The sequence below is a fragment of the Ruegeria sp. CDSC085 genome, from assembly GCF_059610465.1.
Genome location: NZ_JBXWNR010000013.1, coordinates 1 through 57,671 on the forward strand (window position 1 = coordinate 1; position 57,671 = coordinate 57,671).

The 57,671-nt window shown below is 56.6% G+C and carries 50 protein-coding genes and 1 tRNA gene (1 of these 51 running past the window's edge); 22 read left to right on the forward strand and 29 right to left on the reverse strand.

The genetic code is table 11. From position 1 onward, the window contains the following. The first annotated feature begins 878 nt into the window (after positions 1-878). Together AC2FJB_RS16685 and AC2FJB_RS16690 are read left to right on the forward strand one after the other, a co-directional pair. Positions 879-2,495 carry an arylsulfatase gene (locus tag AC2FJB_RS16685; RefSeq protein WP_496719707.1) on the forward strand — a complete coding sequence of 539 codons (1,617 nt, stop codon included), beginning with the start codon at positions 879-881 and terminating at the stop codon, positions 2,493-2,495. Positions 2,496-2,570: 75 nt separating this feature from the next. Then, positions 2,571-3,416, forward strand: a complete 846-nt coding sequence (locus tag AC2FJB_RS16690; RefSeq protein WP_496719705.1) for a hypothetical protein — start codon at positions 2,571-2,573, stop codon at positions 3,414-3,416. 246 nt (positions 3,417-3,662) lie between these two features. Here the strand turns inward: AC2FJB_RS16690 and recA are convergent, their stop codons facing one another. After that, positions 3,663-4,730 (reverse strand): recombinase RecA, encoded by a 1,068-nt coding sequence (recA, locus tag AC2FJB_RS16695; RefSeq protein WP_117868914.1) that lies wholly within the window; start codon positions 4,728-4,730, stop codon positions 3,663-3,665. A 192-nt stretch (positions 4,731-4,922) separates the two neighbouring features. On the opposite strand from recA, the gene AC2FJB_RS16700 reads away from it, so the two are divergent. After that, a complete protein-coding gene (locus AC2FJB_RS16700) occupies positions 4,923-5,516 on the forward strand; it encodes a gamma-glutamyl kinase (protein WP_496719703.1) in 594 nt (197 codons plus the stop codon). A 5-nt stretch (positions 5,517-5,521) separates the two neighbouring features. Here AC2FJB_RS16700 and AC2FJB_RS16705 read toward each other — a convergent pair whose 3' ends face one another. The 3 genes from AC2FJB_RS16705 to guaB form a co-directional block, all read right to left on the reverse strand. Then, positions 5,522-7,813 (reverse strand): ATP-binding protein, encoded by a 2,292-nt coding sequence (locus AC2FJB_RS16705; RefSeq protein WP_496719701.1) that lies wholly within the window; start codon positions 7,811-7,813, stop codon positions 5,522-5,524. Between the two features lie 109 nt (positions 7,814-7,922). Next, the gene (locus AC2FJB_RS16710) at positions 7,923-9,080 is read right to left on the reverse strand and encodes an RsmB/NOP family class I SAM-dependent RNA methyltransferase (protein ID WP_496719719.1); all 1,158 of its coding nucleotides are present in this window, start codon (positions 9,078-9,080) and stop codon (positions 7,923-7,925) included. A 93-nt stretch (positions 9,081-9,173) separates the two neighbouring features. Next, positions 9,174-10,622 carry an IMP dehydrogenase gene (gene guaB / locus AC2FJB_RS16715; RefSeq protein ID WP_117868911.1) on the reverse strand — a complete coding sequence of 483 codons (1,449 nt, stop codon included), beginning with the start codon at positions 10,620-10,622 and terminating at the stop codon, positions 9,174-9,176. A gap of 218 nt (positions 10,623-10,840) precedes the next feature. Between guaB and AC2FJB_RS16720 the strand changes: the two genes are divergently transcribed. Next, entirely contained in the window at positions 10,841-12,886 is a 2,046-nt protein-coding gene (locus tag AC2FJB_RS16720) for an ASKHA domain-containing protein (protein WP_496719716.1), read from the forward strand. Between the two features lie 52 nt (positions 12,887-12,938). Here the strand turns inward: AC2FJB_RS16720 and AC2FJB_RS16725 are convergent, their stop codons facing one another. From AC2FJB_RS16725 to AC2FJB_RS16775, 11 genes are all read right to left on the reverse strand, one after another. After that, positions 12,939-14,045 (reverse strand): alpha-hydroxy acid oxidase, encoded by a 1,107-nt coding sequence (locus tag AC2FJB_RS16725; protein ID WP_496719699.1) that lies wholly within the window; start codon positions 14,043-14,045, stop codon positions 12,939-12,941. Next, positions 14,045-14,599, reverse strand: a complete 555-nt coding sequence (comE, locus tag AC2FJB_RS16730; protein WP_171228302.1) for a sulfopyruvate decarboxylase subunit beta — start codon at positions 14,597-14,599, stop codon at positions 14,045-14,047. Before comE ends, AC2FJB_RS16725 begins: the two co-directional genes overlap by 1 nt. Next, on the reverse strand, positions 14,596-15,102 hold the full coding sequence (comD, locus tag AC2FJB_RS16735; protein WP_117868908.1) for a sulfopyruvate decarboxylase subunit alpha: 507 nt from the start codon (positions 15,100-15,102) through the stop codon (positions 14,596-14,598). The genes comE and comD overlap by 4 nt, the downstream gene beginning before the upstream one ends. 49 nt (positions 15,103-15,151) lie before the next feature. Continuing rightward, positions 15,152-15,562, reverse strand: coding sequence for a universal stress protein (locus tag AC2FJB_RS16740; protein ID WP_496719696.1), 411 nt, complete (start codon positions 15,560-15,562; stop codon positions 15,152-15,154). A 23-nt stretch (positions 15,563-15,585) separates the two neighbouring features. Continuing rightward, on the reverse strand, positions 15,586-16,566 hold the full coding sequence (locus tag AC2FJB_RS16745) for a zinc-dependent alcohol dehydrogenase (RefSeq protein WP_496719694.1): 981 nt from the start codon (positions 16,564-16,566) through the stop codon (positions 15,586-15,588). Then, a complete protein-coding gene (locus AC2FJB_RS16750; protein WP_496719692.1) occupies positions 16,563-17,324 on the reverse strand; it encodes an SDR family NAD(P)-dependent oxidoreductase in 762 nt (253 codons plus the stop codon). Before AC2FJB_RS16750 ends, AC2FJB_RS16745 begins: the two co-directional genes overlap by 4 nt. Next, complete coding sequence (gene hisD / locus AC2FJB_RS16755) at positions 17,317-18,624, reverse strand: histidinol dehydrogenase (protein ID WP_117868904.1); 1,308 nt, start codon at positions 18,622-18,624, stop codon at positions 17,317-17,319. Before hisD ends, AC2FJB_RS16750 begins: the two co-directional genes overlap by 8 nt. Positions 18,625-18,636: 12 nt before the next feature. After that, positions 18,637-19,965 (reverse strand): TRAP transporter large permease, encoded by a 1,329-nt coding sequence (locus AC2FJB_RS16760; RefSeq protein WP_117868903.1) that lies wholly within the window; start codon positions 19,963-19,965, stop codon positions 18,637-18,639. A gap of 11 nt (positions 19,966-19,976) precedes the next feature. After that, positions 19,977-20,489 (reverse strand): TRAP transporter small permease, encoded by a 513-nt coding sequence (locus AC2FJB_RS16765; protein ID WP_117868902.1) that lies wholly within the window; start codon positions 20,487-20,489, stop codon positions 19,977-19,979. Between the two features lie 111 nt (positions 20,490-20,600). Next, positions 20,601-21,746: a TRAP transporter substrate-binding protein gene (locus AC2FJB_RS16770; protein WP_299893561.1), complete on the reverse strand. Its 1,146-nt coding sequence runs from the start codon at positions 21,744-21,746 to the stop codon at positions 20,601-20,603. A 23-nt stretch (positions 21,747-21,769) separates the two neighbouring features. Further along, complete coding sequence (locus AC2FJB_RS16775; RefSeq protein ID WP_117868900.1) at positions 21,770-21,955, reverse strand: hypothetical protein; 186 nt, start codon at positions 21,953-21,955, stop codon at positions 21,770-21,772. A gap of 134 nt (positions 21,956-22,089) precedes the next feature. Here AC2FJB_RS16775 and AC2FJB_RS16780 point away from each other — a divergent pair, with 134 nt between their 5' ends. After that, positions 22,090-23,112, forward strand: a complete 1,023-nt coding sequence (locus tag AC2FJB_RS16780; protein WP_496719689.1) for a LacI family DNA-binding transcriptional regulator — start codon at positions 22,090-22,092, stop codon at positions 23,110-23,112. Between the two features lie 136 nt (positions 23,113-23,248). Here AC2FJB_RS16780 and AC2FJB_RS16785 read toward each other — a convergent pair. From AC2FJB_RS16785 to AC2FJB_RS16810, 6 genes are all read right to left on the reverse strand, one after another. After that, positions 23,249-23,322, reverse strand: a tRNA-Gly gene (locus AC2FJB_RS16785). Between the two features lie 71 nt (positions 23,323-23,393). Next, a complete protein-coding gene (locus AC2FJB_RS16790) occupies positions 23,394-24,221 on the reverse strand; it encodes a polyphosphate kinase 2 family protein (RefSeq protein ID WP_496719687.1) in 828 nt (275 codons plus the stop codon). Between the two features lie 126 nt (positions 24,222-24,347). Then, the gene (locus AC2FJB_RS16795) at positions 24,348-25,409 is read right to left on the reverse strand and encodes a methyltetrahydrofolate cobalamin methyltransferase (protein ID WP_299893566.1); all 1,062 of its coding nucleotides are present in this window, start codon (positions 25,407-25,409) and stop codon (positions 24,348-24,350) included. Positions 25,410-25,418: 9 nt separating this feature from the next. Further along, positions 25,419-26,345: a methylenetetrahydrofolate reductase gene (locus tag AC2FJB_RS16800; protein WP_496676027.1), complete on the reverse strand. Its 927-nt coding sequence runs from the start codon at positions 26,343-26,345 to the stop codon at positions 25,419-25,421. 25 nt (positions 26,346-26,370) lie between these two features. Next, positions 26,371-26,667, reverse strand: a complete 297-nt coding sequence (locus tag AC2FJB_RS16805) for a virulence factor (RefSeq protein ID WP_117868895.1) — start codon at positions 26,665-26,667, stop codon at positions 26,371-26,373. A gap of 248 nt (positions 26,668-26,915) precedes the next feature. After that, a complete protein-coding gene (locus tag AC2FJB_RS16810) occupies positions 26,916-28,802 on the reverse strand; it encodes a PhoX family protein (RefSeq protein WP_496719685.1) in 1,887 nt (628 codons plus the stop codon). Positions 28,803-28,992: 190 nt separating this feature from the next. On the opposite strand from AC2FJB_RS16810, the gene AC2FJB_RS16815 reads away from it, so the two are divergent. After that, positions 28,993-30,105 (forward strand): Ppx/GppA phosphatase family protein, encoded by a 1,113-nt coding sequence (locus AC2FJB_RS16815; protein WP_117868893.1) that lies wholly within the window; start codon positions 28,993-28,995, stop codon positions 30,103-30,105. Next, entirely contained in the window at positions 30,105-30,827 is a 723-nt protein-coding gene (locus tag AC2FJB_RS16820; RefSeq protein WP_117868892.1) for an RlmE family RNA methyltransferase, read from the forward strand. The genes AC2FJB_RS16815 and AC2FJB_RS16820 overlap by 1 nt, the downstream gene beginning before the upstream one ends. Here the strand turns inward: AC2FJB_RS16820 and AC2FJB_RS16825 are convergent. The 3 genes from AC2FJB_RS16825 to AC2FJB_RS16835 form a co-directional block, all read right to left on the reverse strand. Beyond that, positions 30,824-31,015, reverse strand: coding sequence for a hypothetical protein (locus AC2FJB_RS16825; protein ID WP_496719682.1), 192 nt, complete (start codon positions 31,013-31,015; stop codon positions 30,824-30,826). The genes AC2FJB_RS16820 and AC2FJB_RS16825 overlap by 4 nt on opposite strands. An 87-nt stretch (positions 31,016-31,102) precedes the next feature. Beyond that, complete coding sequence (locus AC2FJB_RS16830) at positions 31,103-33,004, reverse strand: cytochrome c3 family protein (RefSeq protein WP_496719680.1); 1,902 nt, start codon at positions 33,002-33,004, stop codon at positions 31,103-31,105. After that, entirely contained in the window at positions 33,001-33,867 is an 867-nt protein-coding gene (locus tag AC2FJB_RS16835) for a YihY/virulence factor BrkB family protein (protein WP_496719678.1), read from the reverse strand. The genes AC2FJB_RS16830 and AC2FJB_RS16835 overlap by 4 nt, the downstream gene beginning before the upstream one ends. Before the next feature lie 170 nt (positions 33,868-34,037). Here AC2FJB_RS16835 and AC2FJB_RS16840 point away from each other — a divergent pair, with 170 nt between their 5' ends. The 8 genes from AC2FJB_RS16840 to AC2FJB_RS16875 all read left to right on the forward strand — a co-directional run bounded on the left by AC2FJB_RS16840 (position 34,038) and on the right by AC2FJB_RS16875 (position 42,476). Continuing rightward, positions 34,038-35,123, forward strand: coding sequence for an AI-2E family transporter (locus AC2FJB_RS16840; protein ID WP_299637725.1), 1,086 nt, complete (start codon positions 34,038-34,040; stop codon positions 35,121-35,123). A gap of 3 nt (positions 35,124-35,126) precedes the next feature. Beyond that, entirely contained in the window at positions 35,127-36,239 is a 1,113-nt protein-coding gene (locus tag AC2FJB_RS16845; RefSeq protein ID WP_496719676.1) for an acetoin utilization protein AcuC, read from the forward strand. Positions 36,240-36,355: 116 nt separating this feature from the next. Continuing rightward, on the forward strand, positions 36,356-37,333 hold the full coding sequence (locus tag AC2FJB_RS16850; protein WP_496719674.1) for an AAA family ATPase: 978 nt from the start codon (positions 36,356-36,358) through the stop codon (positions 37,331-37,333). A 17-nt stretch (positions 37,334-37,350) separates the two neighbouring features. Then, positions 37,351-38,298: a DUF58 domain-containing protein gene (locus AC2FJB_RS16855; RefSeq protein WP_496719672.1), complete on the forward strand. Its 948-nt coding sequence runs from the start codon at positions 37,351-37,353 to the stop codon at positions 38,296-38,298. Beyond that, positions 38,295-38,768, forward strand: coding sequence for a DUF4381 domain-containing protein (locus AC2FJB_RS16860; RefSeq protein WP_496719671.1), 474 nt, complete (start codon positions 38,295-38,297; stop codon positions 38,766-38,768). Before AC2FJB_RS16855 ends, AC2FJB_RS16860 begins: the two co-directional genes overlap by 4 nt. Then, complete coding sequence (locus AC2FJB_RS16865; RefSeq protein ID WP_496719669.1) at positions 38,768-39,751, forward strand: VWA domain-containing protein; 984 nt, start codon at positions 38,768-38,770, stop codon at positions 39,749-39,751. The genes AC2FJB_RS16860 and AC2FJB_RS16865 overlap by 1 nt, the downstream gene beginning before the upstream one ends. Before the next feature lie 2 nt (positions 39,752-39,753). Beyond that, positions 39,754-41,250, forward strand: a complete 1,497-nt coding sequence (locus AC2FJB_RS16870; RefSeq protein ID WP_496719667.1) for a vWA domain-containing protein — start codon at positions 39,754-39,756, stop codon at positions 41,248-41,250. Further along, entirely contained in the window at positions 41,247-42,476 is a 1,230-nt protein-coding gene (locus AC2FJB_RS16875; RefSeq protein ID WP_496719665.1) for a hypothetical protein, read from the forward strand. The genes AC2FJB_RS16870 and AC2FJB_RS16875 overlap by 4 nt, the downstream gene beginning before the upstream one ends. Before the next feature lie 3 nt (positions 42,477-42,479). Here the strand turns inward: AC2FJB_RS16875 and AC2FJB_RS16880 are convergent, their stop codons facing one another. Further along, positions 42,480-43,160, reverse strand: a complete 681-nt coding sequence (locus AC2FJB_RS16880; RefSeq protein ID WP_496719663.1) for a Crp/Fnr family transcriptional regulator — start codon at positions 43,158-43,160, stop codon at positions 42,480-42,482. A 199-nt stretch (positions 43,161-43,359) separates the two neighbouring features. Here AC2FJB_RS16880 and AC2FJB_RS16885 point away from each other — a divergent pair, with 199 nt between their 5' ends. The 3 genes from AC2FJB_RS16885 (at position 43,360) to cls (ending at position 47,485) form a co-directional block, all read left to right on the forward strand. Further along, complete coding sequence (locus AC2FJB_RS16885) at positions 43,360-44,961, forward strand: arylsulfatase (RefSeq protein ID WP_117868880.1); 1,602 nt, start codon at positions 43,360-43,362, stop codon at positions 44,959-44,961. A 98-nt stretch (positions 44,962-45,059) separates the two neighbouring features. Continuing rightward, complete coding sequence (locus AC2FJB_RS16890; protein WP_299893585.1) at positions 45,060-46,049, forward strand: HAD family hydrolase; 990 nt, start codon at positions 45,060-45,062, stop codon at positions 46,047-46,049. 23 nt (positions 46,050-46,072) lie between these two features. Continuing rightward, on the forward strand, positions 46,073-47,485 hold the full coding sequence (cls, locus tag AC2FJB_RS16895; protein WP_496719661.1) for a cardiolipin synthase: 1,413 nt from the start codon (positions 46,073-46,075) through the stop codon (positions 47,483-47,485). Here the strand turns inward: cls and AC2FJB_RS16900 are convergent. Then, positions 47,482-47,916: an ion channel gene (locus AC2FJB_RS16900; protein WP_117868877.1), complete on the reverse strand. Its 435-nt coding sequence runs from the start codon at positions 47,914-47,916 to the stop codon at positions 47,482-47,484. The genes cls and AC2FJB_RS16900 overlap by 4 nt on opposite strands. A gap of 172 nt (positions 47,917-48,088) precedes the next feature. Between AC2FJB_RS16900 and AC2FJB_RS16905 the strand changes: the two genes are divergently transcribed. Genes AC2FJB_RS16905 through AC2FJB_RS16915 form a run of 3 tightly spaced genes read left to right on the forward strand, consistent with a single transcriptional unit; the run spans position 48,089 to position 52,177 of the window. Next, positions 48,089-48,736, forward strand: a complete 648-nt coding sequence (locus AC2FJB_RS16905) for an ABC transporter ATP-binding protein (protein WP_496719658.1) — start codon at positions 48,089-48,091, stop codon at positions 48,734-48,736. Next, complete coding sequence (locus tag AC2FJB_RS16910) at positions 48,733-51,147, forward strand: ABC transporter permease (protein WP_496719656.1); 2,415 nt, start codon at positions 48,733-48,735, stop codon at positions 51,145-51,147. The genes AC2FJB_RS16905 and AC2FJB_RS16910 overlap by 4 nt, the downstream gene beginning before the upstream one ends. Then, positions 51,137-52,177, forward strand: coding sequence for a lipocalin-like domain-containing protein (locus tag AC2FJB_RS16915; RefSeq protein WP_496719654.1), 1,041 nt, complete (start codon positions 51,137-51,139; stop codon positions 52,175-52,177). The genes AC2FJB_RS16910 and AC2FJB_RS16915 overlap by 11 nt, the downstream gene beginning before the upstream one ends. A gap of 94 nt (positions 52,178-52,271) precedes the next feature. Here the strand turns inward: AC2FJB_RS16915 and AC2FJB_RS16920 are convergent, their stop codons facing one another. From AC2FJB_RS16920 to AC2FJB_RS16930, 3 genes are all read right to left on the reverse strand, one after another. Beyond that, complete coding sequence (locus AC2FJB_RS16920; RefSeq protein WP_496676064.1) at positions 52,272-52,703, reverse strand: universal stress protein; 432 nt, start codon at positions 52,701-52,703, stop codon at positions 52,272-52,274. After that, a complete protein-coding gene (locus AC2FJB_RS16925; RefSeq protein WP_117868873.1) occupies positions 52,700-55,309 on the reverse strand; it encodes a TRAP transporter permease in 2,610 nt (869 codons plus the stop codon). The genes AC2FJB_RS16920 and AC2FJB_RS16925 overlap by 4 nt, the downstream gene beginning before the upstream one ends. 98 nt (positions 55,310-55,407) lie before the next feature. Further along, complete coding sequence (locus AC2FJB_RS16930) at positions 55,408-56,376, reverse strand: TAXI family TRAP transporter solute-binding subunit (protein WP_496719651.1); 969 nt, start codon at positions 56,374-56,376, stop codon at positions 55,408-55,410. A gap of 995 nt (positions 56,377-57,371) precedes the next feature. Between AC2FJB_RS16930 and AC2FJB_RS16935 the strand changes: the two genes are divergently transcribed. Then, positions 57,372-57,671 carry the 5' portion of a DUF4329 domain-containing protein gene (locus tag AC2FJB_RS16935; protein ID WP_496719647.1) on the forward strand. The gene runs 318 nt beyond the window's last position, so the window shows 300 of its 618 coding nt (coding positions 1-300); its start codon is at positions 57,372-57,374; the stop codon falls past the right edge of the window.

Here is a 57,671-nt window from a genome sequence, read left to right on the forward strand (position 1 = left end):
TTAGATTTTGCCCAGATGGCCCAGTTCGCAGTTCGGGCGGGAACACATCCGGTGGACATGTATCACGCTCGGGCACGAACTAAGGTCATCGGATTTGAGCGTGGCTTGGCAACCTCGGGCCGCAGAAGTCTGTGGTACTACAAGCAGTACTAAAATCCGGTCATGGTTATGAAGCTGGTGGACATCTTGAGGTTTGCGCATAACTACACCGACATCATGGTAAAAGAACACAAGAGCCCCGCTATGAAGCTCGGTATTGCAAAGGGCTTTGTCTATAATCGGGATCTCTTCAGTTTCTAATTTGGTCAAGCGCAAAGCCGTTGTTTACTTTAGCATTTGAGCGGTCGAAAATTTTCGTACCAATATCTCTCTCCGCTTTCTGTAGTAGTCGGCCCAGTTCTTTCTCCTCCACGTTTGACGAAGTCTATTTCCGGGTTCGTACAAGAGGAAATTTTGACAAATTCTAGAATTGAAATATCATAACTTGAGTTATTGGTTCTCTGCCGCTTTCCACTGACAACGTTCGGTGAATATGAGGCGGTCAAACTCATTTGCGGGAAAAACAAGCCCTATTCGTGGGCTAGATCGATCAAATAAGTGGATCTTTGGTTTGGACTTTAAAACGACGCAAGAAGTTCCTGATAACGATCTCCAGGATCATCTAAAGGCAGTCGAAGCATCGTCTAGTTTTTTTGGGTGATTAAACGGCGCTTCGAAAGTCTGATCTACCCAAAAGAATAGGAAGCTATTCGGAATAGCCCAAGGAGCGTTGTGTCCTGCACGGTATATGGACCGCTAAAAGGGCGCAATTTCTTAACTTTGATTCTTTTCCCGAAGAGGAGACAAACATAATTAAACGTCACCAAGTTGCCACGCCTTTGGCTGCTTTCTTTTGTACCTTTGCGATCTCCGCAACGGCTCAGGATTTCGATCCGACATCGCTATCGACCTACGGCAGCAAGCCCAACATCATTCTGATCGTATCAGATGATACCGGGTATTGGGATCTTGGCGCATATCATGGTGGCGCAGCGCGTGGCATGGACACCCCCAACCTTGATCAAATGGCCAAGCAGGGGATGATGTTCACGGACTTCTACGCTCAATCCTCTTGCACGCCGGGGCGTGCAGCAATGCAGACTGGGCGTTACCCGAACCGCTCGGGCATGACGACGGTCGCTTTTCAGGGGCAAGGTGGTGGGTTGCCGGCGGCAGAATGGACGATTGCGTCTGTTTTGAAGCAGGCTGAATACAACACTTACTTCATGGGTAAGTGGCATCTCGGTGAAGCAGATTACGCCATGCCAATTGCCCATGGCTACGACAAGATGGAGAACACATTTCTCTATCACCTGAACGCGTACACATATGCTCTGGACGACTGGAATGTGCAGATGTCCGATGATCAGCGGGCATTTTACAAAGAGAACACCACTGGCGTCTTCGAAGGTGTAGCTGGAGAACCCGCCAAAGAAGTGCTGACCATTGAAGACATGACAACCGCTGATCTGGCTGCGCTGGACAAGATCGGTGCAGAAAAGGCGGTGGCGGAACTGGAGCGTCTTGCTGGCCTGGACCAGCCGTTCTTCATGTCTATCAACTGGGCTGCGAACCACCAGCCTAACCTGCCGTCGCCTGATTTTGTGGGCAAGTCGGCGGTAAAGAACAAGTATGGCGACAAGGTGGTCGAGCTTGACTTTCACACTGGTCAAATCCTCGACAAGGTGGAAGATCTCGGAATTGGGGAAAACACCCTGATCATTTACACTGTCGATAATGGCGCGTGGCAGGACGTGCATCCTGATGCCGGCATGACACCGTTTCTCGGCACTAAGGGAACTGACCGGGAAGGAGCGTACCGCGTACCGTTCTTCGCCAAATGGACAGGGAAAATTGCGCCGGATTCGAAGTCGAGCGACATTACCGGTGGTACTGACTTGATGGCCACTTTTGCGAGCCTTGCTGGAGTGCCACTGCCAACCGAAGACCGGGAAGGTCAGCCCACAATCTTTGACAGCATCGACATGGCACCGGTTCTGTTCGGAGAGGCTGATCCGCAGCGATACTCTTGGGCGTACTTCACCGAAAACGAGCTCACACCAGGTGCCATACGTGTTAACGAATGGAAGGCTGTCTTCAACATGCGTGGCGACAACGGCGCGCGGGCCGGCTCCGAATCCCCGGCGGCCGAACTAGGATGGCGTGGTGCAGAGAAATACATCGCAACTGTGCCGCAGGTGTTCAACCTGTGGGAGGATCCGATGGAGCGCTATGACATCTTCATGACTACCGGGCGTGAGAACACCTGGACGTTGCCGACACTGGCCGGTGAGCTTGATCGACTGGTAAAAACCTACATCGAATTCCCGCCGCGCCCTGTACAGAGCGAATCCTACGCAGGTCCGATCACGCTCACTGGTTACCAGCGTTTCCAGAACATCCGGGACCAGCTGGAAAAAGACGGGTTCTCGCTGAGCCTTCCAACCGGGAATTGATGCAAATGGTTGGGGCGTCGCCATGCGACGCCTCGACACTTCGATGACGCAGTCGATGGGTCAAGGAGTAGCAAGGTGCAGACCAATCTGAAGGTTTCAGGTACAAATGTAACTTCGACCCGGAATTTCCTTGCCAGGTTCTTCTTTAGCCTTTTCGTCTTTCTGGGAGTATCTACTGCAACAGGTAATCCTGTGGTTGCACAGGAGAACGACGCGGCCTCAGCAGCAGCTCAGGCGAATAATCCGCTGGCAAATTTCAAAGCGGTCAACGTTCAGAACTATTATATTGGCGATATTTCCGGAACGGACCAAACTGGCAATCAGTTTTGGCTCAGGTATGCGCAACCTATGAGCTTGGGGAACACAAATTGGGTTCTGCGGGCCTCTTTGCCTTTAAATTCATTCCCGGCACAAAGTGGGAAAACGACGGGCGTTGGTGACCTCAACGTTTTTGCCGCTTACCTTATAGATATTGGAAATCCGGCTGTTAGCTTTGGTGTTGGTCCTCAATTAACCGCGCCAACAGGTTCGACAGATGGGTCTGGATCTAAAAAATGGTCAGCCGGTATCGCGAACGTATTGTTCAACGCGTCGTCACCGATATTCCAATACGGTTACCTTCTGACTTGGCAAGCCAGTTTTGCCGGAGACAGTGAAGCAAAGGATGTAAATATCGGAGCTTTTCAACCTTTTCTGTTCTACCAACTCGGTGGAGGGACATACCTAAGGTCAGCGCCAATAATGACCTACGATTTTGAATCGGACAGCTACAATGTGCCAATCGGCTTGGGTATAGGGCAAGTGTTCAAAAAGAAGGACATCACCTACAACGTCTTTGTCGAACCGCAGTACTCAGTTGCGAGCAAAGGGCCAGGACAGGCAAAATGGCAGATCTTTGCTGGCTTCAATACTCAATTTTGAAGGTAATGCCTTTTTCCAACTACCTCCATGTCGGCCGCTCTCGCGTTGTGAGGTCTTTCGCTGCACCAAAATCCAATGCCTGTTAGTTGGTGTCAATTTTCCATCGTCTCAATCGGAGCAAAAAAAAGAGGCTGAACTCTCAGCCTCTTCCAAGATTTACCTATAGGGCCTTGGCCCGACGGGCCGCCTCTTTTGTCGTCTTCTCAATCCAAAACCGGAAACAACTCAGCCTCCGGTCAGCGGCTGTTAGGCTTCGAGGATGTCATCATCCTCGGCGGCACTCGGCGGCATGTCAAAGTCCAGCCCATGAGCCGCACGAATCTTGTCTTCGATGTCCAACGCTATGCGGCTGTTGTCACGCAGGTATTGTTTAGCGTTCTCACGACCCTGCCCGATCCTCTCGTCACCGTAGCTGAACCACGATCCAGACTTTTCGACCACACCGGCTTTGACACCCAGATCCAGAAGTTCGCCCATCTTGCTGATGCCTTCACCATACATGATGTCGAATTCCACCTGCTTGAAGGGTGGCGCAACCTTGTTCTTCACAACCTTGACGCGGGTCTGGTTGCCGACGACTTCATCCCGGTCCTTGATCGCGCCGATGCGCCGGATGTCCAGACGGACCGAACTGTAGAACTTCAGTGCATTACCGCCAGTCGTTGTCTCGGGGCTGCCAAACATCACGCCGATTTTCATCCTGATCTGGTTGATGAAAATGACCATGCAGTTTGAGCGGCTGATCGAACCCGTCAGCTTCCGCATCGCCTGACTCATCAGACGGGCCTGTACGCCAACACTGCTGTCCCCCATGTCGCCTTCCAGTTCGGATTTCGGCGTCAGCGCCGCAACCGAATCGACCACGACCATGTTGACCGCACCAGAACGCACAAGCGTATCGGTGATTTCCAGCGCCTGCTCACCGGTATCGGGCTGCGAGATCAGAAGTTCGTCCAGATCAACGCCCAGCTTGCGGGCATATTGCGGATCCAGCGCGTGTTCGGCATCAACAAAGGCACAGACGCCGCCGCGTTTTTGTTGTTCCGCGATACAATGCAGCGTCAGAGTCGTCTTGCCCGAGCTCTCCGGGCCGTAAATCTCGACAATCCGCCCCATCGGCAGGCCGCCGATTCCCAACGCAATATCCAACCCGAGCGAGCCGGTCGAGCTCGCTTCGATATCCTGCGTGGCACCTTCGCCCAGCTTCATGATCGAGCCTTTGCCGAACTGCCGTTCGATTTGGGCCAGCGCACTGTCGAGCGCCTTTTGCTTGTCTGCGTTTTTCTTGTCGCTCATTGTCAGAAGATCCGCCATTATCCTGTCGCCTTCCCTTTTGTCACACCCTTGATCGGGCGGCAATCGCTGCTTTGTTCGCCTCTTGTTCCTTATGGGACCAAAAAGAGAACATTTCAATAAAAACTTACAGGATTTAGTCTTCTACAATTGTGTTAAAGAGTCGTTTACGACAATCTGCGCGCATGGCCGTGTGACAGTTGGAGCAATTAAATGCTTGTTTTCTTTGAGGAACGCCTTGCCTTCCTTGCCGTTCCTAAAACCGGCAGCACGGCGTATCACAAGGCGTTGCGCGATCGCGCTGACCTCGTCGTCACGCACCCGCCAGAGCTAAAGCACGCTCCGGTGCGCAGATATGATCGGTTTTTCCAGAATATTTTTCTGAAGATGTACGATACCGAGATGGAAATCATGGCTGTAGTTCGCGAACCCGTAGACTGGCTGGGTAGCTGGTATCGATTTCGCAGTCGCGCAGACCTGGCCGGCCACGCCCATTCAACCGGAGACATGAATTTTGACGCGTTCGTGCAGGCCTATATGACAAATCCGCGCCCAGATTTTGCCGATGTTGGCAGCCAAAGCCAGTTTTTCCGTACCCGCAGCAATGGTCGAGGCGCCATTCATATCTTCAAATATGAGCATCAGGGCAAAATTCTCGACTTCTTGCAAGCGCGTCTGAATGTACAAATCGACCTGCCACATGAGAATGTGTCACCATCGGGTGACCTGACACTGACGCCTGAGACTCTGCAGAGATTTCGAAGAAGGCACGCAGAGGAATTCGCGCTCCACGACGCAGCCTTGTAAGAAGATCAATTCAGCTGCTGAAAAACCGCCTCGGTCAACTGGTTAAGTGAAAACGGCTTGGGCAGGAAGGCCGAATTGGCGATTTCGGGCCCTGAATCCCCAAACGCGCCTTCGGTATAACCCGATACGAAGACCACACGGGCATCCGGGCGTGTTTCCCGAGCTTTGCGCACCCAGGTCGGCCCATCCATGCCGGGCATGACCACATCCGTTACAAATACATCAACGTTCAAAGTCGAATCCTCCAGATGGCGCAATGCTTCCTCGGCCGAATCCGCCTCCAACACGGTATAGCCTTTAAGCCGCAAGGCCCGGGTCGCGAAGGCGCGGACCGGAGCTTCGTCTTCAACCAGAAGTACCACGCCTTCTCCTTGGCGCGCACTTTGTGCTTCGGGTTGAGCCGGAGAGTCCTGCTCAGCTTCTGCCACCGTGGCACAAACCGGCAGGAATACCGTGAATTCGGTGCCTCGATCCACCGCGCTGTCTACAAAGATGAAACCGCCTGTCTGCTTGACGATGCCGTAGGCCGTCGAAATCCCGAGTCCCGTGCCCTCACCCGTGCGCTTTGTCGTGTAGAAGGGTTCGAAAACCTTTTGCAGTTTGTCGCAAGGTATCCCTACACCGCTGTCCACGACCCTGACCGTAACGTACTCCCCAGGCTTTACGGTTGCCCTGTCGCGACTGAGCGGTTGCGTCAGGTTCAACACCTCGGTCTCGATACGTATTTCGCCCCCGTCCGGCATGGCGTCGCGCGCGTTGACGACCAGGTTCATCAGCACCTGTTCCAACTGCCGTTTGTCCGCCCGAACCGGCTTTAATACTGGATCATGGCTGAGAGTCAGTTGAACTTTCTCGCCAACCAACCGGTTCAACAAGTGAATGAGGTCCGAGATCGTGTCCCGCAAATCCAGAACTTCGGGCCTGAGGGTCTGTTTGCGCGAGAATGCGAGAAGCTGGCTGACCAACGCAGCGGCCCGGTTGGCGTTCTGATTGATCTGCACCAGATCCCCGTAGTCCGGGTCATTCTGATCGTGGCGCAACAATAGCAGATCGCAGTGCCCGGAAATGGCCGTCAGCAGGTTGTTGAAATCATGTGCAACCCCGCCAGCCAGCTGGCCCACAGCTTGCATTTTCTGCCCTTGAACGAATTGAGCTTCCAGAGTTTTCAACTCGGTCGCATCATTCAGAACCGCAATCAGAGAAATCTTGCCATCAACAACAACACGGCTCAACGTGACCTGCACAAAGATCTCTTTGTCTTTTCTGGTCAGCTGAAGAAACTCAGAACGTTGGGCTTCTTCTTCCGAGGCTGTGCGCGCAAGCCAGTCCAGAATGGGGCGCCCCAGGCCCCTCATGATATAAGTGATATTGGTGCCTTCGAGGTTTTCGTTTCCCAGCAGCTTATTCGCCAACCTGTTGGCATTCAGAATGGCCCCCTCGGGAGAAAGAGTAAGAACCGGAACCGGAAGGTCTGCAAAAGACGTACTGGCCCCAGGTGCCGGAGTCTGGATGAGCGGCACCAAACCAAGGCTTCGCTCTTTGCTGGTACGGGAAAGTTCAGTCACAGCAACCTGAATCATCCCGTCCAGTGACTTGATTATGTTCGAAGCTCCGATCTGTGGGTCAGCATCACAGAAGATGTCGCGAACACCACCGGGACGGGACCCAAGCAACCTTTTTGCCGCCGGATTTGGACACACCACATCATTCGCGCATCCTATTGTCAGAACCGGCAAATTGATCGACTGCCAGCTTCCATGGTCTGACTGGTGAAACCGCCAGCAAAAAATGTCGGGGGCCAATTGAAGCACAGTTACACTGTTCGTGTTTCCCCTGATCCAGTAGTCTTCCTTAGCCCGCCCGAGTGATCGGGCCTGAGATTGCAACCTCAACAAAACCACCTGAGGGTTTGGGAAAGTTGATCCGAGGCAGCATGCAAGGCTGGCTCCTTTTGCCGCCCCAAACTGGTTTCGTGCTGGTGTGTTGGACGCCAGAATGTCGCCATAGGCATTGGCGATCAGGAAAGGTGATTCTTCCTGTTCTACAAAGGCGGCCATTACGGCAGTGGCTTGTTGCGCTTGCCTGGCAGCAACCTGACCCTTGATCACGACGCACAACGTTACGAACAGAACGGACATTCCCGCGACCATCATGCCCATGGTCCAATCCGGTGGCAGCAGCCCGACCACAGGTGCGAAACTGATCAATAATGCCAACCCCACCAACGACCAAAGACGAGAGGCAGAGGGCGTTTGGACAAGGGAAGGGTCACTGAAAAATTCTGCTGTGTCAGACATAAACGGCTCGGGCGCAAAGTTATCGGCTATAACGGCCAAAATTGGTTAATACCCGCTTAACGGTGTTCGAAATGCGGCCGTCTACCCTAGGTTGTTATTTCCCGAAAACTTAGCGCGTCAAGTGCGACGTGAAGAACCCATCAGATTCGTGTGTTACGTGCCACGCCTTCCGGTAGGTTTCTCTCCACCCGGAATGGCGTTCCAGAAAATCGGCTATGATCGAACCGTTTTCGTCCATCAGAACCGAACAAGTTGCGTAAGCCAACAGGCCGCCCGGTCGCACCAAAGGCGCTATGTCAGATAAAACACGAGCCTGAATGATCGTGAGTTCCCGCAGCCGTTCCTCGGTCAACGCCCATTTCCCGGCTGGTGCCCGTCGCCAGGATCCGCTGCCAGAGCACGGTGCATCCACCAAAACCACATCAAACGGATCAAGACCCGAAAGTGCAGCGGTGTTCAGGGTGGTTATCTTTGCTCCTGCTCGCTCTGCCCGGGTCGGGATGTCTTTCATTCGGCCAGGATTCACATCATGCGCGAACACCTCAACGCCCTCGTGTGCTGCCAGAGCCAGCGCCTTGCCACCGCCACCCGCGCAATAATCCAGAACACGCATTCCCGGCCGCAGATCCAGCGAGGTCACAACAGCCTGACTTGCGGCGTCCTGAAGCTCGATCAGGCCCCGGGCATAAGCCTGGCTTTGGGCAATGCGCCGGCCCCCTTCTGTCACTTCAAGGGCAGTGCGGCAAATCTGAACCGGATGGGCGACAATACCCTCGGACTTCAAGGCTTCGATGGCATCGTTCAGATCGGTTTTATGGAAGTTGACCCGCAAATGAACGGGTGCCCGGTTCTGCAAAGACATTGCACAAGGAACCAAAGCGTCGTTCAGAGAGGCAGCAAACCGAGGCCAAAGCCACTCCGGAATGTCATATTTCTCGGCTTCGGACGCGAAATCCCGCGCCGTTTCCGTTTCCTGAACCGGCATCGGAGCGTGACGATTGCCGGTGAACAACTCGGCCAGATCACCGCCTGACGCACGCGTCGCACCGATCATCAAACCGCGTCCGGTATCGGACCCTCCCAACGCTGCGTACGAGCGCTGGCGTCGCAACGCGTCGAATACGTGATCGCGAATGGCCGCTCGATCCTTGGATCCGGCAAAGCGACTGCGCCGCGCCCAGCCTGTCAGAGCTTTTTCCACCGGTGCGCCAGACAGGATGTCATCTAGAATTTCAATCGAGGCCTGAACTCGGGCAGCGGGCGTCATCGCGAAATACCTCGGCAGAAACAGGCCTAGATGGGCCGATCCAATTGGCAGCACAGCACCCGGTCGTGGGTGCCGTGTATCTTGTTCAATGATTTACATTACCCGGTAGTTCGGGCTCTCACGTGTAATCTGTACATCATGCACGTGGCTTTCTTTTAGACCCGCGCCCGTGATCTTCACGAAGTTGCAGTTCTTGCGCATCTCTTCAACAGTTGCGCAGCCCGTGTAACCCATCGCAGCACGCAAGCCGCCAACAAGCTGGTGGATCACGGCACTGGCAGAGCCTTTGTAGGGCACCTGCCCTTCGATGCCTTCGGGCACCAGTTTGTCATTGGCCGCGTCCTTCTGGAAATAGCGATCCGCGGATCCGCGCGCCATTGCGCCCAAACTGCCCATCCCGCGATAGGATTTGAACGAACGACCCTGATACAGGATCACCTCACCCGGGCTTTCGTCGGTGCCTGCAATCATCGACCCGACCATGGCACAGGATGCACCGGCTGCAATCGCCTTTGCAAAGTCACCCGAGAACTTGATGCCACCATCAGCAATGACCGGAACGTCACCCGCCGCTGCTGCACAATCGCCAATCGCCGTCAGCTGAGGAACACCAACGCCTGCCACCATCCGAGTGGTACAGATCGAGCCCGGACCAATACCCACCTTGATCGCGTCGGCGCCCGCATCGATCAACGCTTTGGTTGCCTCGCCGGTCGCAACGTTTCCGGCAATGATCTGAACCTCGTTCGACAGGGTTTTAACCCGCCTCACAGCGTCCAGCACGCCCTGAGAATGACCATGAGCGGTATCAACGACGATGATGTCGACACCCGAATCCACCAATTGCTCGGACCGTTCGAAACCGGCATCGCCGACCGACGTCGCGGCAGCAACCCGCAAGCGACCCAGACGGTCCTTGCACGCGGTTGGGTTCAAAACGGCCTGCTCTGTATCCTTCAGCGTCAGAAGACCAGTCAGCTTACCGCCACCATCCACAACCAGCAGCTTTTCGATCCGACGAGCCCGCATCAGGCTTTTGGCTTCTTCCAGATCGGCAGGTTCCTGCAGCATCGCCAGATTTTCCGAAGTCATCATCGCGTGCACCGGCGTATCGTCCGAATTTGCAAAGCGCATGTCGCGGTTGGTCAGAATACCCACCACGCGGCCCTGCTCGTCCACGACCGGAAAACCGGTGAAGTTATAGCGCTGCACCAGCGCGTTGGCGTCGGCCAATGTCTGGTCCACCCGCAACGTCACGGGATTATAGACAATACCGGATTCAAACCGTTTGACCCGGCGGACTTCGCGCGCCTGTTCATCCACCGAAAGGTTCTTGTGAACGACACCGATACCCCCCGCCTGTGCCATGGCAATGGCCATGCGCGCCTCGGTCACGGTGTCCATGGCCGAACTCAGCAGCGGGATGTTCATGGTGATTTCACGCGTCACACGCGTAGTGGTATCTGCCGTTGCCGGAAGCACAGAAGATGCGCCCGGAACCAGGAGAACGTCGTCAAAGGTGAGTGCCTCACGAATCTGCATTTGAATACCCCATGCAAAAGCCCGTTTGGCGGTGACCCTATTACATGGATTGAACCAAAGGGAAAGCCCTTGGGGGCAACTCTGTGGCTCTGGTTGCCGAAGCAGTCGAAGAAAACGACGCTCGTTATGCAGATCGTGCCGCTGATAGCCCTTTCCCTTTGCGCTCAAACCCATATCTTGCCCGGAACACGCGCGAATATGAAAAAGGTATGTCACTGATGACCACCGACCCTCTTGTCGTCTTCACCCCGTCCGGAAAACGTGGGCACTTCCCCGTCGGCACCCCTATTCTGACGGCAGCCCGTCAATTGGGGGTGGATCTGGATTCGGTCTGTGGAGGCCGCGGCATCTGTTCAAAGTGCCAGATCACACCCAGCTATGGCGAATTTCCCAAGCACGGCGTCACGGTGTCCGAGGGCGCGCTGAGCGCATGGAACGCGGTTGAACAGCGTTATGACGACAAGCGCGGTTTGAAACCGGGCCGCCGTCTGGGCTGCCAGGCCTCTGTTCAGGGCGACGTGGTGATCGACGTACCGCCGGAAAGCCAGGTGCATCGTCAGGTCGTTCGCAAGGCGGCCGCCGCACGCGCCATCACGATGGACCCGGCCACACGCCTTTATTTCGTTGTGGTGGAAGAGCCCGACATGCACTCGCCCACCGGCGATCTGGAACGGCTGGAGCGGGCGTTGCGCGAGCAGTGGGACATCGAAGCCGTCACGGCGGACCTGACGTTGATGTCCAAACTTCAACCGGTTCTGCGCAAGGGTAAATGGGAAGTCACCGTGGCGGTTCACAAAGGTCACAAGGACAGCGTGGCGCGTATCGTCGAAATCTGGCCCGGCCTGCATGAAGGCGGGCTGTATGGTCTGGCCATCGACCTTGGCTCGACCACAATCGCCGCGCATCTGACCGATCTGGAAACCGGCGAGGTCAAGGCTTCCTCTGGCCTCATGAATCCACAGATCCGCTTTGGTGAAGACCTGATGAGCCGCGTTTCGTATTCCATGATGAACCCCGGCGGCGATCGGGAAATGACCAAAGCAGTGCGCGAGGCGATCAACGACCTGGCCACATCGATTGCCGAAGAGGCAGGCATTGACACCTCTCTGATCGTGGAAACGGTGTTCGTCTGCAACCCGGTCATGCATCACTTGCTGCTGGGGCTGGACCCGGTGGAACTGGGTCAGGCGCCGTTTGCGCTGGCAACGTCGGAAAGCATGTCGCTGCCCGCGCGCGAGATGGATCTGACAACCATGAATCCACGCGCGCAGGTCTACATCCTGCCCTGTATCGCGGGCCATGTGGGCGCAGATTGCGCGGCCGTTGCCCTGTCCGAAGAACCCGGCAAGTCCGAAGATCTGGTTCTGATCGTCGACGTGGGCACCAACGCCGAAATCCTGCTGGGCAATACCAGCCGCGTACTCGCCTGTTCTTCGCCCACCGGGCCTGCCTTCGAAGGCGCTCAGATCAGTTCTGGCCAGCGCGCTGCGCCCGGCGCAATCGAGAGAATCGAGATCGACCCTGTCACCAAGGAACCCCGGTTCCGCGTCATCGGGTCCGAGAAGTGGTCTGACGAAGATGGCTTTGATCAGGAGATCGCCACAACCGGGATCACGGGCATCTGCGGATCCGGAATCATCGAGGCAGTGGCCGAGATGCGTATCGCTGGCCTGCTGGACGAAAGTGGTCTGATCGGATCGGCGGAACAGACCGGTACAGCCCGCTGCGTGCCTGAAGGTCGCACACACGCCTATCTGATCCACGACGCCAGCGCCGAAGGTGGCCCCCGCATCACGGTCACGCAGGGTGACATCCGTGCTATCCAGCTTGCGAAATCTGCCTTGTACGCAGGTGCACGCCTGCTGATGGACGAAATGAATGTCGAAAAGGTGGATCGCGTGGTTCTGGCCGGTGCGTTCGGCGCGCATATCTCGACCAAACACGCCATGGTGCTGGGAATGATACCAGATGCACCGCTGGAGAAAGTCTCGAGCGCGGGCAACGCCGCAGGTACCGGCGCGCGGATTGCACTGTGCAATATCGGATCGCGCGCCGAGATCGAACGCGTCGTGCGCGAGATCACCAAGATCGAAACCGCCATCGAGCCGAAGTTTCAGGATCATTTCGTGGCCGCCAATGCGATCCCGCACAAGACCGACCCGTTCCCGGAACTGGCCCAGGTTGTCACACTGCCCAATCCAAGCTTCAACACCGGCGGCGAGACCGAAGCAGGTGGCGGACGTCGTCGCAGGCGCCGCGGTTAAACCGACAGTTCAGTGACCCGTGGGAAACCTCGGGTCATTGTCCTCACCCATATCAGGCGTTGCGTCGGACCTCGTCCAGCGACGTGACGCCTAGTTGGGCCATGGCGATGCTCATTTCTTCGCTGAGTACCGACCATAGCTGTTCAAGGCCCGCTTCGCCTTCGGCCGCTATTGCAAATTGAAGGATGCGACCGAAAAAGGCAAAGTCCGCCCCGCTAGAAAGTGCCTTGAGAACGTCTTCACCAGAACGTAGCCCACTGTCGTAGAAAAGCGGGAAATCCGGACCGACGGCCTTGCGGATCTCGGGCAGAACCGTGATCGGCGCGGGCGCACTTTCCAACTGGCGTGCACCATGGCTTGAGACCTGAATGGCGTCCACGCCTGCTGACTTGAGCCTTTGCGCGTCGCCTGCATCCAACACGCCTTTGACCACCAGCTTCCCGGCCCACTGATCGCGCAGGCGGGCCAATGTCTCCCACGTGGCCTTGGCGCGGCTTTCGGTCCGGTCGAAATCGTAGCCATCCATCAGGAAATTCGCCATTTCCGGCTTGCCTTTCAGCAGGACCGGCAAGGACCACCGAGGGTGCAAGGCAAAATCCATCACCTGCTTGGGACCCATTTTGAAGGGCATCTTGAACCCATGGCGCAGTTCGCGCGGGCGTCGGCCAACCTCGGGCACATCCACGGTCAGAACCAGTGTCTCGTACCCCGCTGCCTTGGCGCGATCGACAAGTTTGAACGTGCCGCTGCCATCGCCGCTGAAGTACAGCTGAAACCAGGCATGGCCTTCAGCTTCGACGATCAGATCCTCCATCGCGGTCGAGGCGACAGTCGAAACCCCGAGCGGCACTTCATGGCGTGCGGCGATGCGGGCCAGCATCAAGTCGGCACCCGGCGCGGACAAATTGCACATGCCCATCGGAGCGATACCGAACGGGCGTCTCGCGGGCCGGTCGAACAAGGAACTTGCAAGAGATCTTTCGCTAACGTCTCGCAAGATACGCGGGTGCAAGGTCATTGCATCCAAAGCGGACCGATTGCGACCGGCACCCACCTCGACCCCGGCCGCACCATCAATATAGTCGAACACCATCCACGGAAGACGCCGCCGCGCCAGGCGGCGGGCGTCCTCGGCGCTGTGGATGGCGCTTTCGCCCATCAGGCCTGAACGGCCTTCATGAATCGGTCGCGGATGACGACCGGATCCATCGTGATCGGCGGCATCTTGGCATTGCCGCTTTCGCACTTGCTGACGATGATGGTCATCTGTTTGGCATCCAGCGCCTCTTGCAGCACACGTCCGGTGTCTTCGGCGGCGCATTCGATCACGCGCTCACACCCGGCGGCCTCGGCCATCTTGGCCAGCGAGGTCTTCTGCCCCGCATAGGTCGGTTGATCCCCGGTGGAGCCGTAAGAGCCATTGTCAACAATCAGCAGGATATAGTTGTCAGCCACGTTGTTTGCGATGGTCGGCAGAGTGCCCAAATTGGTCAGGATCGAGCCATCCCCGTCGATCACGATCACCGGTTTCGGCTGCGACAGCGCCAGCCCCAGACCGATCGAGGACGCCAGCCCCATGGTGCCAAGCATGTAGAAGTTGGTTGGCTGGTCGTCGATGGCATGCAGTTCCTGGCTGGGGATGCCGATATTGCAGACCACCAGTTGATCCCGCAGGATCGGAGCGATTTCCTTCAGAATTTCAGAACGGATCATTGGTCGCCATAGCCTCCCCAGAAATTGGCGTCGGTCAGGATGGCGACCGGCTTGTTGCACATGAACGTGTATTTCAGGATCGCGTCGAGCTCCTCGACATCCGCCTGATGGTGGAAGTGGTAGGTCGGGATGTTCAACTGAGCCAACAGCGCCTTGGTGTGAACGGCCATCTCGACCTGGCAGGCAATGGGTTCGCGCAGCTCGCCCCGGTACGAGATCAGCATCGGCAGCGGCATCCGGTAATACTGGATCAGCGTCGCCAGCGTGTTGATCGTGACCCCGATCGCGGTGTTCTGCATGATGATCGCGGGTCGCTTGCCGCCCATCCACGCCCCGGCGCACAGGCCCATCCCTTCGTCTTCCTTGTTGGACGGGATGTGATAGATGCCATCACGCTCATCGATTTCCGCGATGACACCTGCCAATTGCTTGCACGGGACAGTGGTGACAAACGAGATATCGTTCGCCACCAGATCGTCGGTGATCTTTTTGTCTATGTTCATGATCCAGCTTTTGGTCCTGTTTGGGGCGCTAGACGCGCGATTGAGGAATTCAGGCCCTTCGGTGCACGTGCACGGCACAGGGGGCGTGGCGGACGACGCGCGAGGCGGTCGATCCCAGGAAGTAGTCGCTCAGGTCCGGCTTGTGCGAGCCGATTACGATACAGTCGACATTGTTGCTTCTGGCGTAGTCGATGATGGAGCGCGCGGTATGGCCTTTGACAATCTCGGACGCCACCCCATCAAGCCCTTCGACTTTTTGCAGCAATTGCAAACGGGCCCGTTCGAAGCCTTCAGCGACAACGGATTTGTCCAGATAGGCGCTGACCGATCCCTGAGGCATCTCGTAGACGTGCAGCGCAATTATTTCCGCGCCCTTACCTGACAAGGCCCGCGCGATTTCCAGCGTGTGTTGCGATATGCCGTGATCCAAAGCTAACGGGACCAGTATTTTAGTGTACATGAAGGTCTCCAGTTCTGTCAGTTCTATACCCAGGGCCTCAGGATAATCTTGGGTGCGGCCACAGCGCCAGATCGGATATCGCAAAACGCTTGCGCGCCGTCGGCCAGGGCTCGTTCTTCAATCCAATCCAGAGCCCCCAGCCGCCCGTCAAAGATAGCCTGAGCCGTCTGGCGAAAGTCTTTGGCGGTGTATGTGTAAGTCCCGATGAATGTGATTTCCTGCAAGGTCATCCGACGAATGTCCAGACCACCGGCATCTTCACCCAAACCCACATGCGCGATCACGCCCCCCGGCTCGGCCAGGGCCGAGGCAACTGACCGCGTCACGGCATATCCCACAGCGTCTATGACCAATGGGTAAGTCCCTTTGGCTGAACCCTCCAGCGCGAAGCTTTCGATTTTCGCCAAGTAGTTCCGACGTAGCTCATTTGGTTCCGCGATGGTAACATCGTCGACGCCCATTGCTCGCAAGGCCAAGGCCGCCGCAAGGCCGATGGCCCCACCGCCGATCACCAATGCGCGACGGTCCATCGCTGGATGCAGAGCCGCGATCCCTAGCCGGGCAGTATGCCAGCTTACCGCCAAAGGTTCAGCTAGCGCAGCTTTGGCAAACGAAATACCTTGCGGTACTTCGACAAGATTGCTGGCAGGCATGGTGACATATTGAGCAAACGCCCCTTCACGCGGCGGCATCGAGATGATCTGGCGATCCGGGCACAGGTTTTCACGACCAGCTAGGCAGGCCGCGCATTGACCGCAGCTGACCAGCGGGTTGATTGTCACACGATCACCGGCGCGTTTCCCGTCAACAATCACACCAGCTGCCTCGTGCCCAAGGATCAGGGGCGCCGGACGACGCGCATCATGGCCCAGATAGGCGTGCATGTCCGACCCGCAGATGCCGACCGCCTCGACCCGGATAAGGTGTTCCGAAGCCCCCGGTTGGGCATCCGGCACATCACCGAACACCATCTGTTCCACACCTTGATAAACCAGCGCCTTCATTTGGCCGTGAACCCTCCATCAACCATAAGAACCTGCCCAGTGACATAGTCGGACGCTTTTGAGCACAAAAACAGAATCGGTCCATTGATGTCCTGCATCTGTCCATTGCGCCCAATGCAGGTTTGTGCGGCGTTCCGCTCTGCGCGTTCGGGGTCGTCGAATACGGCCTGCGTTAGTTCGGTGGGAAAGAAACCCGGACCAATCGCATTGGCGGTAATGCCGAAGGGCGACCATGCCTCGGCCATCGCCCGGGTCAGTTGTCCGATCCCGGCCTTGGTGGCCCCATATGCAATTCCGCCCGGAAACGCGCGCGTTGTTTGCAGCGAGGCAAAATTGACGATACGCCCCCATCCCTTCTTTTTCATCTCGGGCACCATGGCCTGACTGAGGAAAAACGGCGCGCTGAGGTTCAGGGAAAGCGTGGTATCCCATCCTTCAGGAGTAACATCGTCGGCAGCCTCGCGTGTGTTGACCCCAGCCGCATGTACAATGATGTCCGTTGCTCCAAACTTCGAGTTGATCGTCTGCACCAGCTCGCCCATTCCGTCACGATCCGAAACATCGGCGATCACCGCTTCTGCGCTGTCGCCGATCTCGGCCTGCATCTGCGCCAGGGCGTCGCCGCGCCGGGCCACGCCGACAACATTCGCGCCGGCTGCGGCAAGCGTCCGCGCGACCTGCCGCCCCAGCCCCGAACTGGCGCCGGTAATACAAGCCACCCGGCCCGTCAGGTCAAACAATGCGTGCGGGTCATCCATCGGCGGTCAGGTCAAACGTTTCATCCGGGAAATACTTGGCCAGACGCACATCCGCCGCACGGGCATGACCTTCCATACCTTCCAGTCGGGAAATCCGTGCGGTGGCTTCGGCGATGGATTTCGATCCTTCACGCGTGGCCCGCTGCCAGGTGACGATCTTCATGTATTTGTGAACGCTCAAACCACCGGTATAGCTGGCCGCACCTGACGTTGGCAGAACATGGTTCGTCCCGGTTGCCTTGTCTCCGTATGAAACTGTTGTCTCTTCGCCCAAAAACAGCGAGCCATAACACGTCAAGCGATCCAGCCACCAATCCAGATCCTCGGCCTGAACCGTCAGGTGCTCTGGTGCATATTCATCGGAACAGGCGGCCATCTCTTCACGGTCGGAACAGACAATGACTTCGGCATAGTCGCGCCACGCGGCCGAGGCATTTTCCCGGTTCAGTTCTGGCAGATCGTTGATCAAAACCGGAACCAACTCCATCACTTTCTGTGCAAGGTCGCGATCGTCCGTCACCAGCCAGACGGGCGAGTTGTACCCGTGTTCGGCCTGACTGACCAAATCGGTTGCCACCACATGGGCGTCCGCGGAACTGTCGGCTAGGATCAGGCTGTCGGTCGGACCCGCGATCATGTCGATACCAACCTTGCCGTAGAGAATGCGTTTGGCCTCAGCCACGAACTGGTTGCCCGGCCCCACGAGGATATTGGCGCGCGGCAGTCCGAAAAGGCCATAGGTCATGGCGGCCACGCCCTGTACACCACCCATGGCCAGAATGCTGTCGGCTCCGCAAATATGCGCGGCATAGACAATTGCAGGCGCAACACCCTCGCCCGGTCGCGGAGGAGAACAGGCGGTGATATGACGGCACCCGGCGACCTTGGCCGTTGTCACTGTCATAATCGCGCTGGCGATATGGCTGTATCGCCCACCGGGAACGTAGCATCCTGCCGCATCCACTGGGATCGCCTTTTGCCCCGCAACGAAACCGGGAACGATCTCCATCTGTACGTCCGACACGGTTGCCTTCTGCGTTTCCGCAAAGCGCCGAACATTGTCATGGGCAAACCGGATATCGGCCTTCAGCTTTTCGGGCACCAGCGCGATGGCTGCATCAATCTCGTCCTGCGTCATCAGGACATTTCCTTCGAACTTGTCGAACTTGACTGCATATTCCAGCGCTTTGGCATCGCCACCGGCCTCGATATCGGCAAGGATGGTCTTGACCGTATCATGCACCTCCGAGGCATGTGATTGAGCGGTTAAAGTCGCCTTTTTCAAATATTCACGAGGCATGTTCAGCAGGTCCTATTGGTAGATTTCAGGAAGCAAGGTAGTCGACACAGCAGGCACGTAGGCGATCAGGATCACCACGATGAGCATGGTCAATACGAAAGGAACGGCCCGCGCGGCAATCTTCAGAATGGACTCACCGGTAATGCCAGATACGACGAACAGGTTCAGACCCAATGGCGGCGTGATAAAGCCCACTCCCAGCGCGGTGATCATCATGATGCAGAACTGGATTTCATTCATGCCGATATTGTCGGCCAGCGGTTTCAGAATCGGTGCCAGGATCACGATGTTTGGCGTTGTCTCCATCACACAGCCCGCTGCGATCAGGATACCGATCATCAACAGGATCAGAAGATACGGATCGTCAGTCATTGATGTCACAGATGCCACGAACCCTTGAGGAACACCCATAATCGCCAGAGCCTCGGCCAGTGGGGCCGAAAAGGCGATGATGGGCAGGATTACCCCGTTCACCTTGGCCGAACTGACCAGCATCGAAGGAAAGTCTGCCAGTGACAGCGTGCGCAGGATGAAGCCCATGACTATGGTGACAACAACGGCCGTTGCGCCCGCCTCGGTCGGCGTCAGGCGACCCGAAAAAATGCCGTAGAAGATGATCCCCGGCACGATGAATGCGTACCAGCCCGACTTTAGCGCCTTGCCCAGATTGGACAGCCATTCACCCATCGTCATCACGCCGCCGCCCTCGTAGGCATAGAGGCGGTTCATGATGATGTTGGTGATCAAGATAGACACCAAGATGGCCAGACCCGGGATCAATGCCGCCAGAAAGAGGGTCGAGGCAGATATACCCAGCACAAGCCCGATGATGATATAGGCGATCGATGGTGGGATCAGGATGCCGGTACAGGCCCCCGCCGCGACCAGAGCACAGGCGTAGGGGCGCGGATACCCGCTTTCCACCAATCGGTTGATTGTCATCCGACCAACCGCCGCCGCCCCGGCAGCATCCGACCCTGAAATCGCGGCAAACATACCACAGACCAGAACCGTTGCCGAACCGAACCCGCCTTTGGCGAAGCACGTCAGCGCCTCGGCAACATCAAGGAATTTGCGCGACAGACCGGTCCGCACCAAAACGTCCCCGGTCAGGATGAACAATGGCACAGCCGTAAGGGCAAATGCGTCGATACCTGTGAACAGGCTTTCTCCGACCAGGCTGAGCGGCAGGTCCCCGGACATGACCAGCATCACGATCGCGGCTGTTCCAATGGCGGCCCAAACCGGCACGGCCAAGGCGATCAGACCAACGAACAGGATGACTGGCAGGTAAAAATCCCAGCCCAGTTCAACGGTTTGATTGAGGGAGTTCCAAAGCATCCGTGTTCTCCTCAGTCAAACAGCTTGTCGCCTTCGAAGACGGGGGTGCCGTCACGAAGAGATTTCAGGTCACGCAGGAAGGATTGGATCAGCCGCCATATCATCAGGGCAAACCCAGTGGGCACAGCCATAAGGAACCAAACTTTCGATACCCGAAGCCCATCCGTGACCGAACCGAATTTGGCCGAAACATGAACCGCCTCATACGACCAGTACAGCGCGATGATGGCCACGCCGAACATCACGAGATCGCCGAATATATAGAGCAGCGCTTTGGGGCGCGGCCCGATGTAGTGCATGATCACATCGATCCGGATATGGGCCCGTTCTTTCACCGCAGCCGCGGCACCAATCCAGGCGAGGTAGATGAAGGAATACCGAACAATTTCCTCGCCCCAGATCGACGAATAGGCAAAAATCTCGCGCCGCAGCACCTCGATGGCCATGGTGATAACCAGCATCACGTAGAACACCAGCAGCAACCAGCGCTCTGCGTTCCGGTCTATGTTTTGAAGAATGGTCATCTGATCCTCCGGCGAAAGGACAGCCACGCCCGCGCCTGTCGTGGCGGGTTGTTGTCGGGCTGACTGCAAGAAAAGGTCGTGGACGCCCGTCAGGCGTCCACCGGTTTGGCTTTAGGCGTCGTGGACGTAGTATTTGCCCTGAGTGCCGGCTGCTTCGACAAGTTTCTCGAAGTTGTCCATCGATCCGGCCAATTCCGTCTTGAACGGGTCCCAGTCGGCGTTCTGATACCCGCCTGCATCCTGCCATTCCGCCAGTTGATCGTCACTCAGCGAGTGGAACTGCACCCCTGCCTTGTTCAGCTCGGCCATCGCATAAGCCCGAGCCGACGGAACCTTGGACAGGTTCTGATGGCTGGTCATTTCCGACCCCCACATGATGCCTTCCTGTACATCGGCGGGCATCGAGTTGAACCATTCCAGGTTACAGGAATAAACTTGGCTGTCCGGGACCGCCTGCGTGAAGGTGACATGGCTGAGGATATCCTTGAAACCAAAGACATAGAGCGCGCCAACCGATGGATCGAGCGCGTCCGCAACGCCCTGCTTGATGGCCGACGGGGTCTCGCCCCAGGCTACGGGCGTCGGGTTGGCACCGACCATGCGATAGTACTGTTGCAGCATCTTCGATCCCGGCACGCGGAACTTGATCCCGCTCATATCACCGGGGGTGAGCACTGCATTGCCGCCCTGACGAACCGCAACGACGCGCGGGTCGATGTTTACATAGAACAGAGCCTTGAATCCTGCGGCCTCGACCTTGGGGTGAACCTCATTTTTCCACGTGTCAGAATGGACAAGGTTGGTAAAACGCTGGTTCGAGCCGCACAGGTACGGCATGTTGATCAGGTCGACTGTCGACGCGAATGGCGCAAAGTTTGACAGCGAATGTTGCGCTGCTTGAATGGTGCCGCCCTGCACCTTCTGGACCAGTGCGCCACCCGCACCAAGCTGACCGCCGGGGGCCAGTTTGACATAGACCTTTCCGTTTGTGGCGTTCTGAATGTTCTCCTTCAGATCCAGCTGCATGATCGGGTAGCTGCGCGACGCGCCAAGCACATAGGCCGTGGCCACCGTCATCACGTGGTCTGCGGCCTTCTCTCGCTCGCTCTCTTCCTTCGCGGTCTGCGCGGCAGCCTCAGAAGACCACAAAACGCCCCCTGCCCCGGCGACTAATGCGGCCGTGAATGCGCCACTGGCGCTCAGTTTTAGAAAATTGCGGCGCTCGGCCGATGCAAGTTCGGTCTTGTCGGTTTTCATCAATTGCCCTCCCAAGCAAAAGTTCAGCTGCCGTCTTTTGCGTTCCGGTCAGCTTCCTTTTTCAGAATTGCGACAACGAACAAGATCGAGGCCGCGAACAGAACCAACATCTCTCCAACGTCACCAAGAAACGCACTGTTCGCAAAAGCACCCAAAGCGACATTTGCGAAATAGATCGCAAAAACAATGACTGATGCAGCGAGATACATTTCCGGGACCCCCTTCAGAATCGGCTCAATTGTCTTTGTAAGCGCTTACATCGAAAATGCAAGCGCTTACATAAACGCTTTCATCCTTGGAAAAATGCGACTAACTTAGGCGAACCGAAATTGAGAGTTCGAGAATGTCAAAACATCGGTCCGCACCGACGCTGGATGACGTTGCCAAGGCAGCAGGCGTTTCAACTGCCACCGTGTCGCGGTGCCTGAACACCCCGCAACAGGTTGTCGAGGCAACGCGAAAGCGTGTTTTATCTGCCGTAGATTCCCTGGGCTACACGCCGAACTTTGCAGCGCGTGTGATGGCCGCTCGGCGTTCTTTCACTATTGGCGCTATCATCCCGACAATGGAAAACGCAATCTTTGCAAGGGGTTTGCAGGCGTTTCAAGAGGAAATCCACAAACAGGGCTACACCTTGCTGGTCTCCAGCTCAGCCTACCAGCCGGCCGCAGAAGAAGATCAGATCCGAACACTGGTTGCCCGGGGTGCTGACGGGCTTCTGCTGATCGGGCACGACCGTGACCAGCAAATCTACGACTATCTCGAACGGCAGAAAGTGCCGGCCCTGGTTGCGTGGTCCTTCCTGCCGGACAAACCCATACCTTCGATTGGATTTGACAACAGACGGGCAATGGAGGCTTTAGCGAGCAGGATCATTGAATTGGGCCACACGCGTCTGGCGACGATTTCCGGCATCAGCAAGGGAAATGATCGTGCGCGCTTGCGGATCCAAGGTATAAAAGACGCGATGTCCCAACATGGCCTGTCGCAAAACGATCTGGTCGTGACCGAAACCTCCTACGAGATTGAAAATGGTGCCGAGGCATTCAAGCACCTCATGTCGAGCGACAGCCCGCCATCCGCGGTTTTGTGCGGCAACGACGTTCTGGCAGTCGGCGCGGTACGGCAAGCTCAGCAGATGGGACTTCGGGTGCCCGAAGATGTCTCCATCACCGGATTTGATGATATCGAGCTTGCGCGCATCGTCGCCCCTGCACTGACAACTGTTCATGTCCCTCATCGTGAAATGGGACGCAAGGCTGCTTTGGCGTTGATACAGATGATCGAATCCAACTCACCCGGCACATCCGTCGAACTGCCAACCCACATCGTAGGCAGAGAGTCTCTGCTTGGCCTCAACAGGTAACGCCGGCTTAGTCATTCCGTTGAACAGGACCATCGAAATACGCGCCATCTTAAAGATACTGAGATCCGGGAAGGCGGCGATGAGGCCGCAATGCGTCTTTTTTTTGACTAATTAACAACGTCTTACAGATTGTTTCTGGAGCGGGTAGCGGGAATCGAACCCGCGCGTTCAGCTTGGGAAGCTGACAGGCTACCATTACATCATACCCGCCGCGCCAACTGAAATAACATCAGAGCATCCGAACGATCAAGTCAGATCGTCGTCCACCTTCATCAAGGGTTTTACTCGGTTCGCGCCCGCAGGCTGTCGATCAGGGACTGGTCGACATCCAAGGCGGCGCCCGCCGCCTCCAAAGTTCGGCGATCGAGATGCTGGGGGTTCAGATCAACCCCTTGTGAAAACGCTTCAACAATGGCCTTCATGGCTGTGATCCGCGCATATTTCTTGTTGTTGGATGGGATCACGTGCCAAGGGGCTATTTCTGTCGACGTCCGTGCCAGCATTTCGTCAACGGCCACTTCCGCGACATCCCATTTTTCACGGTTTCTGAAATCTTCGTAAGTCAGCTTCCAACGTTTCATCGGGTTTGTCAGACGCTCGGTAAAACGGCGCATCTGCTCTTCTTGTGAAATGTGGAAGAACAGTTTTACAATCCTGGTCCCGTCATCAACCAGCATTCGTTCGAAATCATTGATTTCCTGATACGCGGCCCGCCAGCGCGTTTCCGGGGTCAGTTTTTCAATTCGCTCCACCAGAACCCGACCATACCAGCTGCGGTCGAAAGCGGAAATCGCACCGGACGGCGGCAGGCGTTCCCAGAACCGCAGCAGATAATGCCGGTTAAGGTAGTAGTTTCGGGGCGCGCCGATGGGCCAAACCTTGAAGCTGCGCGGGTCCAAAGCCTGACTGATCCGGCGAATGGTTCCCCCTTTTCCGGCAGCGTCCCAGCCTTCGAACACCAACACGCCCTTAATCCCGTGAAACAGATAGGCTTGCTGAATTCTGGCCAACCTTGTCTGCAATTCGACCAGCTGATCGAAATAGTTCCTTTTATTCAGCCTTTTGTTCAAATCTGCATCTGAGAGCTTTGGGGGATGATGTTTCCTCATGCTGGCACCTGATCGTTGCATCCTGGATCAGGGTATTCTGAAACCTTGGGGCAAATCGGCATTGATCAGGGTCAAATGCAAAAGGCCGGGCACAGGGCCCGGCCTTTGCAGTCTGTTCCGCCTCAATCAGGCGCGGCGGCGGCGGCCACCGCCGCGACGACCACCTGCGGGGCCTGCGGCACCCGCCTCGTCCGGCGCTTTGTTGAACTTGATCCACTCACCGCCATGGGGGTCATTATTGGTCAGCAGGTTGGCGGCGCGAATGGCCTCCATTTCCTTACCCGCGCGCGGCTTGGTCGAACCCAGGCCGAACAACTGACAGAAGGTTTCATCATCCATGTCCGCAGGCAGAATGACACCCTTGGCTTCAATCTCGGCCTTTTTCTCAGCGATCTTCTTGGGCCCTACAGGCAAGGCAACAGGGTTCATGATTGCCGAGGTCATACCAGCGCCCATCGCCATTGGAAGGAAAGCGTTATTGATGCCGTGGCGATTTGGCAGGCCGAACGACACGTTGGACGCACCACAGGTGGTGTTTACGCCCAGCTCTTCGCGCAAGCGACGGACCAGCGCGAACACCTGCAGACCAGCAGTTGCCATCGCACCGATGGGCATGACCAGCGGGTCGACCACGATGTCATGCGCAGGTATGCCGAAATCAGCCGCGCGCTCGACAATCTTCTTGGCCACTTCGAAACGCACATCGGGATCTTCCGAGATACCGGTGTCATCGTTCGAGATCGCAACAACCGGGACGTTGTATTTCTTGACCAGCGGCAGAACCAGCTCCAGACGCTCTTCTTCGCCGGTGACCGAGTTCAGCAGCGGACGGCCCTCGGCCGCCGCCAGACCCGCTTCCAGCGCACCTGGAACCGACGAGTCGATGCACAGCGGTACTTCGACCAGCCCCTGAACCAGTTCGACAATCTTGCGCATCAGCGGCGGCTCGGTCTCGTTCGGATTGGGGTTCGAGTTATAGACAACGCCCGCATTGATATCCAGAACGGTTGCTCCCGCAGCTACCTGCGCCAGCGCGTCTTTCTCGACGGTCGAGAAATCGCCCGCTTCCAGCTCGGCGGCCAGTTTCTTGCGGCCAGTCGGGTTGATCCGCTCACCGATCACGCAGAACGGTTCGTCAAAGCCCAGGACGGCTGTTTTTGTTTTTGATTCTACGACTGTACGCGTCATGTCCGTTCCTTAGGAGTTTACAGGCTGTGCAGAGGCACCGCCGTTATTGATGGCCCAGTTGGCGTTGGTCTTGATGCCGCCAAGTGGGAAGAAGTGTACGTTGGTGATGTTGAAATCCGGGTTGGCCGCTTTGTGGTTGGCAAGTTCGGTCACAACATCGGTCGGCTCGTAGGGCAACAACAGCTTCGACACGTCCATGGCACGCTTTTGCAGCACCTTCAGAGACGGGCCAACACCGCACGCGATGGCGAACTTGATCAGAGTCTGCAGCTTGGCCGGACCGGCGATACCGATATGGATCGGCAGATCAATTCCGGATTCTTTCAGGCTGTCGGCCCAGGCGATGATCGGCTTGGCGTCAAATGCGAACTGGGTGGCCAGCGCCATTTCGGCGTCCGTGGTCTCGTTGAACTTCTGTTTCCAGCGCAACGCGTCATCGACGTTTCTGGTCGAGCCGTCCGGGTCAATGTCCTTGTTGCCTTCGGGATGACCGGCCACGTGCAGGCGCTTGAATCCCGCCTTGTCGAACAGACCGGTTTCCAGCAACTGCATCGAACTGTCGAAATCGCCGTGCGGATTGGCAACACCACCGGCCAGCAACAACGCCTGTTCGACACCTGCTTCGCCCTGGTACATGGCGATCCAGTTTTCCAGGGTGGCCGCGTCTTTGATGATCCGCGCCGGAAAGTGCGGCATCACCGGATAACCCTCGGCCGCGATCCGCTTGGCGGTCTTGACCATATCCTCGATCGGAGTGCCCTCGATATGGGCGATGTACACGCGTGTTCCCTCGGGCAGCAGCGGGCGGAAATCCTCGACCTTTTCGGCGGTGCGCGGCATCACCTCGATCGAATAGCCCTGCAAAAAGGCTTCGACGGTCGGATTTACTGGGCCGTTTTCGACCACATCACGTTTCTTGAAGTTCAGCAAAGCCATTTCGGCCTCCCATAAAGTCTGGGGCTCATGCCCAACCGTCATTGGCGATCAACGCTTTGACGCGGTCCTGATCGTATTCCGTTTCCAGACGCACAGCTTCGGCTTCGGCAATCTCGGCAGGATCGCCTTCGACCGCGAAAGGTTCGGCTTTGCGCCATTCGGCCAGATAGGCATCACTGTCCTTGGCGTTCACCTTCATCGCGGCACGGTCGATGGCTTGTTCAAACCGTTCTTCCAACTGCCGCTTTGCGCCACGACGGCCTTTGCCGACGATGACCTGAGCGGGAATGTCGCGCCAATACACGATGGTGACGTCAGGCATTGCTGTGATTCCTCCTAACCCGATGGGCCGGTTCTAAACTTCAATGTAGGCTTGGGTCGGTCGATTTTCGACACACGGCGCTTTCCAAACGACGTTTTGCGCCTACTGTAGGGTACGTGGCTTTTACCCAGTTTTCCGGAAAACGCGCATATCATAATTCTCATCGTCACTATGAAAGTGCTGCATGAAAAAGAAAAACCCCGGACGGAAGAAACCGTCCGAGGCATGAATTGATGGGCCAAATGGCTTTAACCGACTAGACCGCCATCCTCGCGAGTAATGGCGATAATGGCCGAACGCGGCACCGAGTCAGCGCCTTCAGGCCAGTGGCTGTTGCCGTCTTCGCCCGGGTGCTGAATGCCGACAAACATTGTGCGGCGATCTGGAGACCAGCTGAGACCGGTGACCTCGCACTCATTCGGGCCAACCAGAAAGCGGCGAATTTCGCCCGTGACAGGGTCACCTGCCAGCATCTGGTTATTGCCCTGACCGGCGAAATCCCCTTCGTTTCCATAGTTTCCGTCGGTTTGAATCCAGAGCAAACCATTGGTGTCGAATTTCAATCCGTCGGGTGAATTGAACATGTTGTCGGCGTTCACGTTCTCGGATCCGGCATAGGCATTTTCATGCACGGTGGGATTGCCTGCCAGCACGTACAGATCCCAGCCGAAGCCGGCAGCGGTATGATCACCACCGTCCGGTCGCCAACGCACGATCTGACCGTAATTGTTCTTGTCCCGCGGGTTCGGGCCGTTGGCCGAGGTATCGTCGCCCCCTGCATTCGGTTTGACACCACGGTTCTTGTTGTTGGTCAGACAGCAATAGACTTCGGGTGCATTCGGGTTTGATGCCACCCATTCCGGGCGGTCCATTGTCGTGCCACCAACGGCCGAAGCGGCTTGACGCGTGTGGATGCAAACCTCGGCCTGCGATGCAAGCCCGCTGGTTTCAGGTGTCAGATCGATCCACTCACCGGTGCCGTCATCGTTGAACTTGGCGACCGAAAGCGTTCCATTCTCAAGCAGCGCATTCGTGTCCACCCCGGCTGCGTAAACGCCATCGGAAACGAAGCGGTACAGGAATTCTCCGCGTTCATCATCGCCCATGTAGACCACGACGCGACCATCGTTGTTGACCACGGTTTCCGCGTTCTCGTGCTTGAAGCGCCCAAGCGCTGTCAGCTTGCGCGGTGTCGATGTCGGGTCGGTCGGGTCAATTTCGACGACATATCCGGCACGGTTTGGTTCATTGGGGTTTTTGGAAACGTCGAAACGGTCGTCGATCTTGGCCCAGCCGTAGCCCCAATCGCTTGCCGATACTCCATAGCGTTTAAGTTCAGGGCTGGTTTCGTGGTTTTCATCCTCAGCCGAGAAGTAACCATTGAAGTTCTCTTCACAGGCCAGATACGTGCCCCAAGGTGTCATGCCATTTCCGCAATTGTTCCATGTTCCCTTGCACGTCATGCCGGACGGATCGGCGGCGGTCTTCATAAGGTCGTGACCCGCGGCCGGACCGGTGATGGTCATTTCGGTCTGCGGTGTAACACGGCGGTTATACGGGCTGTCCTTTACGATACCCCATTTTCCATCTCTGTTGGCAATTTCCACAATGGTAACGCCATGGGCCATCATGCCTTTGGCAACGTCGTCATCGGATGCTGCCTTGGCGTCCGGATTGTTGCCCCAAAGAATGTCGCGGTTGGTATACTCGTTGTTCACCACCAGCAGAACATGACCGTCGTGGTAAAACACATCCTGGCCATCCGTGTTGTCACCAAATGCGCGTTCCTGACTGGCTGCCGTGCCTCGGGTGGCATGATTGAATTCAGGCACATCCGACCACAGCGGATCACCCCAGCGCACTATGACATCGGCTTTATAACCCGAAGGAACAATCACTTCGTCGGCCGTCGAAACCGGAATCGCCTCGAACGAGAAACGATCTGCCGCAGCGCGCGCAGTAGTCGGCAGAATCGAGCCGCCAACGGCAGCGAAACTGCCCATCGCCAGGACGCCACCCATGAATCCGCGACGCGACAACGCGCGCTCGACAACGCGGTCAAAGTCACATTCTTCAGGTCGCGGGCTTATGATTTCATCGTATTCATCAAAGGAAAGGGTGTGATCGTCTTTCATGTTAATCTCCATATCTGTCCATATCTGGCTGTAAGCTCGAAAAGAATCCTGCTGAGGGTTCCATGAATGCCCATCGCACCTGAGTATGAACGGCATGTGACACGCACGTTAATTTCAAAATTGAAATCACTTGCACGTCGGCAATCCCCCGCCTAGGGTCGGGGTAACTCGAAAATCGGAGGGCGTAACGATGGCGCCCAAGCGTCCCAAAGGTGCGGGCGCGTTCCCGAAAGCGGTCGAAAGCCCCGCGCCGGCAAGACCCGATCCGGATGCTCTTTATGCGGCACTGGATTTGGGTACAAATAGTTGCCGCATGTTGATCGCCCAGCCCAAGGGCAGTGGGTTCCATGTGGTAGACAGCTTCTCCAAATCCGTGCAATTGGGCGCGGGTCTGGAACGCACCGGGCGGCTGTCGCGGGCGTCCATGTCGCGTACCGTTCAGGCTTTGCGAATCTGTCAGCAAAAGCTGAAACGCAACAAGGTCAGACGGATGCGTCTGATCGCGACCGAGGCGTGCCGCCGCGCCAAGAACTCGCGCGAATTCATCCGGCAGGTGAAGCGCGAAACCGGCCTTACGCTTGAAATAATTCAGCCCGAGGAAGAAGCCCGTCTGGCAGTGATTTCCTGTGCCCCGCTGGTTTCAACCAAGACCGAGCAGTTGCTGGTCGTCGATATAGGAGGTGGCTCGACCGAATTGGTCTGGATAGACATCTCGTCCGTTCCGCGTCGCGACCGGCCAGCAGCAATCATGCGGCTGCACCACGGGTTTCACCCTGCCGACAGCCCCTTTCCGGCGGCAAAGGTCGTTGATTGGATCAGTGTGCCGCTGGGAGTTGCCACGCTGAGGGACCAGTTCAATGATGTCGAGAATGACGCCGCCCGTTTTGCGTTGATGAGTTGGTTTTTCGAGGAAAACCTTGCCGATTTTGCACCCTATAAGGACGAACAGGCGCGCGTAGGGTTTCAGATCGTCGGCACCAGCGGCACAGTCACTACTGTTGCGGCCTCTCATCTGGGCCTCAAGCGATATGACCGGACCAAAGTGGACGGGCTGCGCATGACCAGCGATCAGATTGACAAGGTCATACGCGGGTATTTAGAACTCGGCCCTCATGGGCGGCGCCGGGACCCTCGAATTGGTGAAGACCGGCAAGCCCTGATCATGTCCGGTTCGGCCATATTGCAGGCTTTGCTCCGTTGCTGGCCCACTGACCGCCTTTCGGTGGCGGACCGGGGGCTGCGCGAGGGTTTGCTGTATGCGCAGATGAGCGCGGACGGTGTATTGGAAGACGGACCGTTCTGATGGCGAAGACACCAAGTGGAAAAAACAACTCGGGCCGCGGGCAGCGCGACCTGAAGGTGAAGGTCAAAACAGCACGTGGGCGAAAGCTCAGCTCGACCCGTTGGCTCGAACGGCAGTTGAACGATCCTTATGTAAAACGCGCTCAGGCCGATGGATATCGTGGGCGAGCGGCATATAAAATTCTGGAACTGGACGACAAATTCCGCTTTCTGGTGCCCGGCGCGCGCGTGGTGGATTTGGGTTGCGCGCCTGGTGGCTGGTGTCAGGTCGCCGTCAAGCGGGTGAACGCGCTTGGCGAGAAATCAGGCAAACGGGTCGGATCGGTGCTGGGCATTGACCTGCAAGAGGTCGAACCGGTCGCTGGCGCCGAAATCCATGTTCTGGACTTCATGGAAGATGACGCCGACCAGAAGGTTAAAGACTGGCTGGACGGCAAGGCAGACGTAGTGATGTCGGATATGGCTGCGGCATCATCTGGTCACAAACAGACCGATCACCTGCGAATCATGGCGCTGTGTGAAGCGGCAGCTTATTTCGCGTTTGACGTTCTGGAAGAAGGCGGAACCTTCGTAGCCAAGGTTCTCGCCGGTGGTGCCGAAGGCGATCTGCAAAAACTGCTAAAGCAGAAGTTTCAGAAAGTTGCCAACGTCAAACCGCCTGCGTCACGCTCGGACAGTTCGGAAAAATTCGTTGTTGCAACAGGGTTTCGCGGCGATTCTTAATCATCCAACCGAATGCGATTTCCGCTCAGGCGTTGTTCGCGCAACGACGTGGCCGCCATGCCCTGCAACATCAATGTGTCACCATGGGTCAGGTATACAGGTTCGCGGCTGCGCAACTCTTCAATACGTTGCGCCAACGAAATAGATCGTACATCCGTTTTTCTCTGCTTTGACACTTCAATAGACATCCATCACCTCTGAACAGCACACCTGAAATGTTGTTAGCGGGGAATCTTGCCGTGAAGATGGAGCAAATCGGGCACGTATATGCCGGTTCAAGGGCTGAGTTGTTGCGACAATTGCCGCAGTGCCGGATCATCGGGCAACTTGTCCAATGCCTCTTGCAAGGCGGCTCGCGCAGCTTCCGGACCGCGATTGATCTGCACCAATTGCACGAGCATAGGCCACGCCTCGGCCCGCTGCGGGTCCAGCGTCACAACTTCGCGAAAGGCCTGTTCCGCCGCAGGAGCGTTGCGAAGCGTCAACGCCATGCCCCCCAGTACAAGGTGGGTTTCCGGGGCATCCAGCCTATTCGAAATCGACTCCTGCCATTCTGACATGCCCTTCCCGGTTAAAGCCCGTTGCTGAGGTGTCAAAGCCTGCGGAGGAATACTCAGGAACTCTTTGGCGGCAGCGATGCGCACGTTTCGCAAAGGATCAGACAATAAGGGCTCAAGTCTTTGCACCTGATCTGTCGCGCTGGCCTGACGCTGTAGCGCCACTGCATTCGCTCGTATCAGCGGGTCATCTTCTTGCAAAAGCGGCGCCGTGACAGCGGCCATCTCTGGCGAGCCAAACGGCTGCATAAGATATGCGGCGGTCGCTCTCACAATCCCCGGCTGCGACGCATCCATTGCAACGGAAAGCAAACCCTCGGGCGTGTCGAGCTGCCCTTCGGTCGCAGCCTTGAAAACCGTCCCGTAATGCGCGCTCCGATTTGGCGAGCCTGGGAACCAATCCTTTATCTGGTCGGCAGCCCAAGCTTGATCTTCGCCCTGATGGCAGTCTGTGCAGGCATCAACGCCCAGCCCCAGATCCGGTCGCGGTATGCGAAAGCTGTGATCGCGTCGACCGTCGACACCCATGTAGGTCCGCTCGATCATATGGCAGCTTTTGCACTGCGCCCCTTCGCTGTCTGCCGGATGTTTGTGATGCTCGGGGGTGTCGTACTCCTTGAGGTCAAGGGTCGGGAACTCCGGGTTTCCGGCGGATGAATGGCACTGCGTGCAAACTCCATTTCCTTCGGCCTTCAACTCTGCGCTGTGCGGTTCGTGACAGTTCATGCATCCCACGCCCTGCGCGTACATCTTGGATTGCAGGAACGATCCATAGACGTAAACCTCATCCAGTATCTGCCCGTCAGGATGATACGAACCGGGGCGCAGCACAGCCAGATTATACGCATCATGATACGGGGTTCCCGGAACCGGGTTTCCATTGCCATGCGCCTCGCGCCGGGAATGGCATCCGGCGCATTGCTGTATTTCTTCTTCGGCCCGCCCTTTGCCCCAACTCATCAGAAAGCCGGCGTCGCCCAGGCCATCTGAAGACCCCTGTTCTTGGACCCAATCGATATGTGCAGACCCCGGCCCATGGCAGGCCTCGCACCCAACCCCGATCTCGACCTGTTGAGAGGTGTAGGTTCTGGTTTGAGGATCGTAGTTTTTTTCAAATCCCGTGGCGTGACACTCGGCGCAGCGCGCGTTCCAGCTCTTGTAGGGGCCCGTCCAATGCAACCCGTCATCAGGCGGCAGGTCCTGATCAGGATACAGGTGATACCAGCGCTTTTGCTCGGTATCCCAAACCACGTCAAAACTTTGCAACCGGCCCGGTTCAGTCTCAAAAAGGTATTGCTGCAAGGGTTCGATTCCAACGACGGAATGAACGTCATACTCCGTCGTTACACCGTCCGTTTCCGTTACACTGGCCGAGAACCTGCCTGCCTCACGTTTGAACTGCACGGCCATACCGTCATGATCGAACCGGGTTCCGTCAAAATCGGCCGCAAGAGCGCCGTCAGTGGTATCTGTCCACGCCAGCGCATGGTGTGACCCAGCCCAGGCTTCGGCTTCTTGTTGATGACAGTCGGTACACTGATCTGAACCTACATACTCTGGCGTCTGCGCCTGAATTTCGCCAGCGATTGCAAGGCAGGCCAGTATCAGGGCAAATCTCATGCCATATCTCCTTCAGAGGCTTTTTGCAGATCAATCAATGCACCATTGTATTCGGCCCCCAAAATCAGGATCGCGGAATAGAGATACAGGAAAATCAATGCCGCCATAGCCCCCGCCAATCCAGCATAGGTGGCGCTGTAGGTGGCGAACTGGCTGATATAAATTGAAAAAGCCCATCCACCGGCCGCCCACAAGGCCAAAGTCAGCAGGACGCCGGGCAGAATTTGCATCAGGCTGTGCCTGCGGGTTGGCAGCACAAGATGTGCCAGAAGAACCGTGCCCGCTGGAACCGCCACGGTAAACGTCCAGCGCAGGCGATCCACTGAAAACCAGTTGGCCACGGCACCTTCTGTGTGTTCGGCCACCAGTTTCGTATAGACTGGCAAAACCACCTCGACCGCGGCGATGATCAAAATGGCCGCCCCGCCCAGAATGACCAGCACCAGGCAGAGCAGCCGGGTTTTCCAGAATGGCCAACTGTCCTCGTCGTGGTAGGCCTGGTTCATGGCTGCACGCACGGCGGCCACGCCGTTGGAGGCAAAATAAATCGCCAGCAGACCACCCAAGGTGATAACACCCGAGCCGGATCCGGCCAGAACGGCCCGCAGTTCGGCCACGATGGGATCGGCGACATCATTGGGCCACGCTCCGAAAATCAGGTCAATCAACTCATCCGTGACATAGCCTTGCGACAACGCCCCTGCCAGCGCCACGGTGAACAGCACAAAAGGAAACAGCGCCATCATCAGCGACATGGCGACATGGCTGCTCATGACAAAGCCGTTCTTTCTGCTGAACCGGCGGATCGACAGCCAAAGCGCCTGAACAGGTCGGCCAAACAGGGGATTCGCGGCAGTGGTCATGCTGCAACCCTAACCTGCCGAAATGGAACACAGAACCCGTCATCAATATCTATTTGGCGAATGAGGGCCAACAAACGCCTGAACGCATTGCATAAACAAGACCTCGCGTGCAGGATTGGGTCACGCAGGATGGGAAATGGGCACTGCTTTTGCCAGACACAGGATACCGAATGACCCCGGATCAAGAAGACATCACGGTAAGACCCAGGCTTCGACTGTCCGTTGTCCGGGATACATGCATCATCGCGACACTGATCGTGCTGGGCCTCTATGCCGGTGCGAACTTCCTGATCCCGCTTGCCATGGCGCTACTGGTCAATGTTCTGATCATAGCGCTGAGCGATCGCGTCGTAGCCGTGACCCGCGCTCCGGTCTGGCTGGCCAATGTCGCCGGTGTGACCGTCGTACTGGCGGGTTTGTTCATGATCATGTACGTGCTGGGCAGTCAGGCAACGCAATTTGCTCGCTCCGTCAGCACCTATGAAAATCAGTTTGATGGTGCGGTCGAGCGTGTAACGGGACTGGTCGGCAACGACGTGACCACCTTCATTCGTGACAATCTGGTCAGTATCGACATGTCCTATGTCGCACGCGTATTGCTGGGCAGCGCCACCTCATTGTTGAACCAGTTTTTCCTGATCAGCCTGTATGTCGCCTTTCTTATGGCCGAACGACTGGCGTTTCGGAAAAAGATCCAACTGGCGGCCGGAGATCCCGTCGCCGCAGCCGAGTTTTCCACCATGCTCGATGCGATTTCGGTCAGCTTGCAGCGTTATGTCGGCGTCAAAACCCTGATCAGCCTGATAACGGCAACCATCAGCTACACGGTTTTCCGCTCGCTTGGTCTGGAATACGCGGAAACCTGGGCCGTACTGACCTTTGCCCTGAACTTCATCCCCTCGATCGGTTCGATCATAGCCGTGTTTTTTCCGGCCATGATCGCACTTGTTCAATTCGAAACGATCATCCCCTTCCTGGTCATCGTGCTGGGATGTGGAACGATCCAATTCCTGATCGGCAATTTCCTTGATCCGGCCATGCTTGGTCGATCCCTGAACATGTCGACCTTTCTTGTCATTCTGGCACTGACCTTCTGGACAACGGTCTGGGGCCTGATCGGTGCGTTTCTGAGTGTGCCTCTGACAGTATGCATCCTGATCGTTTTCAGCCACATCCCGGCACTTCGGCCGGTCGCCATTCTGATGTCTCTGGATGGCAGGTTGGGCGAGGATAACAGTCAGGCCACAACAAGCTAGGTCATGAAGCGCCCCCTTTTCATCGGATCGGATATCTACCGCAACTCGACCTACGGTTCAAAGCACCCGCTGGCCATCCCGCGGGTTTCAACCGTCATCGATCTGTGTCGCGAACTGGGTTGGTTGACGTCCGAGAACTACCGCGTCAGCCCCTGCGCAAAACCCGGTGTATTGGAAACGTTTCATACGCCGGACTATATCGCCGCCCTGCAAAAGGCGGAAGCGGACCAGCATGTCACGGACGAAACACGGAAAAGATACGGTTTGGGGACTCTGTCGAACCCGGTCTTCGCCGAGATGTACCGCCGACCTGCAACCGCTGCCGGTGGTTCCATGTTGGCCGCCGAACTGATCCGGGACGGCGGGATCGTTTTCAACCCTGCGGGCGGTACACACCACGGCCTTGCGGACCGGGCGAACGGGTTTTGCTATCTGAATGATCCGGTTCTGGCGATACAGTCCCTTTTGAACACTGGCATAGAGCGCGTGGTCTATGTCGACATCGACGCCCATCATTGCGACGGGGTTGAACTTGCGTTTCACGGGTCGGACAGAGTCCGGATGATCTCGGTCCATGAGGCGCGGCGATGGCCATTCACGGGCCAACTTGAGGAAGACGCCGGTGGCGCGGCCTTCAACCTGCCCGTTCCAAGACATCTGAACGACGACGAATTTGCCGCCATTCTGGATCAATTGATCCTGCCAGCGACCGAAGCGTTCAAACCGCAAGCGATTGTCCTGCAATGCGGAGCCGACGCCGTGGCCGAAGACCCGCTTTCGCGTTTGACCCTGTCCAACAACGCGCATTGGCGAACGGTCGCGGCGCTGAAGTCTCTTTCGCCTCGTTTTCTGGTTCTGGGTGGCGGTGGATACAATCCCTGGTCCGTGGGACGCTTGTGGAGCGGCGTTTGGGCCACCCTGAATGATTTCGAAGTTCCTGACACACTTGACGTCGGTGCACAGAAAACCCTGCGGGATCTGACCTGGAGCAGGGCCGCAGGACAGGCGCCTCAACCCCACTGGCTGGACAGTTTGCGAGACGCGCCAAACATCGGGCCCATACGACAGGAACTGAGGAACGATTTGCGCCACCTCACCCCCAGGCATTCACAGTAGATCGGTCCGTCAAAGCCTGCTAACATTCCGACATTTCGGGATATTCCTGACCGGCTTAACCCCTGTTCCGTTATCACTTCAATTCTTCCAGTTTGGCACCGATTGGACCACCACCCATGAATGCACTTAATCAGATACTTGATCTCAAGGCCCGCATGGGCCAGTCCATCATCGGGCAAACCGAGGTCATCGACCGACTGGTGATCGGGATGCTGGCCAACGGAAACCTTCTGATCGAAGGTCTGCCCGGATTGGCCAAAACACGTGCAGTCAAGGCGATGGCACGCAATCTGGATGCGGATTTCAGCAGGATCCAGTTCACGCCTGATCTGCTGCCTTCAGACGTGACGGGAACCGAGGTGTTTCAACAGAGTGATGAGGGCGGCACCTTTCGCTTTGAACCCGGTCCGATCTTTGCCAACATCGTCCTCGCTGACGAGATCAACAGGGCACCGGCAAAGGTACAGGCCGCATTGCTGGAAGCGATGGAAGAACGGCAGGTCACGGTATCCGGAACCACCCACAAAATGGAACCATTGTTCATCGTGATGGCAACCCAGAACCCCATTGAACAAGAAGGCACCTATCCCCTGCCCGAAGCGCAGATGGACCGGTTCCTGATGCATGTTCAGATCACCTATTCGCCGGTCGAGGATGAGGTTGAAGTGATCCGACTGGTACGGGGCGAGGAGATCGCGGCCGGGAAAGGCGCGTCAAGCGAGCCACCACCGACGATCCCGCAGGACGCCGTTTTTGCAGCGCGTTCGGAAATTGGGCAGATCCATGTTTCGGATGCAATGGACCGCTATATGGCCGATCTGGTTCAGGCGACCCGGACGCCTGCGGCGCTCAGCGAAGAACTGGCCAGCTGGATCGAAATCGGCGCCAGCCCGCGTGCCTCATTGGCATTGGACAAATGCGGTCGAGCGCATGCGTGGATGAACCAGCGCGATTATGTGGACCCTGCGGATATTCGAGCCATAGCACATGACGTGTTCCGTCACCGCATCACGCTGAGTTTTGAGGCGCAGGGGAACGCCAAAACGGCAGATGACGTGATCGCGGAAATCCTGCGTCTCGTCGCGCTGCCCTGACGGTTCGGGTTGGCCGGGTGCATCAATCCACAACATATCCCGATGATCCCCGCATTCACGTCAGTGCGGATCACCTCTTGCGTCTGGAACCGCATTCTCGTGCTCTGAGCTTTTTGCCACGTCAGCCCGCCCGGTCGATCCTGAATGGAACACACGCATCACGCCTGCGCGGACGCGGCCTGAACTTCGAAGAATTGCGAAACTACCAACCGGGCGACGATATCCGCACAATTGACTGGAAAGTCACGGCGCGAACCGGGGAGCCCCATGTTAGGGTCTATACCGAGGAACGAGACCGCCCTGCCCTGCTGCTGGTCGACCAGCGCGTTTCGATGTTCTTTGGAACAGAAGTGTACATGAAGTCGGTCATCGCTGCCGAAGCTGCCGCAATCACTGCGCATCGCGTTCTCGATCAGGGCGATCGTGTTGGAGGCCTGGTCTTCAGCGACACGAGCGTTGCAGAACACAGGCCACAGCGCCGCGCTGCGGCGCTTATGCGGTTTTTGTCATCAATCGGGGCTGCCAATTCGGCCTTGCACGCTGCCTTGAACCCGCAACCAACCGTGGCTTTGAATAACATGTTGTCCGAAGCCGCGCGTATGTCCCAAACCAACGGGCTGGTTTGCCTGTTTTCCGACTGTGACGGGCTTGATGAAAGATCGGAATCCTTGCTGCGCCGTATTGCGTTCTCGAACGATCTGATCGTGTTCAATATTGCTGACAGAACAGCCAAGGTACTGGCGCCCAATCTGAAACTCACGGTCTCGGACGGGAAAGACCAGATCGAAATCGACAGTGCCGACCCCGAATTGTCCGGGAAAATTCGCAAATCCATGGAAGACAGGTTGAACCAACTGCATACTTGGTCCCGGCGATACGGTTTTCCGGTTGTTCCTTTGACAACGGCGGAACCTGCTCTGGATCAGTTGCTGTATCTGTTCGGGCATCGCGGGGGGCAGAAATGAGCATCGACACGACAGGGAAATCTCTGGTTGATCTGCTGAATATGCTCGAGCCGACACCAGAACCTGCGACTGTTTCGATGCTTCCGCAGACATGGGGGTGGTTAGCGCTGGCTGTTATTCTGCTTGGCTTTGTTGTACTAGTCAGTGTTGTTTTCGTCCGACGAAGACAGGCAAACGCGTATCGACACCATGCGCTGGCAGAGCTTGCAAACCCGGATATCACGTCGGCAAAAGTTGCCGAAATCCTTCGCCGCACCGCGTTGGTCGCATATCCGCGCAGGCAAGTCGCAGGAATTCATGGGGATGATTGGTTGAATTTCCTTTCGCAAACATCTGATGATACGAACTTTTTATCTGACATTGGGCAATCATTGATCGAAGCGCCGTACAAGGACCTTCCGCCAAACCGCGCCTTGACACAACTTGCTCGGCATTGGATCAAATCCCATAAACTGCATCGGGGAACGTGATGGTTTCCTTTTCTGCACCGTGGGTGTTTTTGCTGCTGCCGCTGCCGGTGCTGGTCTACGCCATTGCTCCACCCCGGCGGGAAACAACCGCGTCTATTCGCATTCCGTTTTTCCGCCGCGTTGCGCAAGCAGCAGGCGCCGAGCCGAAATCCGGGTCAATGATCCGCGGCCGTGCCTGGCTTCAAACCGCCAACGTGGTATTGATTTGGCTTCTGCTGGTTCTGGCGCTGGCCCGTCCGGAACGATTGGGCGACCCCATCGTTATAGAGAAATCTGCCCGAGATGTGGTTTTGGCGCTGGATATCTCTGGCTCGATGGATCAGCGGGACTTCGAGTCCGGGTCCGGTACACCGATGCAAAGGCTGGAGGCGGTCAAAGAAGTTCTGAAACAGTTCATCTCTGAAAGAGATGGCGACAGGATGGCGTTGATCATCTTCGGAACACGCGCGTTCATTCAAGCGCCCTTCACGGAAGATCTGAACAGTTTGAATGGGTTCCTGGACCAAACTCAAGTTGGCATGGCGGGTCCGAACACAGCTTTAGGCGATGCCATCGGACTTGGCATTCGAACCTTTGAGTCCAGCGAGGTTGAGCAACGCCTGATGATCGTACTCAGCGATGGCGCCGATACATCCAGTCGCATGACACCGGTCAATGCCTCGGCAATTGCTGCGGAAAAGAACGTGGTTGTCTATACGATTGGTGTCGGAGACCCGAATGCAACGGGTGAAGATCGTGTGGATTTGGAGGCTTTGAAGGACATAGCCGCGCGTACGGGCGGAGAGTATTTCTTTGCCGACGACGCCTCGGCTCTCGAACAGACCTATGAACGCATTGATGAACTAAACCCCAGAATTGTGGAAACACAAAGCTATCGGCCCAAACATAGCCTTGCCCATATTCCGTTACTATTTGCGTCGATCGTCATTATGGTCAGCATGGCCAGGTTCCATTTCACCCAGCGGCACCGCGGGGTCGTCTGACAATGGATCTGGCTGATTTCCATTTTATCCGAGGCTATTACCTGCTGCTTCTCATCCCCATCCTTGCGCTGTGGTGGAGGATCAGATCCAAACCGCTGGCAGAAACCAAACTGCCGACAGGGATCGCCCCGCATCTTGCAGAAGCCTTGTTGCTGGGCAAAGAAGACACCCGGTGCACGCAGCCCATTGATGCTGCGATGATCATTGCAACGCTTGTCATATTTGCGGCCTCAGGTCCAACGTGGTCACGCGCACCCAACCCGCTGATCGCGGACACTGCCCCGTTGGTGATCGCTCTCAAAGTCACCGATAGTATGGAAAGCTCGGACCTTGCGCCATCCCGGCTGGATCGGGCACGGTTCAAGATTTCCGATCTGATCAACGAACGCGCCGGTGCTCGAACCGCCCTGATCGCATATGCAGGAACGCCGCACCGAGTTGCCCCGTTGACAGAAGACGCGAATATACTCCGTCCGTTGCTTGAGGGGTTGACGCCCGCGGTAATGCCGAAGGATGGCGATGCCGCAGCCGATGCGCTTGAGTTGGCTCAGTCCATTCTGAATGACAGCGATAGCCCGGGCGCTGTGTTGTTCGTGCTCGATGACCTCGATCCATCTCAGGTATCTGGGTTAAGCTCCTCGAATACTGAAATTTTCTTTCTCACTATGCTGCCTGTCGGTGGTCGAATTGCTCAGTTGGACAACATCCAAAATGCATCGGTGGTGGCGTTTTCGAACGACGACCGGGACGTCACTCAGCTGACGCGCCGTATTCAATCAGCCTATACTGCCGCCCTGGATGACGATGATCGCCTGGACTGGCAGGATAAGGGCTGGATTCTGGCCTGGCCTGCTGCACTGCTGTCTCTGCTGTGGTTCCGAAAAGGCTGGGTGGTCCGATGGGCAATTCTGGCTTTGATTGTGTTGCCCACATCCGGAGCGCGCGCAGAAGGATGGAGAGACTGGTTTTTCACCCCCGACCAACAAGGCCAGATTGCGATGAACCAAAAACGGTTTGGTGAAGCGGCTGAGGTGTTCGAAGACCCATATCGCAGGGGGTATGCCTATCTCAGGGATGGTCTATACGCCGAGGCATCGTCCGTTTTTTCCAAGCTGGACACACCGGAAGCTGCGTTTGCCGAAGGTATGGCCCGAATAAGAAACCGCGAATATCGCCCAGCCATATCGGCGTTCGAGGCAGCTTTGGAACGTCGTCCCAACTGGCCTGAAGCCCAGCATAATCTCGATGTATCCAAAGCCATCCTGGACTATGTCGAAACGACGCGCGAACAGTCCGATACAGGGGAAGAGGCTGGCATCGGTGCAGATGATACGGTGTTTGACAACGACGCAGCACGCGGCAGTGACACCACGGTTCAAGCCGCCAAAGACGGGCCGCAGTCACTGTCAGCCGACCAATGGATCAGTATGATCGACACGGATATGCAGGACTTTCTGAAAAACCGCTTCCTATTGGAAAACCAGGATCAAACAGAATGAGATACCTTGTTGTCTTCATTCTGTTTCTGCCGCTTTCCGTGTCTGCTCAGGACAGCTCAACTTATCAACCTCGGGTTTCAGTAGACGTCCCGAACGAAGCCGTCATCGTAGGCCAACCCGCAATTGTTCGCATCAAGGTTCTGGTTCCGACCTTCATGCCGCAACCGCCCACCTTTCCATCATTGGAGCAGCAAAACATCCTGGCTCGCCTGCCTGAAAGGGCTTCTGGTCCGGTAAGCGAAACGGTGGACGGAGAGACGTGGTCTGGGGTGCAGCGCAGTTATCGCCTGTTTCCGTTGGCACCAGGACCGGTCGCGTTCGAAGCGCATGAGGTTGTCGTGACATTTGCCGATCCGCAGTCCAATGAACCGGTCCAGGTTTCGGTGACGCTTCCTCCCATACAGCTCAATGCAGAAATCCCAGATGGCGCTCAAGGGCTTGACCCGCTGATCATCGCAACCGGTTTCTCTCTTGATCAGAAGCTGGACGGCCCGACCGATATGCAGGCAGGCGATTCCATCACGCGTGTGATAAGCGCGCAGATCTCTGGCACCACAGCTCTGACAATCCCAGCGTTGACGCCGCAAGATCAAAGCCCACTGCTTCGTGCCTATCCCAAAGAGCCCCGGTTTTCAGAAACAGAAAACCGAGGCGTCCTGTCCGGGCAACGTGTCGAAGAAACCGTGTACATCGCCCAAGATGGCGGCCACATACAATTGTCGGCGGTTTCGTTCGACTGGTTCAATCTGGACACCGGTCAGATCGAAACGGCATCACTTACCCCGACCCAGCTTACACTGGCTCCACCCAAACGACAGCCGCCTGACGCGCGGGCCGTCCTCAAGTCCGCTCTTTATCTAACCGTTGTTGTATGTGCGCTTTGGGCTTTTGGGCGATTTCTGCGCCCTCGCTATGAAACCTGGAAAATTGAACGGCAGCGCAAGTACCTTGCCTCGGAAAAATATGCCGTCGATTCCCTGCGAGCAGCTTTGCAATCGCGAAACTTGCCAGCGGTTTATCAGGCATTGGATCTCTGGAAGTCACGTAGCGCTCACCCTGAGCGTTCCCTGGATCTTGAACGCAATCTGATGCAGATCGGTGCAGTGCGGTATTCATCGACCACCACAAACGGCCCGGAAGACTGGGACGCTGCCATGCAAAACCTAAGTGCGTTGAACAGCTCAAAAGAACGAAAGAGCAAATCCTTGCCGCCACTCAACCCCTAGGTTTCAACTTTGACAGCTGCTGATCAGTTTGCGCCTGTCGATCAACCTCAGTCGGCCATAGCCCAATTCCACGAGGCCCAGATTCGCCAGGTGATGCAGATGTCGGTGCAACGTCGGCTGAGATACCGCAACCATTTCAGCAAGTTCTTCCTGAGACACGACAATCCACCCATCTGATTTCAAAGTGCCTTCGTCAAGATGCAACAGACGCAGCACCAGACGCTTTTCAGACCCCGTAACCGCAAGATTGGCCATGATGCGCAGTGCCGTCTTCATGTTTTCATGGGTCAACGCATAGAAATCACGAATGTATTCCGGATTTTTCTGAACCAATCTTTCCACGCGGAAACTGGGAAAAAACAACGTGCGGGTCTTTTGCGTTGTCACGACGCTCACCAGTCGTTTCGCCTCGGCGAAAAGCGCAAGATCCCCGATCCAGAAACCCGATCCATCCTGATGCAAGACAAATTCCTGTCCGTCATCGGCAGGTGCGGTGATCTGAAGCGCGCCTGAAAGCACCGCGAAAATACCATTGGCCCGGTCGCCGTGGTGGTAAAGGGTTTCTCCGGAATCGAAGGCTCTGTGAATTGCGACGGTCATAAGATCATTCTGAAACTTTGAATCGCGCGCGCCAAACCAGTCGGTTTGGGTCAGAATCCGCATATCCCCATCAGAATCAAACATTTGTATCTTTCAAAATGATCATATGATAAGTTTTCGATACGTTTCATCGCATAAAATAGCTGTGTTCGCTGCTCGAACAAGTATCTGTTTTTTATTCGGGCAATCAACAACTTGCTTGCAGCTGCAAAGTATAAGCTAGCGGCTTCAAGTAAACTTCACGTTTCAGGGTCGTTAAGACTCGATTAATCAGGAGCACTTCATGTCATCTCCACGAATGATTGCAGATAATTGGCGCAGAACACTGCGCCGGTTCGCAGTGGCGACCGTAACTGTTGCCCTTGCCGTGCCCGCCTGGGCGCAGGATCAAAAGCCCAATATTCTTGTGATATGGGGCGACGATATCGGTCAATCCAACATCTCGGCTTATACCATGGGTCTGATGGGATATCAGACACCCAATATCGACAGGGTTGCCAAAGAAGGCATGATCTTTACCGATTATTACGGTGAACAATCCTGCACGGCTGGTCGGTCCTCGTTCATCATGGGCCAGTCTGTGTTCCGTACCGGATTGTCCAAAGTTGGTTTGCCAGGCGCAAAAGAGGGCATGCAGGTTGAAGATCCAACGATTGCCGGCCTACTAAAAGCTCAAGGCTATGCAACCGGTCAGTTTGGTAAGAACCACTTGGGCGATCGGGACGAGATGTTGCCGACCAATCATGGGTTTGATGAATTTTTCGGAAATCTCTACCACCTGAACGCCGAGGAAGAGCCTGAAAACGAAGACTACCCCCAAAACCCGGAATTCCGCGAACGGTTCGGTCCGCGCGGGGTCATAAAATCCAGTGCTGACGGGATGATCGAAGACACCGGCCCGTTGACCAAAAAGCGCATGGAAACGGTGGATGACGAAACGGTTGCGGCCGCGCTCGACTTCATTACGCGCAAAACGGAAGAAGGTGTTCCGTGGTTTGTTTGGTGGTCGGGCACCAGAATGCACTTCCGTACTCATGTCAAAGACGAAATGCGCACGAAAGCCGACGAAATCGCCGGCAAGCATATGGATGAATACCAAGCAGGTATGATCGAGCATGACATGCATATCGGCCAGTTCCTTGCCCTGCTGGATGAACTTGGGATCGCGGATAACACGATCGTACATTATTCCACCGACAACGGCCCGCACATGAACACCTGGCCGGATGCGGCAATGACACCGTTCCGTGGTGAAAAGAACACCAACTACGAAGGCGGTTGGCGTGTTCCGTCAATGGTACGCTGGCCCGGCAAAATCGACGCCGGCTCGGTCAGCAACGAGATCATGCATCACATGGACTGGTTGCCGACCTATTTGGCGGTTGCGGGAAATCCAGACATCAAGGAACAGCTGCTTGAAGGGATCACCGTAGCCGAAGTTGGCGGCGGACGAGACTACAAAGTGCATTTGGATGGATACAACTTCCTGCCTTACTTGACCGGTGAAACAGATGAAGGCCCGCGTCACGAGATTTTCTACTTCTCTGACGATGGTGACCTGACTGCGTTGCGGTATGATGACTGGAAAGCAGTGTTTCTTGAGCACCGCTATCCGCAGACTTTGCAAGCCTGGGCTGAGCCCTGGACCGAACTGCGTATTCCGTTGCTCTTCAACCTTCGCCGCGATCCGTACGAGCGGGCCAATATCACTTCCAACACCTATTGGGATTGGTATATAGACCGTGTTTATTTGCTGCTGCCTGCGGCAGAATATGTGGGCAAGTTCCTGGAAACATTCGAAGAGTTCCCTCCGCGTCAGAAGCCGGGCAGCTTTACGATTGGCGACGCCAAGGACAAGATCTTCAGTCAGGTCGGCTCCAAGTAAATTCGCGACACCTGAACCCGCAGCACCTGAACGGCGCTGCGGGTTTCTTGTTTTAACAACGGTATTTTTACCAAAACATGCGTCGAAGGAAACAAGCCATGACAAGAGCGCCCCTAGCATTGGCTGTTGCAGTCGTACTGAATGGATTTGCAAGCGTCACGGCATCCGCAGATCCGCTGCCCTCATGGGCGGACTCGGAAACGCGGGACCGTATCGTTGAATTTGTCGAGGCGGTGACGGACCCTGAAAACGCAAGCTATGTAACCCCGGCAGCCCGGATCGCAGTATTCGACAATGACGGAACACTCTGGGCTGAACAGCCGGTGTATTTCCAGTTCATTTTCGCCATGGACAGGCTTTCTGAGCTGGCGGAACAGGATCCTTCGATCCTGTCCACACCTGCTTTGAAAGCCGCTGCCGAAGGTGATCTTGCGACCGTTCTTCAAGGCGGTCACGATGCTTTGATCGAAGTCGTCAACGCATCGCATTCCGGAACCACTGTCGAGGCGTTTCAGGCAGCAGTCGCGCAATGGCTGGCCGAAGCCAGTCACCCGGACACCGGATTGCCTTATGACCAGATGACCTATCAGCCCATGGTCGAGCTGTTGCGCTATCTGCGGGACGAAGGGTTCAAGACCTATATTGTCTCGGGCGGCGGCATTCACTTCATGCGGGTCTTTGCGGAACAGGCCTATGGCATCCCGCCGGAACAGATTCTGGGCACCTATGGAAATTCGACCTTCGAAGATGTCGATGGCGTCCCGACTGTCGTCAAGGCCCCCGGGATTGCCTTCATCGACGACAAGGAAGGCAAACCCATCAACATCGAACGCACAATCGGCAAACGCCCCATTCTGGCCGGCGGAAATTCAGATGGAGATTTCGCCATGCTGGACTGGACAACCTCAGGCGACGGACCACGTCTGGGGGTTCTGATCCACCATACGGATGCCGAGCGGGAATGGGCCTATGATCGGGAAAGCCCGATCGGGCGGTTGGTTGACGGTCTGGATCAGGGGCCAGACAAAGGCTGGGTCATCGTCGATATGGCGAAAGACTGGTCGCGGGTCTACACTGGAGGAAACTGAACGGCCCGAAAGACTTACCGCCCATGTGGACATTGCTTGTATCCATCTTTGTTTTTTCGCTATATGCAACTGCATTTGTGTTTTCGGTGCGCGCTGCACAAACCGCGCGCACCCCACAAGGAGCCGTTGGCTGGGTGGTCTTTTTGGTATCGGCGCCAGTCTTTGCGGTGCCGATGTACCTGTTTCTGGGGCACCACAGGTTTCGCGGCTATCGCATCTCGCGCCAGCAAAGCGAACGGGTCGTCGAAGGGATCAAGACCTTTGCCGACTATTCCCGACCTGATCCGTCCACGATGCCGATCAATCCACGACCATTCGAGTTTCTGGCCCACCTTCCGGTATCCAGTGGCAATGGAGCACAGCTCCTGATCGATGGTCAGGCAACGTTTGACGCCATTTTCGAGGCGATAGACGAGGCCAAGAACTATATCCTGATCCAGTTCTACATCGTCCGAGACGACGCGCTGGGCCGCAAGCTTCAGACCAAGCTGATCGAGGCCGCGAAACGTGGGGTGCATGTCCGTTTCATGATCGATGCTGTCGGCAGCTATGGGTTGCCAAGCACCTACCTGGACACGATGCGCGATGCGGGAATTGACGTGGCCGACCCTCGCCGTCAACGCGGCCCGAATTTCCGGTTTCAGCTGAATTACCGAAATCACCGCAAAACCGTCATTATCGACGGTGAAACAGGTTTTATCGGCGGTCACAACGTGGGCGTTGAATATCTGGGAGAAGACCCGCATTTCGGCCATTGGCGCGACACGCATATCAAAATGACCGGCCACATCGTCCGGCAATTGCAGCTCATCTTCACCGAAGACTGGCATTGGGCCCGTGATGAAGACCTGATTGATGACCTCGACTGGGCAGGTAGCGTGGCCGAGCAAGACATGAATGCCCTATTGGTGGCCACCGGACCCGGAGACGAAACCGAAACCGGCGCCATGATGTTCTTTTCGGCAATCGCCGAGGCGAAAGAAAGATTGTGGATCGCATCGCCCTATTTTGTGCCAGACATCGACGTCATGACCGCCCTGCAACATGCAGCGATGCGCGGGGTGGACGTTCGTATCCTTGTCCCGGATGTGATTGACCATCGGCTACCCTGGCTGGCTGCTTTTGCCTATTTCGACGAAATCCGCGACTGCGGCGTGCGTGTGTTCCGTTATACGGACGGCTTCATGCATCAGAAGGTGTTGGTGGTTGACGACACGCTGGCCGCGGTCGGCACGACAAATCTGGACAACCGGTCCTTCCGGCTGAACTTTGAGGCGATGGCCCTGTTTTTCGATTCTCGCGCAGCGCTGGCTGTTGATCACATGCTGCGTGCGGATTTCGAGGCAAGCTATGAATTGACGCGCAGTTTGACCCAGCAACCACCGCATATCCGGTTTGGCGCCCCCTTGGCGCGGTTGTTTGCGCCAATCCTCTAGGAAAAGAATTTCTCCTGAAAGACGCGCGTCATCATCGCCACCAGATAAGCGGTCGACAGACCAAAAGCCAAAAGACCTGCAACCGAGGCAAAGGATCCGAAGATACGCAAACCTTCGCCCAAAACGATATCGCCGTATCCCAGAGTGGTAAACGTCACCAACGAGAAATAGATGGCCGAGTTCCAATCCGGCAGAACCTCAAGCAACACCCATACGATGGCCCAGATCCAGACCTGAATCGTATGCGTGGCAACGATAAACGCCAAAGACACTGCGATCGGTGCTGCCGTTGCGAAAAACACTCCTTTGGCGGACCATTTCTCATCTCGTTTAATGATCGTGACAGTACACCAGGTTAACAAAAGAATCTCGACCACGAAGCAGAGCGCCAGAAAAGTACTGCCCAAAACGATCTGATGCAGCAACGTCATGTTTTTCATCCTGATTTACGATAGTGGACCGTCCGGGCAGAATGACCCTTTGAGGTGCAGGGCACAACCCCGGCGCTCGTGATGACAACCTGCGGCGAATGGAACCGGGTGCGGGTCCGCACTGGACAGTTTGGAATTCCGTTGCACATCCTTGGAAGAAAAAGGCCAGATCATGCTGTTGACCATCGACCGTGTTCAGAAAACCTATCCCGGCGGGCGTCCGGTTCTGCGTGACGTGTCGCTGACCCTAGATCACGGGCAAACTCTGGCCCTGACAGGAGAAAGCGGCAGTGGCAAAAGCACTCTGTTAAATCTTGCCGCTGCACTCGACTGTTTCGACGGAGGTGAAATCACTCTGAACGGTGCGCCTCTGTCCCCTTTGGACGATGCCGGTCGGGCCGAGTTGAGGCGCAGGCAGGTCTCGCTGGTGTTTCAGCAGTTCAACCTGATCCCATCCCTGACCGTTGCGCAAAACCTCTCGTTTCATGCCCGCCTTGCCGGTGCCGAAGATGCTGGGTGGACCGCACAGCTGATCGAACGTCTGGGTCTGTCGGATCTTTTGGACCGATATCCCGAAAACCTGTCCGGCGGGCAACAGCAACGGGTGGCGATTGGTCGTGCGATGGCTGCGCGCCCGAAACTGCTGCTGGCGGATGAGCCCACGGGCAATCTGGATGAAACCGCCAGCGCAAAAGTACTGGATCTGATGTTGACACTGGTGGCCGATACCGGCGCAGCACTTCTGTTGGTCACCCATTCCCAACAGATAGCGGCCCGCTTGGATCGAAACGTCCAGCTATGCGGTGGTCGCATCCAATGACAACTGCCATCATTCAGGCTTTGATGTCACATTGGCGGGTGCACTGGTTGCAACTTGCGACGCTTTTGACAGGCATCGCGTTGGCCACGGGTCTTTGGTCCGCGGTTCAGGCCATCAATGCCGAAGCACGTGTAAGCTATGCCCGGGCCAACGCGCAACTCGCCCTTGGGCAGTTCGACGAACTGCACGATCCATCTGGTTTGATCCCGGTCACTCGTTACGTTGATCTGCGTCGCTCAGGCTGGCAGGTAGCGGCCGTTCTGGAAGGCCCCTATCGGATCGCAGGCCGCACTTTGCGTCTGATGGGCGTGGACATGGTCGCCTACCCCGCCTTGCCAGCCATGACCGAGGCAGAGCAAAGCGTCGCGCCGCCCGAGCCCGCTGACATGCTGACCGCTCCAGGGCGCCTCCTGATCGCGCAAGAACTCGCGCCTCTGTTCCGCGACCAAAGCAACCTTCCTCCAGTTTCATTCACCACGGCGCTGCCCCCTGATGTTATTCTGACAGATATCGGCGTAGCGGAAACCTTGCTGAACCAACCCGGTTTGATTTCGCGCCTCATTGTCCTGCCCAATCAACCGCGTGATCGCCCCCCCCTGACCGAGATCGCACCTGAACTGGAGCGCTCCGGCCCCTCCTCGCAAGTCGATACCGCACGATTGACGGACAGTTTTCACCTGAACCTGTCTGCCTTTGGTCTGTTATCCTTTGCCGTTGGCCTGTTCATCGTGAACGGTACTGTCGGGCTGGCCTTTGCCCAACGCCGCGGCATGATCCGCACATTGCGCGCGCTGGGTGTTTCCATGCGGCGGCTGGTCTTTTTGATCCTGACTGAGCTGACGGTTCTGGCCCTGATCGGTGGATTCATGGGGTTGCTGCTTGGTTTCTTTCTGGCCGGAGCGTTGTTGCCCGATGTCGCCGCGACCCTGCGCGGCCTGTACGGTGCCCCTGTGACCGGAGAATTGACGATGCATCCGCATTGGGTATTTGCCGGGATCGCCATGGCACTCTTCGGCACCCTGATCGCCAGTGGCCATGCGCTGTGGCGATTATCTCGTATGCCACTGCTGGCAGGGCCTGGTGTCCAAGCCTGGCAGGACAACGCGGGCGCACGCCATCTGGCAGGTTTACTTGGCGTGGCACTGATCACCGGAGGTACTATCGCCTATCTCGGCATCGGTGGATTGGTGGCCGGCTTCATTCTGTTGGCCGGGTTGCTGACCGGTGCTGCCCTTTTGTTACCATCGCTTCTGACCTTCGCGCTTTCTGTCTTTTCCCACAGGGCACGCGGTGCCGTGGCGCAGTGGGTCTGGGCCGACATGCGTGCACAATTGCCCGGGCTGTCGCTTGCTCTGATGGCCCTGTTGCTTGCGCTTGCAGCAAATATCGGTGTGGGCACAATGGTTTCAAGTTTCCGGCTGACCTTTGTCGGCTGGCTCGACCAACGCCTGACTTCGGAGCTCTACCTGACCGTCCGTGACGAAGAACAAGGGCGCGAGATCACCGAGTGGCTGCGACCACAGGTCGACGCCATCCTGCCAATTCGCAACGTGGAACTGTCGCTCGAGACAGGACCATTGTTCTTGTACGGGGTCGTAGATGATCCGACCTATCGGCAGCACTGGCCCTTGATTTCGGCAACCGCGACCGTTTGGGAAGACGTCATGGCTGGAGACGCGGTTTTGATCAACGAACAACTGGCACGGCGCGCGAACCTCTGGCCCGGAGATACGCTGACGCTATCCCCGGATCACGCGTTGACCATAGCCGGGGTGTATTCGGATTATGGAAACCCGACCGGGCAAGCCATTGTTTCGATGGCCCAGCTTGACCGCATCGCGCCGGGGGCAGAGACCCGACGGTTTGGCATCCGTTTGAACCCCGAGCAGGCGAGTGAATTGGCGCAAACCTTGCGGGACCGTTTCGCCCTGCCGCGTCAGGGCGTGGTTCAGCAGGCCGCCATGAAGGCTCAATCGCTGGCAATCTTCGAGAAAACCTTTGTCGTCACTTCCGCGTTGAATATCCTGACTTTGGGCGTTGCAGGTTTTGCCATACTTACAAGCTTGCTGACCTTGTGGACACAACGTTTGCCGCAAATCGCCCCGGTTTGGGCACTGGGGCTGAACCGGACCCAATTGGCACAGCTGGAGCTGCTGCGCAGCGTGTTGCTTGCCGCTCTGACCGCTTGTCTGGCACTGCCGCTGGGTCTGATCCTTGCCTGGGTTCTTTTGGCAGTGATCAATGTACAGGCCTTTGGCTGGCGGCTACCGATGTTCGTCTTCCCGTGGGATTGGCTCTGGCTGTTCCTGCTGACCTTGCTGGCCGCCCTGATTGCCGCCACCCTGCCCGCGCTGCGTATGTTGCGTCTGCCCCCTGCCGATCTGCTGAGAGTGTTCGCCAATGAACGTTAAAGCCCTTTTGGTCGTTCTTGCGCTTCTGTGCCCATCGCCGCTTTGGGCACAGGGCTTTGCTGGTCTTGGAGGATCGGCCGAAGGATTCGAGATACCACAGGCGGGGTTCGAATTCGACTTTCCCAAAGACCATGGACCTCATCCCGCCTATAGGATCGAGTGGTGGTATCTAACGGCCAACCTCAAAGGCGAAGACGGGCGCGACTATGGCATTCAATGGACCCTTTTTCGGTCCGCCCTGAAACCGTTTGAAGCTGATGGCTGGCAAAGCCCGCAAATCTGGATGGGCCATGCAGCGGCCACCACGCCCAAAGCCCATTACTTTGCTGAACGCCTGTCGCGTGGGGGGATCGGGCAGGCAGGGGTTACGGCGCAACCGTTCGAGGCCTGGATCGACGAATGGCGCATGGCCGGACCTGATCTTGACACCCTGACCCTGACAGCAAACGGCACAGAGTTCGGGTATGATCTTGCGCTGACGGCACAAGGCCCGTTGGTGTTTCACGGCAACGCCGGCCATTCGGTCAAATCAGCCAACGGGCAGGCCAGCTATTATTATTCGCAGCCCTTCTACTCAGTTGAGGGCGTTCTGCATCTGCCGGACGGTGATATGGGCGTCACTGGTCAGGGCTGGCTGGACCGGGAATGGTCTTCGCAACCCCTGGCCGAGGATCAAACCGGCTGGGATTGGTTTTCTCTCAGCTTTGAGGACGGAGACAAACTGATGGCCTTTCGCCTGCGCGGCAGTCGTGGCGATTTTACTTCGGCCACATGGATCAATTCAGACGGCAGTACCGAGGCGATCCCCAACGGATCCGTCAGGCTTGAGCCGCTTGCGACCGATCAGGTCGCCGGGCGCGAAGTCCCGACGCAGTGGCGCGTCCTGCTTTCAAGTCGAGGCATAGACGTCGCGGTAACTGCCCTGACGCCAGACGCGTGGATGGGTACGCGTTTCGAATACTGGGAAGGCCCGGTTACAGTCACAGGCAGCCACGAAGGCGTTGGTTATCTGGAAATGACAGGCTACTGAAACAGCTGCTGCACAGATGCTTCCTGAACTATCCGACGGCAGCGGGCTGCCGTCGGCGTTTCGACACAGTTGCGTACTGGATATGATTTCGCGGTCAGCGCACCACGTAAACGGAAACGTTGGAATGCCGCACCACGCGCGCGGCGTTCGGACCAAGCAGGTAATCCTTGAAGTCCGGTTTGTGAGCACCGATCACGATCAGGTCGGAACCGGCGCTTTCGGCCGTTTTCAGGATCTCCTGATAGGCTGTTCCCGTCGCTACGACATGGCGGATTTTTTTGTTTCGCTCAGCACCCAGAGTCGATACGCACAGCGCAGTCAGCTTGGCTTGCGCTTCCTCCAATGCCTTGTCGTGAAAACCGGATTCAAAAAAACCCGACACCCAGCTTTCCCCGAAATCAGGCAACACGGTCACGACGTCAAGTTGCGCCCCTTCCATATCGGCCAGCGCAGCTGCTTTTTTCAGGACCGGCGCATCAATCTCGCCGTTGCTGATATCAACGGCACACAGAACAGAACGTGTCATGCGGGCACTCCTTGTCTTGCGGCACGACCGCGTTGCAGGAAAGCGATAAGGCCGAGAAGGATCATCGCCGGGATATAAACCAATTGCTTCGGCGGCTGGCTCGACGGCAGACTGACCGAAGTCAGGCGCACGGCCTCATCCCCATAGTAATCGAAGATTCCCAGATCGTCAGCCACAGGTGTGCCGAACAGCGGCTCTTCAAGCTTGACCAACCCGTCCTCGGGGATCAACAGCAGGCCCATTGCCTCGACCCGTGCGGCTCCGCCTTCCTCTTCTCCGACGGTGACGACGACGGTGGTATCCACCATCTCGAGCGTGTCGAAATCAGGTCCGGAAACCACCAACCGTACCTCCGTTCCGGGCGGAGTTTGACCGATTGTCTCTTCGAACGCGGCCGGATCAACCGTTTGGAATGGAGGCGCGATGCGGTCCATGAAGAAGTCCGGCCTGAACAGGGCGAATGCCACGAAAATCAGGGCGATGCTTTCATAGATCCGGCTGCGGGTCAGGAAATACCCCATCGTTCCAGCCGTAAACACCAGGATCGCTATGGTCGCGAAAATGGCGACTAGAATCCCCTCAACCCACGTTACATCGATCAGCAGGAGATCTGTGTTGAAGATGAAGACAAAGGGCAGCGCCACGGTACGCAGGCTGTAGAAAAACGCCGTGAAACCGGTTTTGATTGCATCGCCGCCCGACACAGCCGCAGCGGCAAAGCTGGCCAGTCCGACCGGAGGTGTCACGTCGGCCATGATCCCGAAGTAGAAAACGAACAGATGGACAGCGATCAGGGGAACGATCAGCCCGCTTTGCGCACCCAGTTCAACAACCACCCCAGCCATCAGCGAGCTGACAACGATATAGTTCGCCGTTGTCGGCAAACCCATGCCCAGGATCAGGCTGAGCAGCCCGACCATGACCAGCATCAGGATCAGATTGCCGCCCGACAGGAACTCGACCAGATCGGCCATCACCTGACCAACACCCGTCAACGTGACGGTTCCCACGATCACGCCCGCGGTTGCCGTGGCAAGCGCGATGCCGATCATGTTGCGTGCCCCGTCGATCAGTCCTTGCCACAGGTCGGCAACACCATCGATAAAGCTGTTGTAGAGGTTGCTCTGCCCTCGGAACATCGCTTTCAGCGGCTTCTGCGTCAGCAGGATGACAAACAGCAGCGATGTGGCCCAGAAGGCAGACAGGCCCGGTGACTTCTGTTCGATCATCAGGAAATAAACCAGAACGATGATCGGCAGCAGGTAATGCAGACCTGCCTTGTAGATATCGGCGATAACCGGCAGCGTAACCTCTTTTGCGTTCGGGTCGTCCGGTTCCAAGTCAGGCACCTGGGCAGCCAGATACAGCAGGGCGACATATACCGCGCAGATAATCAGGCTCAGCACCAGACCGGCCGCCGACGGCACCAAGCTTGTCACGGCATCCACGGGGAATTGTGATCCATAGCAAAGACCTGCAAAAACCAGGAAGAATCCAAGCATCCCCACCACGGTCCGCGCCAGATGCACATCGCGGTCGCCCAGCGTGGGCATGTTCCGTTTCACCGCCTCAAGGTGCACGATATAGACCAGCGCGATGTAGGAAATCGCGGCTGGCAGGAAGGCGTGGGTGATCACCTCGACGTAAGAAATGCCCACATATTCCACCATCAGGAACGCAGCGGCCCCCATCACCGGCGGCATGATCTGCCCGTTGACCGAGCTGGCAACCTCGACCGAGCCCGCTTGTTCACTGCTGAACCCGACACGTTTCATCAACGGGATGGTGAATGTGCCGGTGGTGACAACATTGGCAATCGACGAACCCGAGATCAGGCCGGTCGCAGCCGAACCCACAACCGCCGCCTTGGCCGGACCACCACGCAGGTGGCCCAGGGCCCCAAAGGCCATCTTGATAAAGTAGTTCCCTGCCCCCGCTTTATCCAGCAATGCGCCAAACAGCACGAACAGGAAGACGAATTTCGTGGAAACACCCAGTGCGATACCAAACACGCCCTCTGAAGTGATCCACATGTGGCTCATCGCCTTTTTCAGGCTCGCGCCCTTCCAGCGGATAACTTCAGGCACCCATTCTGAGGCACCGAAAAAGACATAAGCCAAAAATATCGTTGCAATGATTGCCATGGCCGGGCCAAGCGCACGGCGCGCAGCCTCGAACAGCAGGATCAAGCCAAGCAACGCAACCCATTTGTCGGTGTCGTCAGCCAAACCGCCCGCATTGACGATCTTGTCGTAAAAGAAATAGCCGTACAGCGCGACGAACGCACCCACCAATCCCATGATCCAATCCTGAATCGGGATATAGTTCCGGGGGCTGGATTTGAGCGCCGGATAGGCCGCAAAAGCCAGAAATAGGGCAAAAGCCAGGTGGAATTGCCGTGCATTGTTCACGACGCTTCCGGGCAAGACATAGTTCGCCAGGGGCGAAGCCAGAACAACTTGAAATATTGACCAGATCGCGGCCACGATCGCCAGGAAAACGCCCACGTTCCCGACCGGATTGCGCCCTCCTGCGTCAGAAGATGCAACCAGATCCTGAAGCTCTTCTTCGGAAAGCGGACGATTGGATTGAGTGTCGGAATTCATCAAATGTCTCCCCGTCGCGGCCATTTTACGGCCATCTAAACCCCGTTTCTTACGGGTTTTGTGCAGGGCGCCCTTGGGCGCCCTGCGTCAGGTCTGGTTTACTGAATCCAGCCTTTTTCTTTGTAGTACTTCTCGGCACCCGGATGCAGCGGAGCCGACAGGCCGTCCGCAATCATCTCTTCGGGCTTCAGGTTTGCAAATGCCGGGTGCAGCTTTTTGAAATCATCGAAGTTTTCAAAGACCGAGCTGACGACCGCATAGACAGCATCATCCGATACATCTGCCGAGGTCACGAAAGTTGCTCCGACACCGAAGGTCGCGGTGTCACCGTCCGAACCACGGTACATGCCACCGGGAATGGTTGCGGTACGGTAGAACGAGTTGTCGCCGACCAGCTTGTTCACGGCCTCACCGCTGACGTTCACCAGAACCGAGTCACAGGCTGTGGTGGCTTCCTGGATCGAACCCGAGGGGTGACCAACGGTGTAAACCATCGCGTCGATCTGGTTGTCGCACAAGGCTGCCGACTGTTCAGCCGCTTTCAGCTCGGTCGCCAGTTCGAAATCGTCGGTGGTCCAGCCCATTTCGCCCAGCAGGACTTCCATGGTGCCGCGCTGACCGGAACCCGGATTGCCGATGTTGACGCGCTTACCCTTCAGGTCTTCGAAGTTGGTGATGCCGGAATCGGCACGGGCCACGACGGTGAAGGGCTCGGGGTGGACCGAGAACACGGCGCGCAGGCCTTCGAACGGGCCAGCTTCTTCGAATTTCGAGGTGCCGTTGTAGGCGTGGTACTGCCAGTCAGACTGGGCCACACCAAACTCCAGCTCGCCTTCGCGAATGGTGTTGATGTTGTAAACTGAACCACCGGTCGATTCGACCGAGCAGCGCACGCCGTGCTCTTTCCGGCCCTTGTTGACCAGACGACAGATCGCGCCGCCGGTCGGATAGTAAACGCCGGTTACACCGCCGGTACCGATTGTAATGAACTCTTCGGCATATGCCGCCGGAGCCAAAAGGGCTGCCGTGACGAAGGCGCCGACGCTCAATTTGCTGCTGTTTTTCATTTGTTAACTCCCACTTTTTTGTCTGGCAGTTGGAAATCAGATTGATCGCCTTGCTCAGAGAAGCGTGCCGATAATACAAACCGGCCCGCATCGCAACGGCTACAACTCTTTGAATTTTCCAATTTCTCCCAACCCTTGTGAGGTTTCATTCAGATACCCCCAATGTCAAGGCCGGCACTTGCCTGACCTGCGTCAATTCGCATATTTGAGGTTAAATCCTTAACTTTCCCCATCACTTCATCGGGTACAGTGTGGGTCCCTCCGAACGCTCCAAATCCAACACTTGACCTTCTCTCCGGCGCAATTCACCTCGAGACAGCGCGAACCGCGTCTCGGATGTGGTCGGAGGGCATGTCACGCTTGAACGTTCTGGCGGATCTGACAAGTGGTGCATCGGGACCAGCTCGATCGAGGTCGAAGCCACGTTCTATTCTGTCGAAGATGAGATGACCTTTCTGCTGATGCAGGACGAGAAAGTTGTGGCTTTCGTAGCAGATTACAGAACACCTCAAATACGACATGAAGATCAAAGGCGGGGTCAGCAGTTTGATCAAGGCTTCTGGGCTGTTTGCTGACGCCTTTGCGGTTGATATGTTGGGTGTGGTACCAAGGAGAGACTCGAACTCTCACGCCCGTGAAGGCGGGGGATCAAAACTCTATCAACTTTGTTTAATGATGCCTACAAATAAGGGGCAGCGTCCTGAAGACGATCACATTGTCGGAAAGCAGGATTGACGCCAGGCTGATCGCGGCAATACTGGTCGGAACTTTTTGCATTGCGATATTGTTTTTTGTCATAGCTCGAAGAACGGGGCCTGTAAGGGTAAGGCTTGCCGATGGAAGAGAGACACTTCAAGTGACCACAGAAGCTTGACGGCGTGGGGTTGTCGAACATGTAAACTGACGGCCTACGCAGGTACAGGTGGAACGCCTGCTGGTTGCCTTCGCAGTTCCAAACCGCGCGGATTGTAGGGTTTTGAAAATAGGGGGGAAATATGATCGAGATTACTTTTACTGTTTTATTGGTTCTTTGCATTCCGTTCGCGGCTTATCATTTTGGTCTTGCCAGCAATATGCGTGATGCCACGTGTTGTTTTCGTACGGTAATTGCGGTTTTGACACTCTGGTCGCCCGTGGCCGTCATGGCCCAATCACAGGAAGAAATCAGCTTGGCGAAAGCGACATTGTCCAGCCTGCAGGGCATTTCGTTCAAAAATGACACAGAATATTGTGGCTACCTTGCATATGATGCAGCCGGAAAACTCGTTGCCACCGCAGCTCAGCCGGGTGACAAT

Bases quoted from the DNA above. Each gene is read 5' to 3' on its own strand.
- AC2FJB_RS16710 (WP_496719719.1), bottom strand. From the start codon at position 9,080: ATGACGCCCGCTGCCCGAGTTCAGGCCTCGATTGAAATTCTAGATGAC.
- AC2FJB_RS16775 (WP_117868900.1), bottom strand. From the start codon at position 21,955: ATGTATCTCGCTGCATCAGTCATTGTTTTTGCGATCTATTTCGCAAAT.
- AC2FJB_RS16825 (WP_496719682.1), bottom strand. From the start codon at position 31,015: ATGTCTATTGAAGTGTCAAAGCAGAGAAAAACGGATGTACGATCTATT.
- AC2FJB_RS16885 (WP_117868880.1), top strand. From the start codon at position 43,360: ATGTCATCTCCACGAATGATTGCAGATAATTGGCGCAGAACACTGCGC.
- AC2FJB_RS16750 (WP_496719692.1), bottom strand. From the start codon at position 17,324: ATGGATGACCCGCACGCATTGTTTGACCTGACGGGCCGGGTGGCTTGT.
- AC2FJB_RS16930 (WP_496719651.1), bottom strand. From the start codon at position 56,376: ATGAAAAACAGCAGCAAATTGAGCGTCGGCGCCTTCGTCACGGCAGCC.
- AC2FJB_RS16840 (WP_299637725.1), top strand. From the start codon at position 34,038: ATGACCCCGGATCAAGAAGACATCACGGTAAGACCCAGGCTTCGACTG.
- AC2FJB_RS16860 (WP_496719671.1), top strand. From the start codon at position 38,295: ATGAGCATCGACACGACAGGGAAATCTCTGGTTGATCTGCTGAATATG.
- AC2FJB_RS16795 (WP_299893566.1), bottom strand. From the start codon at position 25,409: ATGACGCGTACAGTCGTAGAATCAAAAACAAAAACAGCCGTCCTGGGC.
- comD (WP_117868908.1), bottom strand. From the start codon at position 15,102: ATGAACATAGACAAAAAGATCACCGACGATCTGGTGGCGAACGATATC.
- AC2FJB_RS16800 (WP_496676027.1), bottom strand. From the start codon at position 26,345: ATGGCTTTGCTGAACTTCAAGAAACGTGATGTGGTCGAAAACGGCCCA.
- AC2FJB_RS16760 (WP_117868903.1), bottom strand. From the start codon at position 19,965: ATGCTTTGGAACTCCCTCAATCAAACCGTTGAACTGGGCTGGGATTTT.
- AC2FJB_RS16845 (WP_496719676.1), top strand. From the start codon at position 35,127: ATGAAGCGCCCCCTTTTCATCGGATCGGATATCTACCGCAACTCGACC.
- cls (WP_496719661.1), top strand. From the start codon at position 46,073: ATGTGGACATTGCTTGTATCCATCTTTGTTTTTTCGCTATATGCAACT.
- AC2FJB_RS16830 (WP_496719680.1), bottom strand. From the start codon at position 33,004: ATGAGATTTGCCCTGATACTGGCCTGCCTTGCAATCGCTGGCGAAATT.
- AC2FJB_RS16720 (WP_496719716.1), top strand. From the start codon at position 10,841: ATGACCACCGACCCTCTTGTCGTCTTCACCCCGTCCGGAAAACGTGGG.
- AC2FJB_RS16920 (WP_496676064.1), bottom strand. From the start codon at position 52,703: ATGACACGTTCTGTTCTGTGTGCCGTTGATATCAGCAACGGCGAGATT.
- AC2FJB_RS16705 (WP_496719701.1), bottom strand. From the start codon at position 7,813: ATGTCTGACACAGCAGAATTTTTCAGTGACCCTTCCCTTGTCCAAACG.
- AC2FJB_RS16780 (WP_496719689.1), top strand. From the start codon at position 22,090: ATGTCAAAACATCGGTCCGCACCGACGCTGGATGACGTTGCCAAGGCA.
- AC2FJB_RS16835 (WP_496719678.1), bottom strand. From the start codon at position 33,867: ATGACCACTGCCGCGAATCCCCTGTTTGGCCGACCTGTTCAGGCGCTT.
- AC2FJB_RS16850 (WP_496719674.1), top strand. From the start codon at position 36,356: ATGAATGCACTTAATCAGATACTTGATCTCAAGGCCCGCATGGGCCAG.
- AC2FJB_RS16870 (WP_496719667.1), top strand. From the start codon at position 39,754: ATGGATCTGGCTGATTTCCATTTTATCCGAGGCTATTACCTGCTGCTT.
- AC2FJB_RS16905 (WP_496719658.1), top strand. From the start codon at position 48,089: ATGCTGTTGACCATCGACCGTGTTCAGAAAACCTATCCCGGCGGGCGT.
- AC2FJB_RS16810 (WP_496719685.1), bottom strand. From the start codon at position 28,802: ATGAAAGACGATCACACCCTTTCCTTTGATGAATACGATGAAATCATA.
- recA (WP_117868914.1), bottom strand. From the start codon at position 4,730: ATGGCGGATCTTCTGACAATGAGCGACAAGAAAAACGCAGACAAGCAA.
- AC2FJB_RS16790 (WP_496719687.1), bottom strand. From the start codon at position 24,221: ATGAGGAAACATCATCCCCCAAAGCTCTCAGATGCAGATTTGAACAAA.
- AC2FJB_RS16900 (WP_117868877.1), bottom strand. From the start codon at position 47,916: ATGACGTTGCTGCATCAGATCGTTTTGGGCAGTACTTTTCTGGCGCTC.
- AC2FJB_RS16805 (WP_117868895.1), bottom strand. From the start codon at position 26,667: ATGCCTGACGTCACCATCGTGTATTGGCGCGACATTCCCGCTCAGGTC.
- AC2FJB_RS16915 (WP_496719654.1), top strand. From the start codon at position 51,137: ATGAACGTTAAAGCCCTTTTGGTCGTTCTTGCGCTTCTGTGCCCATCG.
- AC2FJB_RS16745 (WP_496719694.1), bottom strand. From the start codon at position 16,566: ATGAAGGCGCTGGTTTATCAAGGTGTGGAACAGATGGTGTTCGGTGAT.
- hisD (WP_117868904.1), bottom strand. From the start codon at position 18,624: ATGCCTCGTGAATATTTGAAAAAGGCGACTTTAACCGCTCAATCACAT.
- AC2FJB_RS16875 (WP_496719665.1), top strand. From the start codon at position 41,247: ATGAGATACCTTGTTGTCTTCATTCTGTTTCTGCCGCTTTCCGTGTCT.
- AC2FJB_RS16910 (WP_496719656.1), top strand. From the start codon at position 48,733: ATGACAACTGCCATCATTCAGGCTTTGATGTCACATTGGCGGGTGCAC.
- AC2FJB_RS16765 (WP_117868902.1), bottom strand. From the start codon at position 20,489: ATGACCATTCTTCAAAACATAGACCGGAACGCAGAGCGCTGGTTGCTG.
- AC2FJB_RS16770 (WP_299893561.1), bottom strand. From the start codon at position 21,746: ATGAAAACCGACAAGACCGAACTTGCATCGGCCGAGCGCCGCAATTTT.
- AC2FJB_RS16740 (WP_496719696.1), bottom strand. From the start codon at position 15,562: ATGTACACTAAAATACTGGTCCCGTTAGCTTTGGATCACGGCATATCG.
- AC2FJB_RS16890 (WP_299893585.1), top strand. From the start codon at position 45,060: ATGACAAGAGCGCCCCTAGCATTGGCTGTTGCAGTCGTACTGAATGGA.
- AC2FJB_RS16815 (WP_117868893.1), top strand. From the start codon at position 28,993: ATGGCGCCCAAGCGTCCCAAAGGTGCGGGCGCGTTCCCGAAAGCGGTC.
- guaB (WP_117868911.1), bottom strand. From the start codon at position 10,622: ATGCAGATTCGTGAGGCACTCACCTTTGACGACGTTCTCCTGGTTCCG.
- AC2FJB_RS16925 (WP_117868873.1), bottom strand. From the start codon at position 55,309: ATGAATTCCGACACTCAATCCAATCGTCCGCTTTCCGAAGAAGAGCTT.
- AC2FJB_RS16880 (WP_496719663.1), bottom strand. From the start codon at position 43,160: ATGTTTGATTCTGATGGGGATATGCGGATTCTGACCCAAACCGACTGG.
- AC2FJB_RS16865 (WP_496719669.1), top strand. From the start codon at position 38,768: ATGGTTTCCTTTTCTGCACCGTGGGTGTTTTTGCTGCTGCCGCTGCCG.
- AC2FJB_RS16820 (WP_117868892.1), top strand. From the start codon at position 30,105: ATGGCGAAGACACCAAGTGGAAAAAACAACTCGGGCCGCGGGCAGCGC.
- comE (WP_171228302.1), bottom strand. From the start codon at position 14,599: ATGATCCGTTCTGAAATTCTGAAGGAAATCGCTCCGATCCTGCGGGAT.
- AC2FJB_RS16725 (WP_496719699.1), bottom strand. From the start codon at position 14,045: ATGGGCGAAAGCGCCATCCACAGCGCCGAGGACGCCCGCCGCCTGGCG.
- AC2FJB_RS16700 (WP_496719703.1), top strand. From the start codon at position 4,923: ATGCTTGTTTTCTTTGAGGAACGCCTTGCCTTCCTTGCCGTTCCTAAA.